Genomic DNA, 57545 nt, shown 5'->3' on the forward strand with positions numbered 1-57545 from the left:
CTATCTCAACCTTTACAGAAAGTGCCTGCCCATGTTCTCCGTCCTCGGTGTTCTTCTCGTCGGTCTCGTGGTGGGTTTTCTCGCCCGCGCTCTCAAACCAGGGGATGACAAGCTCGGCTGGATCATGACGGCATTGCTCGGCGTGGCCGGCTCGTTTCTTGCCACCTACATCGGGTTGGCGATGGGTTGGTATCAGGAGGGCGAACCGGCCGGCTGGATCGCCTCCATCCTGGGCGCTATCTTGCTGCTGGTGATCTACGGCTTCATCAGAAGCAAGAAATAACAGGCGGCAGCTCTGTGGCGAAACGTGTACCCAGCGCCTCGGCACTGGCCGGCAATGATCCGGATCTGCTGGCCGCCGTGCAGCGCAGCCGGCGCATCCTGCACCGTCGCGCGCTGATGGCCGCTGCCGCGGGCACCGTGCCCATTCCCGGCCTCGACTGGGCGGTGGATGCGGCGCTGCTGTCGCGCCTGGTGCCGCAGATCAACGCCGAGTTCGGCCTGACGCCCGAGCAGATCGACCGACTCACGCCGCACAAGCGCGAACAGGTGCAAAAGGCGGTCGCGCTGGTCGGGTCGGCCCTGATCGGAAAGTTCGTCACACGCGAACTGGTCATCCGCGCCACCCGGGCCGTGGGCATGCGCCTCACGGCCAAACAGGCCGCCAAGTACGTGCCGCTGGCAGGCCAAGCCGTGGCGGCCGTGCTGGGCTACACGACGCTTCGCCTGCTGGGCGAGCAGCACCTTCGCGATTGCGTGGAGGTTGCCAAGGCGGCGCAGTTGACATTGCCTGGGCCAACAGACCCGTCCAAACGCTGACTGGCCGTATTCGATCAGTCGGCGCGGAGCCGGACGGCAGCCGCCAGCCCGGCAAAATGGTCGGCCATGCCCCAGAGCCCACCGCCGTTCAGTTCGTCTCCTTCTCCGCGCCCCGCCATGGCGGCCAAAGCGCGTGAGTACGCCATCGGCGCCTGGGTGGCCGCGCTGCAGCGCCAGGCCGATGCGGCCGCACTGGCCCGGTTGCCCGCCCTGTCCGATGCCGATGCCGCCCAGGTGATGGCGCAGCTGCGTGGCGAATCCGTTCTTGAACCGTCCACGCAGCACTCCCCGGCATCTTCGCCACCGAAAAGGCGTGAGAGCGCCGCAACGGCACGTCAAACCCTTCAGGACGACCCACCGGCCACCCTCGGCCAACTCCAACCCCGCCTCACGCTACAAACACTGAGCCGTGGAGATGGCCTGCTGGGCTTGCGCCCGCACGGGCCGATCGGTCCGCGCGGCGATCAGGTGACGCTGGCGCGCATCGACTGGACCTACCGAACCCCTGCTGGTGCCATCTGGGATACGCCTGCCCCCACCTCCGTGCTCAACAGCCGCCCGCCGTCCGTGCAGGAGTTGTACGACACCGGAGGCCCCGTGGTGCGGCTGCAGCGCGACGTGGGCGCAGAGGCCGACGCCATCGACCTGGTACGCGATATGGGCCTGCTGCCCGTGCCCGATGCCAGCCTGCAGTGGCGCGACCGCGCACGCGCCCCGGTGCTGGGCCCCGTCTGGACGCTGCCGCAGGAGGCCGCCTTCGGCGACTTCTGGGCGGAGCAGGTGCCCCGCCTGCAGGCCCACGGCTGGGCGGTGGCGGTGCTGCCCGGCTTCGCGCATGAGAGCGTTCCCGTGCAGCGCTGGACGCTGCGCATCGACCCCGACACCGGCGAACTGCTGGGAAAGGAACTGGCCGGCCCGCTGGGCGAGCGCCAACGCCCGGTGCAAAAGCTCCACTTGCCCGAACGCGAAGGCGCTTGGCTGCTCAGCCTGGGGATCGAGGTGGACGGCGAGACGCTGGACCTCGCCCCCTTGCTGGCCGATCTGCTCAAGCGCGAGCCGCGATGGCTGAATGCCGCGCAGATGGCCGCCATCGACGACCACGCCAGCATTTCGCTGCGCGCCCCTGGCGGGCGCCGCATCGATGCGCCCGCTGCGCCGCTCAAGGCCATCATCGGCGCGATGGTGGATCTGCTGACCGATCCACTGCGCAATCACCCAGGCCGGCAGCGCCAGGATGGCGATCCGCTGCGCCTGGGCCCCTGGGAGATCCGCCGCATCGAAGCCTTGCGCGCAGGGCTGGTGCAGGCGCACCGCGTGGGCACCGTCAGCGGGTGGAACAACGCCTGGCAACTGCAGGGCGATGCCGGCCTGGCCCAATTGGCGCAACGGCTGAAGGCCACCGGCACGCCGCCCCCCGTGGCAGCGCCCGCCGGGCTGCAGGTGCTACTGCGGCCGTATCAGCTGGACGGCCTGGCCTGGCTGCAATACCTGCGCGCCCAGGGCCTGGGCGGCATCCTGGCCGACGACATGGGGCTGGGCAAAACGGCGCAGGCGCTCGCCCATGTGCTGACCGAGAAAGAGGCCGGCCGCCTTGCGCACCCCGCGCTGGTCGTGCTGCCCACCTCGCTGCTCTTCAACTGGCAGGCCGAGGCGCAGCGCATGGCGCCTGGATTGCGCGTGCTCAGCCTGCACGGCACCGGCCGGCGAGAGCGCTTCGCCCGGATCGCCCAATACGACCTGGTGCTGACGACCTACCCGCTGGTGTGGCGAGACATCGACGCACTGGCGGCGCAGCCGTTTCACCTGCTGATCCTGGACGAGGCGCAGATCGCCAAGAACGCCGGCAGCCGCAGCGCCCGCGCCCTGCGACGGTTGAAAGCGCCGCACCTTCTGTGCCTGACCGGCACGCCGCTGGAAAACCACCTGGGCGAGCTGTGGGCGCAGTTCGACTTCCTCATGCCCGGCTTTCTGGGCGACGCGCGCAGTTTTTCCCAGCGCTGGCGCAAGCCCATCGAAGACAACGGCGAAACCGTGCGCGCGCAGGTGCTGGCCCGGCGCGTGCGCCCTTTCATCCTGCGCCGCCGCAAGCAGGACGTGGCCACCGAGCTGCCGCCGCGCACCGATGTCGTGCTGCGCGTGCCGCTGCAGGGACGCCAGCGCGAGCTGTACGAAGCCGTGCGCGCTGCCGCCGACAAGCAGGTGCGCCGCGTGCTGCAGCGCCAGAGCTTCGACGGCGCGCAGATCACCCTGCTCGACGCCCTTCTGAAGCTGCGGCAGGTGTGCTGCGACCCTCGCCTGGTCAAAGGCAGCGAGGCCGCCCGGGCGCATCCCGCCACCATGGAGCGCGCCAAGCTCGAGTGGCTGGCCGACACCCTGCCCGCCCTGGTGGCGCAAGGCCGCCGCGTGCTGGTGTTTTCGCAGTTCACCGAGATGCTCACCCTGGTGGCCCAGGCGCTGGATGCGCTCGCCCTGCCCTGCCTCGCGCTCACTGGCGAGACCCCGCCCCGCGCGCGCGGGGCCGTGGTGCGGCGTTTTCAGGCCAGTGACGACCCCGACACGCCACCCATCCTGCTGGTCAGCCTGAAGGCTGGCGGAGTGGGCCTGAACCTGACCGCCGCCGATACCGTGATCCACCTCGATCCCTGGTGGAACCCTGCCGTGGAAGAACAAGCCACCGCCCGTGCCCACCGCATCGGCCAGGACCAGCCGGTGTTCGTCTACAAAATCGTGGTGGAGGGCAGCATCGAAGAACGCATGCTGGAGTTGCAGGCGCGCAAGCAGGCACTCGCGCAGGGTGTGCTGGGGCACGACGCGGCAGGCGCCGCCAAGTTCAGCGAGGCGGACCTGAACGCCCTGCTCGCACCCTTGGCTGAGCCGCAAGACAACCCGCTGGCGATTCCCGCGCATGACGCGGTCCGATGGGGTGGCACGGGTGTGCGGCGCTGAAGGCACTGTCCAATCCTTTTAATTCATGGAATCAGAGTGTTTTAGCCTTCACGCCCTAGATAATCATGCGGTGGCAGCTATTAAATTAATAGCAAAACACCGTCTGGACGCGCGGGCGACCCCATCCATGTGCGGCACCCGGCCAAAATGGCGCCATGACGACGACCCCGCCCCGCGAACCCCGGTACTGGCTCATGAAGTCCGAGCCACAGGAATGCTCCATCGACGACGCCCTGGCCGCCCCGGGCGCCACCGTGCCCTGGACCGGCGTGCGCAACTACCAGGCGCGCAATTTCATGCGCGACGGCATGCAGGTGGGCGACGGCGTGCTTTTCTACCATTCCAGTTGCCCCGCGCCAGGCGTCGCCGGGCTGGCGCGCGTGGCCTCCGCCACCCGGCCGGACCCGACGCAGTTCGATCCCGAATCGCCGTACCACGACCCCAAATCCAGCCCGGACCAACCGCGATGGCTGCTGCTGGATGTGCAGGCGCTGCGCAAGACCCGGCTGCTGTCCCTGGCCGAGCTGCGCGCCCGCCCCGAGTTGGCCGGCCTGCAGGTGCTGCAAAAAGGCAGCCGCCTGTCCATCACGCCCGTGGAGGCCGCAGATTGGGAGCGGGTGGTGGGCTTGCTTTAGGCCGCCTCCTGCCGGTGGCCTCAATCGTCGTCGCGCAGGTGCCTGGCCAAAAAAGCCGCAATGCGCGTTTCATAGGCGGCTGAATCGAACGCGTGCAGATCGACATGCGCCGCGCCGTCCACCACCCACAACTCTTTCGGGTCGTCTGCCGCCGCGTAGATGCGCCGGGTTTCCGCCAACGGCGTGTGGCGGTCTTCCGATCCCGCGGCGATCAGCAGCGGCGTGTTCAGCGAGGGCATTTCGGCGATGGGCCGCAGTTGGTCCGCGGAAATGTCCAGCCACACCGGAAGCTGCCACAGCAGCAGCGGCGTGAACCACCGGCCGACCGGCCCCAGATGAAGGGCCAGGCGGTCGGACACAGCGTCTTCGAGCGTTGGAAACATCGACTCCAGCACCACGGCGCTCAAGGAGACATCGGCCCGCGAAAGCACCAGCGAGGCGGCTCCCAGCGAGACGCCGATCACGCCGATCTTTTCGTCGGGCAGCGCATCGGACAGGTAGTCCAGCGCCGCTGCAACGCCCTGCGCTTCGTTCCAGCCGAAGGTCACGCGGTCCCCGGCGCTCTCGCCATGGGCGGGCAGATCGATCAGCAGCACGGAATAGCCCAGGCGATGCAGGAACCGGGCCCGGCCCAGCATCTGCCGGCGGTCCGCGCTGATGCCATGCAGCAGCAGGACGGCCCCGGCGCCGGCATCGCCACGCACCATCCAGCCCGAGATCGACTGGCCCATGAGGGTGTCGAACTGGACGCGGCTGGCTGGCAGATCCACGGGAGCCGGGCCGATCGATCGATGGTGGGGGCGGCTCAGCATTTCACCTGCACCGTACAAGACAGCCAGGCATGCAAAGGCAGCAGCCAATGCCGCAAGGATTCGACGTTTCATGGCAGGGATGCTATCGAATCGGAGGCACGCGATCGCGCAAAGCACGCCTGCCACCGAGGCGACCCATGGTCAGCGCCACCACCCCAGCAGCGCCAGGCAAGGCACGGCCACCGCGCCCAACCCCAGCCAGGCCCGCAAGGCACTCCGCGCACAGAACACCCACAGCGCGATGACCGCATACACCGCAAAGCTGAGCAATGTCGCCAGCAACACGCCATCGGCGCGGCTCCATCCCCACAGGCGCGGCGCAGCCAGCGCGAGGACGGCGGCGAGCAAAGAGGCCAGCACGTAGCCGCCCGCGCAGGCTGCCAACACCCTGCTGGCGACGCCCAGCCGGGCGGGCCAACGCATCGATGGGTGCGGTTGCCGGCTCATCCCTGCACTCCATTGCCCGGCACCTGGCGCTTCGCGGCGCCAGGCCGTGCTTTGTGCCAGCCGCGCCCCGTGCGGTAGGCCGCCCAGGCCAGGGCCGCGCCGAAAGCGAGCGCGGTGAATTCCACCCCAGCGCGCTGCCAGTCCGCCGCCATGGCATAGCGGCCCAGGTGCTGGCCCGTGGTCCAGGCATTCAGTGCGGGGAGTGCCACGCACAGCAATGCAGCCACGCTCAGCTGTTCCACCCACGCCCGCCGCGGCGGGCGCAGCGCGGCGTGCAGCAGCGTGGCCAGCCAGATCCACAGGAAGGCCCGGATCTCCCACAGCGCGCGGCCAGGCAGGTCCGTGGGCAAAAGGCGGTTGGCATAAAGGTAGCCGATGCAGGCGATGCCGATGCCTGCCACGGCCGCGACGTTCAGTGCCTCGATGGCGCGGTAGATGCCGGCCGTGGCACGGCCGAATTCGTTGCCGGACGCGCGGCGGCGCTTCACGCTGAACAGCACGGTGCCGGTGGCCACCATCACGGTGCCGAGCAACCCGCTGGCGAAGTACAGCCATTTCATCGGCCAGCCGCCGAAGCGGGCGAAGTGCAGCGATTCCATCACCGCGTGCACCTGCTCGGAGGCGAAGGCGGCATCGGCCCCGTGGCGGCGCACCTGCAGCACGGTGCCGGTCACGCCGTCGAACGCCACGCTGGCCACGGGATTCAGCAAGGCGCGGCGCTGGCCTTCGCCGGGCTCGCCTTCGCGCGGGCCGAGCACGCGCACCGTGGCATTCGCATCGCCCGGGGCCTCGACCACCACCATGCGCGGCGGTTGGCCGATCAGTGTGCGGGCCTGCAGCAGCAGCGGGGCCAGGTCGTGCAATTCAGCGGGCCGGCCGGTGCGGGGGCGGCGCAGTTCTTCGCCACCGCCCGCATGCAATTCGGCCTGGAACCGGGCATAGGCTTGGTCGCCGAAGCCGTAGGCCGCTTGCAGGGGCCATGGCATGTACGAGGTGTAGAAGATCGCCAGCCCGGTATAGACGATCATGAATAGAAAGGGCAGCGTCAGCACGCCCGTGGCGTTGTGCGCGTCCATCCACGACCGCTGGCCCTTGCCGGTTCGGAAGGTGAAGAAGTCCTGAAAGATGCGCCGGTGCACGACCACGCCGGACACCAGCGCCACCAGCATGCACATCGACACCCAGCCGACCACCCAGAACCCGAGCGCGTTCCACTGCAGCATGTAGTGGAACGACATGAAGTGCCGCCCACCCTCTGTCGCGCGGCCCCAGGGCGCGGGCAGCACGGCACCGGTCACCGGATGCAGCGCGGCCATCTGGTTGGTGCGGCCGTTTCGCCATGCCAGCAGCAGGGCATCGCCCGGGCGCTGGGGCAGCTCGATGCGCCAAAAGCGCGCATCGCCCGCCTGCGCCGCCAGATGGCGCACGGCTTGCGCCATGGCCGGCGCACCGACACCTTCCGTGCCGGCATCGGCGCCGGCAAGCACGGGCCGGGCCTCCATCCAGCGGGTGATGGGCTCGCGGAACACACTCAGCGTGCCCGTGAGAAAGATGGCGCAAAGCAACCAGCCGCACACCAGGCCGCACCAGGTGTGCAGCCAGGACATGGACTGGCGGAAGTTGCCGTTGCCCTTCATGCGGCCCCCATCACGGGCCATTCGCTGTGCAATCGACTGCGCACGTTCAGAAGGCGCCCCGCAGAGTCAGCATCACGTTGCGCGGGTCGCCGTAGTAGCTGCCGTTGACCAGCGCGGTGACCGAGCTGTAGTAGCGCTTGTCGAACACGTTGTTCACGTTCAGCGCCGCGGTCCAGTGGCGGTTGATCTGGTATTTGACCAGCGCATTCCACACCGCCCGCCCGCCGTTAGTGGCGCGCACGGCGCCGATCTGGCGATAGCTGCCGCTTTGCGCGTTGACGCCGCCCCCGAGGGTGATGGCGTTCAGCTCGCCCGGCAACTGGTAGGTGCTCCAAACGCGGAACAGGTGCTTGGGCGTGTAGCTGTTGAAGGACAGGCCCTGGCTGCTCACGTACTTGAGGTACTTGGTCTGGTTGAAGGTATAGCCGGCAAACAGGTTCCAGTGGCGCGCCACTTCGCCGCTCACCTCCGCATCCAGGCCCTGGCTGCGCACCTCGCCCGTGTCGGTGTAGCAGTAGTAGTCGCTGCGGCAGGTGGGGCTGGTGCTGAAGTCTTCCTGCGCGCGGTTCTTCTGGTCCACGCGGAACAGGGCGAACGAGGCATTCACCTTGCCGTCCATCAGCTCGCCTTTGAGGCCCGCTTCGTAATTGGCGCCCACCATGGGCTTGAGCAGTTGGCCCGCCTCGTTCAGTTCGGACTGCGGCTTGAAGATGTCGGCATAGCTCACGTAGGCTGACCATTGCGGGTTGAGCGCGTAGATCAGCCCGGCATAGGGGTTGACCTTGGCGTTCTCGCGGCTGTGGGTGGCCGATGTGGACGGCGTGGCGCCGGTGGTGACGGTGTCCCAGTCGGTGCGGAACCAGCTGACGCGCGCACCGACCACCAGCTTGAGCGGGTCGGTCAGCTGCAGGCGCGCCGCGTTGTAGAAGCCCAGTTGCCGGGCCTTGCCCTGCCGCGCCTCGCGGGTGCCGGTGTAGATCTCGGCGTCCGTGGGCTCGCGAAAATCCGGGTTGTAGCGGTTCAGGCCGAAGATGTTGTAGTTGGTCCGAAAGCCGTAGATGGTGTCGTTCGTGGTGTGCGTGTAGTTCACGCCGCTCACCAGTTCGTGCCGCCGGCCGAAGGCATCGAATTTTCCGGTCAGGTTCGCGTCGATGCCCGAGGTCTCGATGTCTGCGATGGACCGGGCCACGATGTTGGCGCTCTGCATCAGCGCCGGGTTGACCGCCCGGTTGACGCCGGCGTATTTCAGGTCGTGCTCTTCCTTGAGGTGCATCGCCGTGAGCTGGAGCTTCCAGTCGTCGTTGAACTGGTGCGCCGCATCGAAATACAGCCCGCGGTTGGACGACTCCTGCCGATTCCAGGTGGCGCCCAGGTAGGTCGAGCGGGGCAGGTTCAGGTCGCCGCCGGTGGCGTAGCGCGGCAGGCCGTTCATCGAGGGGCGGCCCCGCGTCTCTTCGGAACTGGCCCCGAAGTTGATGCGTGTGGCGGCCGAGACGTCGTATTCCAGCGTGCCGTACACGGTCGGGCTGCGGCGGTTCACGTAGTCCATGAACGAGTGGTGGTCTTCGTAGTCGATCAGCGCGCGGCCGCGCAGCGTGCCCTCTTCATTCAAGACGCGGCTGGCATCGAGCTGCGCGCCGTAGCGGTCCCACGAGCCCGCGCGGGCCTCCACCGTGGTGGCGTTGGTGTTGAGAGGACGCTTGCGCACCAGGTTGACCGCCCCGCCGGGGCTGCCTTCGCCCTGAAGCAGGCCGGCGGCGCCGCGCAGGACCTCGGCCCGGTCGATGATCGCCATGCCGGACGCATAGTTGCTCGCCCGCCCGTACATGCCGCGGTTGAGCGGAACCCCGTCGTACTGCACCGTGGTCAGGTCGTAGCCGCGCGAGTAGATGTATTTGCCGCCCTGCGGGCTTTGGGCCAGCGTGATGCCCGTGGTGCTGGCGAGCGCGTCATAGACCGAGGTGATGTTCTGCTCGTCCATCAGCTGGCGCGTGACGACGCTGATCGACTGGGGAATGTCCTTGAGCGCCTGGGCGCCCTTGCCCACCGTGACCGCACGCGTGGTGTAGGAGCCCGTGTGCTCGGTCGCCACCGGCCGTTCGGCCTGTGCCGATACCGTCACGGGCGCAAGCGTCGCCGTGCCTGCGCCTTGCGGCACCCGGCGCACGACCACCGACGTGCCTTCGATTTCCGCGAACAGCCCGCTGCCCGCCAGCAGGCGGTTGAGCGCCTCGCGGGCGGTCAGCCGCCCTTGCACAGCCGGTGCGACCTTCCCCTCCACCAGCGCAGGCTGCACCATCAGCTCCAGGCGCGCCTGCCGCGCCAGCGCATCCAGGGCCTGGGCCAGGGGCTGGGCGGCAATGCGGATGTCCACCGGCACGGATGCCGCAGCCTGTGCGCCGGCCCCCGACTGGGCATGGGCGGACAAGGCGCCCAAAGCCAGGGCGGCGGCCACGGCCAGCGGGGCGGGATGGAAGCGAAAACGGGACATGCGAGCGATCTCCGGAAGGTTGAGAATAAGAAGCCTTCTCAGGTAGACGCATGGCTTGGCAAAACCCCAACCTGGGCTTTGCGCTTTTTTTGAAGAAGTGAAACGACCCGTGCCATCGACCCCGCGTGAGGCCTGAAAGATCACGGACTCAGTGGGCCGCCAGGATTTCGGTGTGCGGCGCCTCGCCCTGCAGCCGCACCGGCAGCACCTTGGGAAGCGCCTGCCGGAAGTTGTCCAGGCGGCGCGGGTCGAAGGTGCCGGTCATGCGCAGTGCGCCCACGGCCGCATCGCGCACCACCAGGCCGGTCGGCCCGTAGCGCTCGAACTCCGCCAAGGCCTGCGCCAGCGGCACATCGTCCAAGGTGATTCGCCCATCGCGCCAAGGGGCCGCCCCTGCGGCTGCCACCGGGCCGACAGGCGCCATGTGGCCCGCCGCATCGGCGGCGACCTGCTGCCCCGCAGCCAGCGTCACCACCGCCGCTCCGGGGTGGGCACACTGCCCTGCAGCGGGGACCGTCGCCACGCGCACACGGCCTTCTTCCACGGCCACCCGCACGCCGTCGTCGCCGGGCACGTTGGCGGTATGGCGCACCGAAAAGCGCGTGCCCACCACGGTCACTTTCACGGCGCCGGCCAGCACATCGAACGGCCGGGTGGCATCGCCCTGCACCTGGAACAGGGCTTGCCCCTCCGGCAGGCGCACTTCGCGCCGCTGGCGGTACAGCGCCACCTCGACCCGCGTGGCCGTATCGAGCCGCAAGCGGCTGCCGTCGGGCAGCTGCACGTCCAGCTGCTGGCCCCGTTCCGTCGAAAAGTTCTGCACGAAAACCGGCTGCTGCTGCCAGTGGTCCCAGGCCAGATAGCTGCCGCCGCCAGCGGTCAACAGCACCGCGGCCGCCACAGCGGCCTGCGGCACCAGGGCAGACCACCCTTGCAGCCAGGCCCTGCGCGTGGCGGAGGCCGGTGCGGCCCGCGTGCGATCCGCCTTGGCCTGGTCGGCGGCCAACTGTCGGCGCAACTGCTGCACGCCAGCCGCCGGCAAGCCGTCCAGCCGCTGCCAGTCGGCCTGCCAGCGGGCAAACGCCGCCTGCCGGCCCGCATGCCCTGCCAGCCAGGCCTGGAACTCGGCGTTCTGCTCGGCGCCGCGCCCGCGATTTAGGCGCACGAACCACTCCAGCGCCTCAGCATCGAGGTCGCTGGGCGAGGGGGCAGCGCGGTGGAGGTCGGTCATGCGGGTTTGAGGGGTTTGCCTTGCAGTAGACGCACGGCGCGGCGCCATCCCAACCCGCGCCGGCCAGAAAATGCGTGGTGCATCACCACGGGCCTTCTTTCGGATCGGTGCATTCGATGGAATCGGCAGGTTGGCGCAATGGCCGCGGCACGCCCTCCAGACGGTCGTGGCAGTCGCGGCAAGCCTGCATGCCCCGCTGGATGTGGCGCTCCACCATCGTCACGGAGATACCCATGCGGCGCGCAATGTCGGCCTGCGGCAGGCCATCGAATTTGTACAGGATGAACGCCTCGCGGCAACGCAGTGGCAATTCGCCGATGGCGGCCAGCAGCGCATCCACCGTCTGGGACGACATGGCGGCCACCTCGGGCTCGCAGGCGGCCGGAGCGGCCAAGGTCTGCGCGGCCTGCTCGAAGGCACTGTCATCGTCCAGCGGGGCATGCTGGCCGCGCACCGCGTCGCGGCGATGCTGGTCGATGACCAGGTTGCGTGCCGTGCGGTACAGCAGTGCACGCGGTTCCGCGATGGCCTCGCCCGATCGCTGCACGGCCAGCACCCGTGCATAGCTTTCCTGCGCCAGATCGGCCGCCATCTCGCGATCCTTGACGGACCCTTGAAGGAACCTCAGCAACTCTCGGTAATAGCGCACGAACACGGAAATCTGAACCAGGGAATAAGGCCATGCCCATCGACAGGGCCAGACCCGGCGAAAGCGGAGCCGGTGGCGCCAAAGGCAAGTGAAGGCGCGAGTATAGAAGATGCGGTAAATGAGATTCACTTCGAACTGCATGCGCCCGATCCTGAAAAAGCGATCCGATGCCACGGCCACGGCGCCCCCGGTCAACGCCGATCCGCCCCTTCTCCTGCCGGATAGGGCGTGAACCGGCTTTCGTTCTCGCTCACATCCAGCGGCCGGCCCAGGAATGGAAACGCCCGCTGCGGGCAGCCCGTGCGCTCGCACACCTTGCATCCCATGCCGATGGGCGTGGCGATCTCGGGATCGTCCAGATCCATGCCCCGCGAATAGACCAGCCGGGGCGCATGGCGGATGTCGCAGCCCAGGGCCACGGCAAACGTCTTGCTTGGCGCGCCGAAGCCGCCCTGTCCGGCCGAAACCGTGCGCGCGATCCAGAGGTAGCTGCGCCCATCCGGCATGCGGGCCAGTTGCGGCAGGATCTTGCCGGGCTGCGAAAACGCTTCGTACACGTTCCACAGTGGGCAGGTGCCACCCGTCTTCGAGAAATGGAAATGGGTGGCGGACTGGCGCTTGGAGATGTTGCCTGCCCGGTCCACGCGGATGAAGAAGAACGGCACCCCGGGCGCGCCTGGCCGCTGCAGTGTGCTCAGCCGGTGGCAGATGGTCTCGAAGCCCACGCCGAAACGACGCGCCAGCCGGTCGATGTCGTAGCGCGTGGCCTCGGCCGCCTGCAAAAACACCGCGTAGGGCAACAGCAAGGCGCCGGCGAAGTAGTTCGCCAAGCCCATGCGGGCCAGGGTGCGGGCCTGCGGGTCTTGCCCGAATTCCGGCAGGTCCACCAATGCATCAAGCAGCGGTGAATGCTCCAGCAACGCCAGTTGGGTACCCAGCTGGAACGCGAGCTGGCCAGGGTCCAAAGACGGGGACAGCCGCAGCACCTTGCTGCCCGGGTCATAGCTGCGCAGGTAGGTGCCCCTGTCGTCCTGCGAGGGCACTGCGCGCACGCCATGGCGATGTTGCAGACGCTGGACGAGCCAGTCGGACAGCAGGCCGCCCTGGGCGCGCGCCTGGGTGGCGAGCTGTTCGGCGGCACGGTCGATGGAGTCCAGGTAGTTCTGGTGCGACAGGAAAAAGTCGCGCACCCGCTCGAAGGCCAGGGGTTGCAAGGGGACAAGGTGCGAATCGCCGGTGTCCGAACCCTCCACATGCCCATCTCCCCGGCCGTCGCCCAGGCGAATCGCGAGGGCTTCCAGCCGCTGCGTGGCCTCTAGATGGCGGTGGTGGAGCGCCAGCAACGCGCGGCCCACAGCCGGCATCTGCGAGGCGATCTCCCGCAGCTCCGGCAGCGCGACCGGCTCGCCGCCCGGGTTGTCGGCCAGCGCCTCCTGCAGTCCCGCGACCATCCGCGCCTCTTCGTCCTCGGAGAACTGCTGCACGTCCACCCCGAGCGTGCGGCTGACCTTGAGCAGCACGGCCACGGTGAGCGGCCGCTGGTTCTGCTCCAGCTGGTTCAAGTAGCTGGGCGACAAGCCCAGCGTTTGTGCCATGGCGATCTGCGACAGGCCGCGCTCGGCGCGCAGCTTGCGCAGGCGCACGCCCATGAAGGTCTTCTTCATGGAAGCGTTCCCATCATTGCATTCGCAGAATTTGCAAACTGGCGATTGGTCATTCGCAAAGATTCGCCTTTTCAGTGCTTTATCAAAGCATCCATTGTGCGTAGATTGCGAAGCATGACAACCCCGAGCCGCCCCCTCTTCCGCTTTTCAAAGGACCTCGCATGACTCTCGCGAACGCAACCGCGCCCACGGGCGCCCGAGCCAAGAAATCCGTGGCCCTGTCCGGCGTCACGGCGGGCAATACGGCGCTGTGTTCCGTGGGACGCACCGGCAACGACTTGCACTACCGCGGCTACGACATCCTCGATATCGCCGAAGTCTGCGAGTTCGAAGAGATTGCCCACCTGCTGGTGCATGGCAAGCTGCCCACTGCCGCCGAGTTGCGCGCCTACAAGGCCAGGCTGCGGGCGATGCGCGGGGTGCCGGCCAGCGTCAAGTCGGCGCTGGAGCAGATTCCGGCGCATGCCCACCCCATGGACGTGATGCGTACCGGCGTGTCGGCGCTCGGCTGCACCCTGCCCGAGAAGGACGAACACCCCGCGCCCGGCGCACGCGACATTGCCGACCGGCTGATGGCATCGCTCGGATCGATGCTGCTGTACTGGTATCACTGGTCCACGCAGGGTCGGCGCATCGATGTGGAAACCGATGACGACTCCATCGGCGCGCACTTTTTGCACCTGCTGCATGGCCGCAAGCCGCCAGCGAGCTGGGAGCGCGCCATGCACACCTCGCTCAACCTGTATGCCGAGCACGAGTTCAATGCCTCCACCTTCACCGCGCGCGTTATCGCCGGCACGGGCAGCGACCTGTATTCGTCGATCTCGGGCGCCATCGGCGCGCTGCGCGGCCCCAAGCACGGCGGCGCCAACGAGGTCGCGTTCGAAATCCAGAAGCGCTACGACAACCCGGACGAAGCCGAGGCCGACATCCGCCGCCGCGTCGAGGCCAAGGAGGTGGTGATCGGCTTCGGCCACCCGGTCTATACCGTGAGCGATCCACGCAACGCGGTCATCAAGGGCGTCGCGAAAACGCTGTCGCAGGAGGCGGGATCGACCCGCATGTTCGATATCGCAGACCGGCTGGAGGCCGTGATGCGCGAGGTCAAGAACATGTTCCCCAACCTGGACTGGTTCAGCGCCGTGAGCTACCACATGATGGGCGTGCCCACGGCCATGTTCACGCCCCTGTTCGTCATCGCCCGCACCAGCGGCTGGGCCGCGCATGTGATCGAGCAGCGCATCGACAACAAGATCATCCGGCCCAGCGCGAACTACACCGGCCCCGAAGACCAGGCCTTCGTCGCCCTGGCGGACCGCACCTGAAGCCGCATCGGTGCATTCCGCCCTTCCTTTTTCACCACTACTCGATACCCCAGCCTCCAATGTCCGCGCCCATCAGCAACATCCGCCCCGAATACGACCAGGCCATCGCCGATATCGTCGATTACGCGCTCACCTACGAGGTGACCTCCGAACAGGCGCTCAGCACCGCCCGCCACATCCTCATCGACACCCTGGGCTGCGGGCTCGAAGCGCTGGAATACCCCGCCGCTCGCAAGCTCATCGGCCCCATCGTCAAGGGTACGGTGGTGCCCCATGGCGCGAAAGTGCCCGGCACCCAGTTCCAGCTCGACCCGGTACAGGCCGCGTTCAACATCGGTGCGCTGATCCGCTGGCTCGACTTCAACGACACCTGGCTGGCCGCCGAATGGGGCCACCCATCGGACAACCTGGGCGGCATCCTGGCCGTGGCCGACTGGCTCAGCCGCAACGCCGTGGCGGCGGGCAAGAAACCCTTGATGGTGCGCGACGTGCTCGTCGCCATCGTCAAGGCGCACGAGATCCAGGGCGTGATCGCGCTGGAGAACTCCTTCAACCAGGTCGGGCTCGACCATGTGGTGCTGGTCAAGGTGGCATCGACCGCCGTGGTGTCGCAACTGCTGGGCCTGTCGCGCGACGAAACGCTGGCCGCCGTGTCGCTGGCCTGGGTCGATGGACAAGCCCTGCGCACCTACCGCCACGCGCCCAACGCCGGCAGCCGCAAAAGCTGGGCTGCGGGCGACGCCACCAGCCGCGCCGTGCGCCTGGCGCTGATCGCGCAGACCGGGGAAATGGGCTATCCCTCGGCGTTGACGGCCAAAACCTGGGGCTTCTACGACGTGTCGTTCAAGGGGCAGCCGTTCCGCTTCCAGCGCCCCTACGGCAGCTACGTGGCGGAGAACGTGCTGTTCAAAATCAGCTTCCCGGCCGAGTTCCACAGCCAGACCGCGGTCGAGGCCGCCATGGCTTTGCACCAGCAACTGCAGGACGCGGGCAAGACCGTGGATGACGTGCAGCGCATCACCATCCGCACGCACGCGGCCTGCATCCGCATCATCGACAAACAGGGCCCGCTGAACAACGAGGCGGACCGCGACCACTGCATTCAGTACATGGTGGCGGTGCCGCTGATTTTCGGCCGGCTCACCGCGGCCGACTACGAAGCTGGCGTGGCCGCCGATCCGCGCATTGACGCGCTGCGAGCGAAGATCCATTGCGTGGAAGACCCTGGATACACCGCCGACTACCACGACCCCGAAAAGCGCAGCATCGCCAACGCCCTGACCGTGGTGTTCAACGACGGCAGCGCCCTGTCCGAGGTGGCGGTCGAATACCCCATCGGCCACCAGCGCCGCCGTGCCGAAGGCATTCCGCTGCTGGAGGCCAAGTTCCGCCACAACCTCGCGCGCAGCTTTCCGCGCAAGCAGCAGGACGCGATCCTCGCGGCCTCGCTCGACCCGCAAGGGCTCCAGGCGATGCCGGTGCACGAATACATCGACCTCTACGTGATCTGACGCCATGGCCCGCAACCCACGCAAACATCTGCGCGCACTGGTGGAGGCCCGCCGCGGCGTGCTGGTGCCGGGGGCGTTCAACGCGCTGTCGGCCCGGGTCGTCGAAGACCTGGGTTTCGAAGCGCTCTACGTCACGGGAGCCGGTGTGACCAACATGTGGTTCGGCCTGCCAGACCAGGGCTTCATGGGCCTTCACGAGATCGCCGACCACACGGCACGCATCCGCGACGCGGTCGCCCTGCCCCTGATCGTCGATGCCGACACGGGCTTCGGCAACGCACTCAACGTGCGGCACACCGTGCGCGTGCTGGAACGTGCCGGCGCCGATTGCATCCAGCTCGAAGACCAGGTCGCGCCCAAGCGTTGCGGGCACTTTGCGGGAAAGGAGGTGATTGCCTGCGAGGAGGCGGTCGGCAAGATCAAGGCAGCGGTGGATGCGCGCAATGACCCCGACCTGCTGATCATGGCGCGCACCGATGCGGCCGCCACCCTGGGCCTGGAGGCCGCCATCGAGCGCGCCCAACGGTTCGCAGACGCCGGGGCGGACGTTTTGTTCATCGAGGCCGTCACGACCGCCGAGGGCATTCGTGCACTGCCCGCGCGCCTGGCCAAACCGCAGTTGATGAACATGGTGATCGGCGGGCACACGCCCATCGTCGGGGCCGAAGAACTCGGCCAGTTGGGCTACGGCATCGTGCTGTACGCCAACGCAGCGCTGCAGGGCGCGGTGGCCGGCATGCAGAAGGCGCTCACCGTGTTGCGCGAGACCAAGCGCCTTGCCGAAGACCAGGCTCTGGTGACCCCCTTTGCGGAGCGCCAACGCCTGGTGGGCAAGCCCGCATGGGACGCGCTGGAGCAGCGCTATGTCTGATGCAGGCGGCTCGCCCGTGGCATCCACCTGACCGAATTGCCCGGCCTGCGCCCCATCAACACACGGCACTTCGAATCCGGTCGGACGCTGCAGGCGTCCTGCAGGCCTTTGCCGAGGAGGAAAAGCAGACGATCATCGACCGCGCCATCGACCCGTTGGCGTCTGCCATTTCCCCGATCGGATGAAAACGAGAAGCGCGCGCAGGCCGCTCAAGCCGTCTTCGGCGCTCTGGGAAGCACCATCTTGAAGCGAATGAGGCCATCCGCCGTCGAAGCAGTCACCTCGCCCTGGTGCGCCTTGGCGATCTCCCGCACGATGAACAGGCCCAGGCCCAGATGCCCGGACGAGGCGCCGAGTTCGCTGGAGTTGCGTCGCAAAGGATCGAACAGAGTATCGAGGACCTCTTGCTCAATCGGATCGGCCACGTTTTCGGTGATGATCTCCACGGCCTTCTCGTGACCGGCGACGATCACCGTGACCGGGCTGCCTTCCGGGCTGTGCTGCACTGCATTCGACACCAGGTTGGAGACCGCCTGCCGCACCCGCGATTTGTCGAATGCGTCGCGGGTATCGCCCGTGATCTGCAGGTGGATCTGCCGTTTCGGGAATGCCCGCTGCAGCATCTCGAACTCTTCCCGGCATTCCACACCCAGATCGACCGTCTCGCGATGCAATTGCATGCCAACGCCCAGGGTCGCCTTGTTGTATTCGAGCAGTGAATCGAGCAGCGAATTCAGGCGGCGGCCATTGCGCAGCAGTGCACCGATCAGATACATCGCCTGCCCGTTGCCTTGGCTCTCGACCCGCTCCAGCAATTCTGCGGTCAGCAGCATCGCGTTCAAGGGGCCGCGCAAATCGTGGCCCAGCACGCCCAGAAAAATGTGCCGCCACTTACCGATTTCTGCGGCATGGTATGCCACCGACTCGGCCACCGCCTGGTCGATGGCCTCGTTGAAACGCAGCGTGTCCTGCATGGCGAACCTGTCCGGATCGCCATGATCGGCCCATAACCGAAGCACGCAGGAACGGATCACACGGTATTCCGCCACCAGTTGTTCGATGTCGAGCCCGACGCGGGCACGCAGCGTGCCATGGGATTGCGCAGGCGTCTCCTCGGCAGGGGGCGCCGCATGACCCAATGATTTTTCGATCGACTGCGTGCGGCTTTGAGGCTGCTCCAGATCCAGTGCTATGGTGTTCAATACCAGCGGAAGATGATTACGCAGCACGCTCGCGGCCAGGCCCTGCAGTGCGGGAATCTGGGCCGCGTAGGCGAACGACTCGGCAAGAATCTGTTCCCGGGCGTGGCGAATGAACTGCGCAAGGCGCATGGCAATACTCCGATCGGCCTTAAAAATAAGTAACGTGTGCAGTTACTAGGAAAATATGAAGTCCAAACGCGTCCTGGTTGTCGACGATCATCGCGACTCTGCAGACATGCTTTGCGAACTGCTGATGATCCGAGACCCCGATCTGTCTGTTCAGGCAGCTTACGATGGCTTGTCAGGCCTGGAGCAGGCGCTCAACGGCCATTTCGATGTAGTCATTCTTGACCTCATGCTTCCCCGCATGAACGGCGCCCAGGTGGCGCGTGAAATCCGCTCCAGGCTCACCACCGAAGCACCCATTCTGGTCGCCCTGTCGGGCAGCGTCGCCGAAGTGGCGCAGCATCAGGACGGGCTGGTTTTCAATCATGCATTGACCAAGCCCCTGAATGTCGAGCGGCTCATGGGCATATTTCTTTCTTGAGACCTTGAAAACACGGTGGGTGGCGGCGCGATCCCAGGCGAGTGCGGCGCTGCCGCCGCCCGCCATCAATCAGGCGCTTTGTAGGCCAGCACCTTCAGCGCCCGCTCCGGCTGCACGTCGGCAAACACGGCGGGGTTTGCTACCCCCTCAACGAACGTCAGTTCGGGTGCCAGCTCCTGCATCTGCCCCTGCAGAAAATCCACACCCAGCTCCGGTGCGTTCAGGCACAGCAACGCGTGGCCGCCGGGTGCCAGCAAATCCGTCAGCCTCCGCATCAGGCGCGCGTAATCCTTGGTGGCGACGAAGCTGCCCTTTTGGTAGCTGGGCGGGTCCACGATCACGAGGCCGTAGGGGCCGCCGCGCGTGATCTTGCCCCACGTGCTGAAGATGTCGTGCGCAAGAAAGCTCGCGCCCGTGGTCAATCCATTGAGCTGGTGGTTCTGCTGGCCGATGGCGATGGCGCCATGGCTCATGTCCACGTTCACCACCTGCCGGGCCCCAGCCTGCAGCGCCACCACCGAAAACGCGCACGTGTAGGCGAACAGGTTCAGCACCTTGGCGCCGCGCGGCTCGCGGGCCTTCTGCGCCGTGATGTACTCGTGCACCCAGCGCCGGCCTTGCGCCATGTCCAGAAACAGGCCATGGTTCTGCCCTTTGAGCACATGCACGCGAAAGCGCGCGCCCTGCTCGGTGACCTCATGCGGGTCCGGCACGGTGCCGGCCATCAGGCGTGTCTCCGCGCGGCCCTGCACGCGCAGTTGCTCGTGCCGGCACTGGAATACCCAGTTCAATGGCTCGCCCGGTGCGACCTGCGCCCAGCGGGCCTCCAGCGCGGCCCCGATCGTGGCGAGGTCTTCCTCCTCCACGGGCTGGAAGCTGGTGAGTACGAAGACCGGCGGATAGGCGTCCAGCGACCAATGCTCGCATCCCGCAAACAGTCCGCCACGGCCATGGAAAATGCGTTGGGCATCGGTGGGGCGAGCCATGGCGGCAATGGCATCGAGCAGGGGTTGCATGGAAGGAGTGTCGGTTGGCACACGGGGCAAGGCAGCGCCGCGCAGGGGAGAGAAGGTGGTTTCAGCGCGCATTCTGCCTGCGCAAACCGCCAGGGAATCGATATCGCAGGCGCACGGCGCACCTTCTCGAAGAAAGGCACGGACACCTGCCGAGGTGCAGCCGAAGCGGCCTTCCCATGCAAAGCACCGGGTACATTTGCGCTGCGCCGGGCAGGAGAGGTCTTTGCTGCAGCCCCAGGTTGGCAGAAGGCTTGGCGCAACCTCAAAACCAATTCATAACAGGGTTCGAAATGATCAAGTCGTTGGCTACGGCCATTATTGGCATCAGCATGTCCATGAGCCTTTGGGCACAGGCACCGGAATCGCAGCGCCAGGAAAAATTGGCGGAGCAAGTGAAGGCACTGCACTGGATCGACCAGGGCCAGGGCGAGATCGGCAGCAATGCCACCGTCAAGATTCCGAAGGGTTATGCCTTCCTGGGCGACAAGGACACCGCCAAGCTGCTGGAGCTGTACGGCAACCCGCCCACGCCCAACCACTACCTGATCGCCCCGCGGTCGCTGGACTGGTTCGCGGTGTTCTCGTTCGACGACACGGGCTACATCAAGGACGACGAGAAGATCAACGCACCCGAGTTGCTGTCGTCCATCAAGGCGGCGGATGAAGAAGGCAACAAGCAGCGCAAGAAGCTGGGCATGGAGGCCCTGTACACCGAGGGCTGGCAGGTCGAGCCGCATTACGACGCGCAAAGCAAGCGCCTGGAATGGGGCCTGCGCCTGCGGGACGAAAGCGGCCACCAGGCCATCAACTACACCTCGCGCATCCTGGGCCGCACGGGCGTGATGAGCGCCATCCTGGTGTCCGATCCAGAAAGCCTCGCAAAAGACACCGAGCAGTTCAAGCAGGTGCTGACCGGCTTCAACTACAACAGCGGCCAAACCTACGCCGAGTTCAAAAATGGTGACAAGCTTGCCAAGATCGGCTTGGCCGCACTCGTGCTGGGTGGAGCGGCAGCCGTGGCTTCTAAAAAGGGCCTGTGGACGGTCATCGGAGGTTTCATCGCCGCGTTCTGGAAATTTCTGCTCGTCGGCGCGGCCGCCTTTTTCGGCGCCATCGGCAAGCTGTTCGGCCGCGGCAAGAAAGAAGCCTGAGTACCGCGGCCCGGCACCCCGCCTGCCTGACTGCTGACACTCCGTGCTCACTTGGATCGGCCCTGAAGCGCAGGTGATGCTCGCCATCTGCGCCTTCTATGTGTACGACGCCTGCGTGCCGCTGGCCGCGGATGCGGGCCAATTGCGCCGTGGCCGGTCGGGCTGGCGGGGGCTGCTGGCAATGCAGGGGTTCGAGGTGCGTTGGGCTTACCTGGCGTGGCCTGCGCTGCTGTTGCCGCACCAGCCTGTCTACACGCTGCGCTGGGACCCGGCACATGTCCATCTGTCCGGCAATGCGCAGGCGGTCCGGCACCTGCAGGCACATGCCGCCAGCTTTACCGGCTTCGCGCTGCCGCTGTACGGGCTTGGCGCCGCTTTGTTCGCGCTGCTGCCTACCGTGTTGTTCATCCGGCCCAGCGAAACCGCGCAACTGGGCGCCCTGGCGTTGATCTATGGGTTCGCCCTCTGGATCGCACTGCTGGCGCGGCGGCACGGACAGCGCGGCCACACACCCCGGCGCACGGCCCGTTCGGTGGCAGTGCAAGCCATTCTGTGTCCGCCGTTTGCGCTCAATGCCGTGCGCAAGCTGTCGGCGGCCCATTCGCCCCCTTGCGACTGGCTGCAGGCGGCCCATACCCTGCTGGAGCCGGGTGAATGGCGCGACCTCGCACAGCGCGCCCAATCCGTCATCGAGGCGGGCATGGACGAAGCGCAGGCGGAAGGCCGAGTCGAAATGCTGCAGCGGCTCGGCGCAGCCCATGGACGGCTGCAAGCCAGCACCGAGACTGGCACGCAGGGCCAAACACCGTAAGCAGGCCAAACACCGTAACTGCGCTGCAGGCTCGAAGGCGCGAGGTATGCGTTGCTTTCGAGTGCTTCGTACCCCAGGCAATGAGCGGTGAAATGGCGGTGCAGCGCAAGCCTTCCGATTCGACTCAGCGGGTCTATCCCGCATCAGAACGCCATTGGCTACCGCAGGCTCGCCGCGGCGGCCAGTGTTTGGCGGATTCCTTCCGCATACGGTGTCTTGTGGATGGGGCCCATCAGTTGCCGCAGGGCCGAGTCGTCCATGATCAGTGGGTCGGTCATCAGGTAATTCATCTCCACCAACTCGCGCATGAACGGATTGAACAGGCCGAGCAGCCGCAGCATCGTCTTGCCAGCCACCCGAAGTTGTATCTTGCTGCCGGTCTGGCGCTCCATTTCAGCCACCATGTGGCGCTGCGTGGTCACGCCTGCACCAGCCAGGTTCCATATCTTGCCGAACGCAGCGGGGGTATCGGCCAACTGCGCGACCACCGGGCCCACGTCCGGTACGTAAACGAATTCATGCGGAGAATCGATGGGGCCCACCAGGTTGGCGGTGCCGCCACGCACGGCAGCCTGCGCGGCGCCGTCGAGCAGGCTGGCCTGCACGCCAGGGCCATAGAAATCCGGCAGGCGCAACACCGTCGCGTGGATGCGGCCATCGGCATGGGCCTGCATCACCAAATCTTCCTGCTCCTTGCGCATGCGCCCCTTGAAGGTGTGCGGTGCGCGCGGATGGTCTTCGCGCACCGGGCGGGCCTGGGGGCGGCCATAGGGATACACCGTGCCGATGAGCACGATGTTCTTGACCCCCGCCGCAATGGCCCCTGCCAGCGTCTTGCGCATCAGATCGGGGTGCAGTTCGAACTGCCAGTAGTTCACGCCCACCATGTAGATCAGCGTTTCCACGCCGTTGGCTGCGGCCTGCACCGAATCCGGGGAGTCAGGGTTCCAGGTCACGATGTCCGCCAGCGAATCGGCACCGAAGGCCTTGTCCAGGCTGGACCGGGTCCGGCCGACCACGCGGTAATGCTGGCCCTTGGCCCGCAGTGCGGCGGCGATGCTCTGGCCTATGGCGCCTGCTGAGCCGAAGAGTGCGAATTTGACTGGGGACATGGTGATTTTCCTGAGGCGGGGCGTGAAGCGAAAGGGCTGAGAAGGAGCCCTGCATTGATTCGACGGCATTGTTTTTGCGGTGCGAGACAGCAGTTTGCGATGAATGCACTCAAAAGAAAATTGCCTAAAATTGCATTCCACCTATAAACAAATGCATACCATGACCGACGCCGAGCCCAACTGGGAGTGGTATCGCACCTTCCTTCAGGTTCTGGAAACAGGCTCGCTCTCAGCCGCTGCGCGCGCCATGGGCCTGACGCAGCCCACCGTGGGCCGCCACATCGACAGCCTGGAAACCGCACTGGCACTGAAGCTCTTCACGCGATCGTTCGACGGCTTCACGCCCACCGACGCAGCGTGGGAGCTGAAGCCTTATGCCGCCGGCCTGGCGGACACTGCGGCGGCGCTGCGCCGCGTTGCCAGCAGCCACGGGGCAGGCGTTCGCGGCACCGTGCGCATCACGGCCAGCGAGATCATCGGGGTCGAGGTGCTGCCTCCGATCCTGTCAGCACTGCGCGGCAAGCATCCGCAACTGACCATCGAGCTGGTGCTATCGAATGCAGCGGACGATCTGCTGCACCGCGAGGCCGATATTGCAGTGCGCATGTTCAAGCCCACGCAAGATGCCTTGGTCGCCAAGCGTGTGGGCGCTATCGAATTGGGCCTCCATGCGCACAAGGACTACCTGGCGACCCATGGCGTGCCCAAGTCGATGAAGGGACTGGCCAACCATTCGATGATCGGCTTCGACCACGGGACCGCGTTCATCCGCAAGATGCAGATCCAGTTCCCGGTGTTTTCGCGTCCGGGCCTGGCGTTTCGTGCGGACAGCGATTTGGCGCAACTGGCCGCCATCCGGGCAGGCTTTGGCATCGGCGCTTGCCAGGTCGCGCTGGCGGCCCGGGACCCATCGTTGGTTCGCGTGCTGACATCCCGGTTTTCGCCCGCATTGGACACCTGGATCGTCATGCACGAAGACCTGCGCGAGAGCCCGCGTTGCGCCGTGACCTTCACGGCACTCGCCACAGGCTTGGGCCGCTACATCCTCCAAGGCGCTTAAGGCATCGATCAGTCCACCGACGCGCCGGACTGCTTCACGGCCTTGCCCCATTCCACGATCTCGCTGGCGACGAACTGGTCCATCGCCTCGGGCGTGCTGGGCGATGGCTCGGAGCCGCGGTCGCGCATGAACTTCTGCATCTCGGCGCTGGAGAGAATGTCCACCACCTCGTGGTTCAGCCGGTCCACGATGGCACGCGGCGTGCCCTTGGGCGCCATCAGGCCCAGCCAGCCCACGGCCTCGAAACCCTTGAATTCCGGCAGGCCGGTTTCGGCAATCGCCGGCACGTTCGGCAACTGGCTGGAGCGCGTGGCAGACGTGACGCCCAGCGCAACGGCCTTGCCCGCCTGGATGTTCGTCAGGCCCGCCGTCACCGAATCCACCATCAAGGGCACCTGCCCGCCGATGAAGTCGGCCTGCGCTGGCCCGCTGCCCTTGTAGGGAATGTGTTCGATCTCGATCCTGGCACGCGCCTTGACCATCTCCCCGCTCAGGTGCTGCGTGCCGCCGATGCCCGCGCTGGCATAGCTCAGCTTGCCCGGCTCGGCCCGGGCTTTGACCACCAGGTCTTTCATGGTCTTGATGCCGGACTGGGGGTGCGCCAGGAACACCAGCGGCACCTTGGCGACGAGGCTGATGCCCTGCAGGTCCTTGCGCGGATCGAAGTTGACCTTGCGGTACAGCGTCTGGTTCACCGCCATCGCGCTGCCGGCCATCACCAGCGTGTAGCCGTCCGCTTTGGCGCGCACCACCTGCTCTGTGCCGATGTTGCTGCCCGCGCCGGCCTTGTTGTCCACCACCAGCGGCTGGCCCAGGCGCGGCCCAAGCTTTTCCGCCAGGGCGCGGGCGAAGATGTCGGTGGCCTGGCCGGGCGGGAACGGCACGACCAGGGTGATGGGCTTTTCGGGCCAGGCGGCCAGGGCAGCGCCGGACAGGACTAGCATCGCAGCCGGCACGCAGAACTTCAATCGCATGGGAAATGTCTCCGTTGTGGTGGTCTTGCACGTCCGCGCGCGCAGCTCACAGGCGCAGATGGATGGGTGATCATAGGGGGCCAGCGCATCCCAAAAGTAAAAAAGCCGCGCAGCCCTTACGGTATCTGCGCGGCCAGCTACTGATTCGGTAGCAACCTAGATAGAGGGTTTGCTCGCTTCTTCAGCGGCGGCCCGGCCGTGAAGCTGCCATGCGCCATCTCCACCGCCATGCCGATGAGCCGCACCGCCTCTGACATCAATCTCTAACATCAATAGTTTTTGGCCTGCCCCTGCACCAGCAGATCAAACACAATCCGCGCAAAGTTTGCCGCTTTGCCTGGGTCGGCCAGCAACTGCATCATCTGGTTCTGGTGGGCTTCGCTGCTGTCCATGATGGCGTCGTCTATCGCCTTGGAGAAGTCGCCCAGCAGGGCCTGTTCGGGCGAGTTGTTCTCGATCTGCTTCATCACCTTGGCGTTCTCGCCCACCTTGTCGCGGATGGTGTAGGCGTAGTTCACCATGTCTTTGTCGGTGAGCTGGTCGGTCACAAACACATCGTTCAGGCGGTGGATGATCTGCGACAGAAACTCTTCCTTCTGCTCCTGCGGCTTGGCCGTGCCCAGGCCTTCGCCGGGCTCCAGCTTGTACTCCGCGCTGTTTTCTTTCAGCACCAGATCCTGCTGGCGTATCTTGGCCACGCGGTAGTGGCTCAGCACCACGTTGCCCAGGTCAATGTCGTCTTCGTCCAGCAAAGTTTCGCGCAGCATGGGCCGCAGGTTGCGGGCGTACAGGCTCAGCTTTTCCAGGTCGGTGTCGTCGTAATCCACGATCTGCGACATGAACTCGTAAAACCGTACAAAGGTGCCCAGGTCTTTCTTGAAGATTTCCAGCGCGTCCTTTGCCTTCTGGCATTCCTTCAGGCTTTTCTCGGCGTTCGCAATCAGCACGGCATCGCCCGTCTTCTGGGTGCGCTCAAACATCTCCTTGGCGATCTTGAAGGCCTCTACCGCCGACTTGTAGCGCAGCTGCCAGCGCTGCACCGCAGGCTTGCAGATATTCGCAATCGCCGCGTTACTCTTGTTCTTCACATAAAACGCCGCGCAGAACTGCTCCACCTCCTGCCAGGTAAAAATGCCCCCTGCCCGCAGCTTGTCCTGCAGCACAAAAATCAGGTTCGGGTCTGACACATCCAGCAGCTCCGCCGTCTGGTAGTAGGGCTGAAACGCCGCCAAAATCTCGTCCGGCTCGTTGAAGAAGTCCAGCACAAAGGTGCCCGTCTCGGCCTTGTTCGGGTAGGTGCGGTTCAGGCGCGACAGGGTTTGCACGCACTCCACCCCGGCCAGTTTCTTGTCCACATACATGGCGCACAGCTTGGGCTGGTCAAACCCGGTCTGGAATTTGTTGGCAACGATCATCACCTGGTAGTCGTCCGAATCAAAAGCCTTGCGCATGTCGCGGCCCTTGAGGTTCGGGTTCATGTTCGTCTCGGTGAATTTATCGCCCGCCGTGGTCTGGCCCGCCGCAGCCGGGTCTTTGTCGGTGAACTCCACCTCGCCCGAAAACGCCACCATGGCGTGAATCTTCTGGTAGCCAGGTTTTTCGCCTTGGTCCGCGATGTACTTGTCAAAGCACTGCTTGTAGCGCACCGCCTCCTTGCGCGAGCTGGTCACCACCATGGCCTTGGCCTGCCCGCCCAGCAAGCCCATCACGTTGCTTTTGAAGTGCTCCACAATCACCATCACCTTCTGGGCAATGTTGTGGTCGTGCAGGCGCACCCATTGGTTCAGCTTCACCTTGGCGCGCTTGCTTTCCACCTCTGCGTCAGCGTCCTGCACCTTCAGGGCCAGCTTGTAGGCCACTTTGTAGTTGGTGTAGTTCTTCAGCACGTCGAGGATGAAGCCCTCCTCAATCGCCTGGCGCATGCTGTACACGTGGAAGGCCGCTGGCTTGTTGGTGCTTGACGCTACCTCGTCCGGGCGCGGCACGCGGCCAAACAGCTCCAGCGTCTTGGCCTTGGGCGTGGCGGTAAAGGCAAAGTAGCTCAGGTTGCCCGATGCGCGCCGCGCCGCCACCGTGGCGGCAATGATGTCGTCGCCATCGAGTTCTTCACCCTCCTCCCCGGCCTCCTTCATCAGCACCTCTTTGAGCTGCCGCGCCGTCGAGCCGCTTTGCGACGAGTGCGCCTCATCGGCAATGATGGCGTAACAGCGGTCTTTCAGACTCACGCTGTTTTCAATCGCCTTCAGCACAAACGGAAAGGTCTGGATGGTGACGATGATGATGGGCTGGGCAGCCTCCAGGGCGGCGGCCAGCTTTTCAGACTTGGAGCCATCGCCCTCTTTGTTGTTGATGCGCCCCACCACGCCATCGGTGTGCTCAAACTGGTAGATCGTGTCTTGCAACTGCGCGTCCAGCACCGTGCGGTCGGTCACCACAATCACCGAGTCAAACTGCTTTTTGCCATCGGCCTTGTACAGCGACGAGAGCTGGTGCGCCACCCAGGCAATCGAGTTCGACTTGCCAGACCCCGCGCTGTGCTGAACCAGGTACTTCTGCCCCGGCCCCTCGCTGCGCGCCGCCGCCAGCAGCTTGCCCACCACGTCCCACTGGTGGTAGCGCGGGAAGATCAGGCTTTCCTTCTTGTACTTGCGGCCTTCCCAGTCTTCTTTGTCCTCAATCTGCAGGTGCACAAAGCGGGCCAGGATGTTGAGCAGATTGTCCGGCAGCAGCACCTCGTTCCACAGGTAATCGGTGGCGTAGCGGTTCATGTCCTGCGGCACATCGTTGCCCGCGCCGCCGTCTGCCGTGCCTTTGTTAAAGGGCAAGAAGTACGTGCCCTCCCCCTCCAGCTTGGTTGCCATGTGCACCTCGTACTGGCTCACCGCAAAGTGCACCAGCGCACCGCGCTTGAAGGTCAGCAGCGGCTCCGGTTTTTTGGCCACCGGGTCCACGGGCAGGCGCGTGGTTTTGTACTGCCGAACAGCGCGGTCCACGGCTTGCTTGAACTCACTCTTCAGCTCCAGCGTGGCCACCGGCAGCCCATTGAAGAACAGCACCAGGTCAATGCGCCACGCCTTGGCCTTGGCACCTGTCTCCGCAAAGCAGGCATCGGTACACCACGGGCTGTACACCAGCTCCGGCACCACGCGCAGTCGGTTTTTGGCATAGCGGGCCAGCGTGTTCGGGTTCAGGTCGTGCTCGGGCTTGAACTGGCACAGCGACAAGCGCGCATTGCGGTCGCGCAACTCGTGGCGCAACACGCCCAGCGTGCCAAAGGTGCGGCTGTCTTTGTGCGTGGCATTCGGGTCGGCCTTGCCTAGTTGCGCGGCAATCAGTTGCAAAAACTTCTGCTCCGCATCCTTGGGGTGGTTGGCGCAAAACTTTTGCCACTGCGCGTCTTGCGTCTCTTGCACAAAGCCCAGCGCATCCTCGGGGTAAAGGGCCAGCTCACGGTTGTACTTGTCCGGCGAGCCAAGCAACCAGCCATTTGCCAGCAACTGGCGAATGATGTCGTCTTGAAAGATGCGTTCGGTGGCTGCGTCGCTCATGGTCGGAGAGGTGGGGCTGTGTGGGTGAAGGCAGTCAGGCAGCGGCTTGCCAGTCGCGCACGTCGATCTTGCCGGTGACGGCGGCGGAGATCAGGGCAGTGCGGCGTTCTTGCATCAATGCAATCGCCTCTTCTGCTTTTGAAATCAACTCAAGTAACTTGCGTGACTCGCTGCTCACAAAGAAAACTATTTGCTTTTGCTCGTCAACTTTAGGAATTGGAATGACAAAATTCCCAATTTGGCTCGGACTTATGTGTGGAACGCTGACACCGGTGGTATCTGGCGTGAAATGGGCGGGGAACATGTTTGAGGACAAAAGCATCAATAGATAGTCCGCATCCAAATGCTCGCTTGTCTTTATTAATGCAACCCGCTGTAGCAATAGACATGGAAGATCAGACTCCTTAACTTTGGCAACTCGAATTCCTTCGCTAATCAAAGGTCTATCCATACCAATGACAATATCGCCTTTCCGCACCACATAAGCATCGAGACCGTCCGATGGCTTACGTTTCCAATACACCACTTCATCCCATTTCAGACTGTTTACGCTGACGTTTATTCCGCGAAGAAGTTTTGTATCTTCATCGTTGACTGAAAACCCGGACGACTGAAAAGCGTATCCAGGAAGAATTGATATGTGGAACCCGCACTTGCCCACCACCCAATGCGCAGGTACGTCGCCTAGCCGCTCCACGCCGGAGTCTTTCAACGGGGCGTTGGGATTGAGGCCTTTGGTGACTGCGTGGCTGATGACGGCTTGGCGCTTTTCCTTGAGCAACTCGATCAGCCGCTGCTGCTTCTCGATCAAGGCATCAATCTTCGCCGTTTCGTGGTCGAGGAAGGCCGCAATGCCCAATTGCTCGCCGAAAGTTGGCATCGCATATTTGAAGTTAACAAAAGTGTCCTGATACAAATGGACAATCGTGCTGCCGGTCTTGCTGAATTGAACAAAACCATCGAACACATTGGATTGCAGGAGCCAGAAGTAGTACTTTGTCGTGTATTTATTTTCTAACGGCCGTACAACGAACACGCCACTATTCAGCGTTGCTTTGCCATTCAAACCACGCACTAAGGCAACTTTGCCAATGGTTCCATCTTTGGTAATCAACAAATCTTCTTCGTTGAGCTGAATGTATGGATCTTGCTCATACCGTGCCAGATCGCAGTGGTAACAGTTTTCCCAACGAATTTCCGGGCCACTGAAGTCGGAGCCGGTCACCAAATATGGTCCTTCATCAGTGAAGTCATCTGATTTGAGTCCGTGCCAACCAACCCGCGCTTTAACATATGACTCGAACTTAACGCGAGTGAGAGCCCAGCCGCCGGGGTAACTACCAACCCATTCCACCCCCGACTCTTTGTACTGGGGATAAGGTTTATAGCGGCTCACGAATGCACCTCACGCAGCAGCGCCATGATCTCGGCGCTCACGGCGTCCAAATCGGCATCTATCTCTTCCAGTGGCCGTGGCGGCTGGTACTGGTAGAAGTGGCGGTTGAAGGGAATTTCGTAGCCGACAATGCCAATCTCGCCATCTTTGGCGTCGCGCTTGCTGGCGTCTATCCACGCATCGGGCACATGGGGCTGCACTTCGGCAACGAAGTAGGCTTCGTTGACTTCATTCACGGTGCGGCTGGGGTCCAGGGCCACGTTTTCAAAATCGCGCAGCTCGCCATCGGCTTGGTATTCGATGACTTCTTTCTTCACCTCGAACAAACCGTAGAGGGGATTGGCTTTGCCTTTGTGAACCTTTTTGACCACTTTTTCGGCGGCGGGGTTCTTCCAGCTCACGGCATCGGCGATCTGCTTTTTCTCTTTCGCGTCCAGCGTAATGCCTGCCTTTTTGCTGGCGGCCTTGATGGCTTCGTCATAGGCATTGAAGTCGTCGTGCTGGGCGCTGCCGATTGCGCTTTGCAGGGCGCGGGCCTTGAGCAACACGGCCTTTTGTGCCAGCCAGGTGCGGGCGTCGAGCAGGTCTTTGATCTGCTTTTCCTTGAGGCTGGCAAAGTCGTGCTTGAGGTGGGCGCGTATTTCTTCGGCGTAGTCGTCAAGCTGGCCGTAGAGGTCACAGTCGGCAGCGTCTTGCCAGTAGGGCTGGCCGTACTCGGCGTAGGCCCACTGCATGGCTGCATTCAGCGCGCCAAACTCAAAGCGCAGGCTGGCAATGCGTTCATCGCTGAACTGCCACGACAAGCGCAGTGCCCGCTCAATGGTGATGCGGCGGTAGCCAAACTCGTGCGTGGCAAAAATTTTGCTGGCAAAGGTTTTGGCGGTTTCGGGCTTGGGGTTAGCGGCTGGGCGACCCCGGTTGCTTTTCGCTTCCGCCTGTTTGTTGAGCGCCTGCGCTTCGACCACCTCAAATTGGCCAAAGCAACGGGTGATGGTGGCAATGTCGGCCTCATCCATCACATTGCGCTTGCTGCCCAGCGATTTGCGCATCTTGCCGCAGAGGTTGGCGCCGTTGATGAGCTGCACCTTGCCTTTGCGCTCGGCTGGCTTTTTGTTCGACAGCACCCACACATAGGTGGCAATGCCGGTGTTGTAGAACATGTCGGTGGGCAGCGCGACGATGGCTTCAAGCAGGTCGCTTTCCAAAATATGGCGCCGGATTTCCGATTCCCCCGAGCCTGCGCCGCCAGTGAACAGCGGCGAGCCGTTGAGGATGATGCCGATGCGCGAGCCACCATTCTTCACATCGCGCAGCTTGCTGATGAGATGCAGCAAAAATAGCAGCGACCCATCGGACACCCGCGGCAGGCCGGCGCCAAAGCGGCCATCGAAGCCTTTGAGGGTGTGTTCGTTGGTAATGTCGCCCTCGATCTTTTTCCAGTCCACGCCAAATGGCGGGTTGGAGAGCATGTAGTCGAACTTGCTGGCGTAGAGGTGGTCGTTGGAAAGGGTGTTACCGAGCTTGATGTTGCCGACCTCTTGCCCCTTGATGAGCATGTCGGCCTTGCAGATGGCGTAGCTCTCTGGGTTGAGCTCCTGGCCAAAGGCGCGCATCACGGCCTGGGGGTTCTGCTCGTGCACGTATTCCATGCCCGCCGAGAGAAAACCGCCCGTGCCCGCTGTGGGGTCGTAAATGGTGCGGATGATGCCGGGCTTGGTGAGGGCTTCGTCGTCTTCCATAAACACCAGCGAGGTGGTGAGGTGAACGATGTCGCGGGGGGTGAAGTGCTCGCCCGCCGTCTCGTTGGAGCTTTCGGCAAATTTGCGGATCAGCTCTTCAAACACCAGGCCCATTTCGTAGTTGGACACGGCGTTGGGGTGCAGGTCCATGGTGCGGACCTTTTGCACCACCTTGTAGAGCAGGTTGGCGTCGTTCAGCAGGCCAATGAATTCAGAAAACTTGAAGTGGTCAAAAATCTCGCGGGCGTCTTTGGAAAAGCACTGGATGTAGCGCTCCAGATTGGCCTTGATGCCCGACTCGCCCAGGGTACCGAGGTCCATGGGTGAGGTGTTGAAGAAAGCCAGCCCGCCGGAGGCACGCAGGATCAGTTTCTCCTTGGCCTCTTCCGCAATGGCCATCTTCTCGACCTTGGCTGCTGCGGCCAACACGGCGCGCTTGCTGCCCTCCAGCACACATTCCAAACGGCGCAGCAGCGCAAAGGGCAGGATGACGCGGCCATATTGGCTCTGCTTGAAATCGCCGCGCAGTAAATCAGCCAGCGCCCACAGGTCGGCGGCGAGGTTATTGGTTTCTTGGGTCATTGATTACGAACGAGGCGAACGGGGCATTAGGGTTTCAACCAAATGTGAAAAAGTATTGCGCGGGGTTGGGGCGCAATGGGCCAACCCAGGCGCAGGCCTCAAACCACAAAGCCCGAACCGTTGCCAGTTCGGGCTTTTATCTTTCAGCAGTGAGCCTGGCTTACTTCTTCTGCGGCGGCACATCCGTGCAGGAGCCGTGCGCGATCTCCGCCGCCATGCCGATGCTTTCGCCCAGCGTGGGGTGCGGGTGGATCGTCTTGCCGATGTCCACCGCGTCGGCGCCCATCTCGATGGCCAGGGCGATCTCGCCGATCATGTCGCCCGCATGCGTGCCGACCATGCCGCCGCCCAGGATGCGGCCATGGCCATGGGCCTCGGGCGAATCGTCGAACAGCAGCTTGGTCACGCCTTCGTCGCGGCCGTTGGCGATGGCGCGGCCGGAGGCGTTCCAGGGGAACAGGCCCTTCTTGACCTTGATGCCTTGCGCCTTGGCCTGGTCTTCCGTGAGGCCCACCCAGGCCACTTCGGGGTCGGTGTAGGCCACGCTCGGGATCACGCGGGCGTTGAAGGCGGCGGCGGCCAGCTCCTTGTTGCCCTGCAGTTCGCCGGCGATGACTTCCGCCGCCACATGCGCCTCATGCACCGCCTTGTGCGCCAGCATGGGCTGGCCCACGATGTCGCCGATGGCGAAGATGTGCGGCACGTTGGTGCGCATCTGGATGTCCACGTCGATGAAGCCGCGGTCGGTGACGGCCACGCCGGCCTTGTCGGCACCGATCTTCTTGCCGTTGGGCGTGCGGCCCACGGCCTGCAGCACCAGGTCGTACACCTGGGGTTCGGGGGCCGTGCCGCCCTCTTCCGCTGCGGCGAACGTGACCTTGATGCCTTCGGACGTGGCTTCGGCGCCCACCGTCTTGGTCTTGAGCATGATGTTGTCGAAGCGCTTGGCGTTCATCTTCTGCCAGATCTTGACGAGGTCGCGGTCGGCGCCCTGCATCAGTCCGTCCATCATCTCGACCACATCCAGGCGCGCGCCGAGCGTGCTGTACACGGTGCCCATTTCCAGGCCGATGATGCCGCCGCCCAGGATGAGCATGCGCTTCGGAACCGCCTTGAGTTCCAGCGCGCCGGTGGAGTCCACCACGCGCGGGTCCTTGGGCATGAACGGCAGGTGCACGGCCTGCGAGCCGGCGGCGATGACGGCGTTCTTGAAGGCGATGACCTTCTTGGTGCCCGTCTTCTCCTGGCCCGTGCCGCTGGTCTCCTCGACTTCGAGGTGGTGGGCGCCGACGAACTGGCCCAGGCCACGCACGGTGGTCACCTTGCGCATCTTGGCCATGGCGGCCAGGCCGCCGGTCAGCTTGCCGATGACCTTTTCCTTGTGGACGCGCAGCTTGTCGATGTCCAGGCTGGGGTCGCCATAGCTCACGCCCAGGTCGGCCATGTGGCTGACTTCGTCCATGACGGCGGCCACGTGCAGCAGTGCCTTCGACGGGATGCAGCCCACGTTCAGGCACACGCCGCCCAGGGTGGCGTAGCGCTCGACGACGATCACCTTGAGGCCCAGGTCGGCCGCACGGAACGCGGCGCTGTAGCCGCCAGGGCCACCGCCCAGCACGAGCACATCGCAATCCAGGTCGACCGTGCCGCTGTAGCTGGCCGCTGGAGTGTTTGCTACGCTTTTTGTAGCATCATGCCCTAGTACTGATTGCGCTGGAGCCTGTTTTGTGTCGGAGGCTGCCGCAGGCGCGGCAGCGGGTGCGGGCGCCGGGGCCGGCGCGCTGGCGGCGTCGGACGCCTCCAGCGTGAGCAGCACGGAGCCTTCCGCGACCTTGTCGCCGATCTGGACCTTGAGTTCCTTCACCACGCCGGCATGGCTCGACGGGATTTCCATCGAGGCCTTGTCGGATTCCACGGTGATGAGGCTCTGCTCGGCCTTGATGGTGTCGCCGGGCTTCACCAGCAACTCGATCACGCCGACTTCGGCGAAGTCGCCGATGTCGGGTACCTTGATGTCGATCACTGCCATAGGGGATGCTCCTTTACAGCAGGATGCGGCGGTAGTCCGCCAGCACTTGGCCGAGGTAGGCGTTGAAGCGCGCGGCGCTGGCGCCGTCGATCACGCGGTGGTCGTACGACAGCGACAGCGGCAGCACCAGGCGCGGCACGAAGGCCTTGCCGTCCCACACCGGCTTCATCTGGCCCTTGGAGAGGCCGAGGATGGCCACTTCGGGCGCGTTGATGATGGGCGTGAAGTGCGTGCCGCCGATGCCGCCGAGCGAGCTGATCGACATGCAGCCGCCCTGCATGTCGGCGCTGCCCAGCTTGCCGTCGCGGGCCTTCTTGGCCAGTTCGCCCATTTCCTGGCTGATCTGGATGATGCCCTTCTTGTCGGCATCTTTCAGCACCGGCACCACGAGGCCGTTGGGCGTGTCCGCCGCGAAGCCGACGTTGTAGTACTGCTTGTAGACAAGGGTGTCGCCGTCCAGGCTGGTGTTGAACTCAGGGAATTTCTTGAGCGCGGCCACCACGGCCTTGATGACGAAGGCGAGCATGGTCACCTTGACGCCGGACTTTTCGTTCTCCTTGTTGGTGGAGACGCGGAAGGCTTCCAGTTCGGTGATGTCGGCCTCGTCGTTGTTGGTGACGTGGGGAATCATCACCCAGTTGCGGTGCAGGTTGGCGCCGCTGATCTTCTTGATGCGCGAGAGGTCCTTGCGCTCCACGGCGCCGAACTTGGCGAAGTCCACCTTCGGCCACGGCAGCAGATCCAGCCCGGCACTCGAGCCGCCGCCGGCCGAGGGCTTGGCCGCCTGCGCCTTGGTCTGGGCCGCGCCGCTCATCACCTGCTTGGTGAAGGCCTGCACGTCGTCCTGCGTGATGCGGCCCTTGGGGCCGGAGCCCTTGACCTCGTCCAGCGGCACGCCGAGTTCGCGGGCGAACTTGCGCACCGAAGGGCTGGCGTGCGGCAGGCCGACGGGCGCAGCGCCCGGGGCATGCGGCGCGGGGGCAGCGGCGGGCTTGGCACCGGCCTGGGGCGCGGCTTCTTCAGCCGGCACTGGCTTGGCCTCGGCCGGGGCAGGCGCAGCAGCCGCCGCCGGGGCGGCGCCCGCGGCGCCTTCCATGATCGCCACGAGATCGCCCACGTTGAGCTTGTCGCCGATCTTGACCTTCAGTTCCTTGATCACGCCCGCCGCAGGCGACGGGATTTCCATCGAGGCCTTGTCGGACTCGACGGTGAACAGCGACTGCTCGGCCTTGACCGTGTCGCCCACCTTGACCAGCAGTTCGATGACCGCCACGTCCTTGAAGTCGCCGATGTCGGGCACGTGCACTTCCACGGGGCCCGACGCAGCGGGCGCCGCTGCCGGTGCGGCGGCGGGCGCCTCGGCAGGCGCGGGCGCGGATGCTACTGATTTAGTAGCGCCATGCCCTAGTGCTGATTGCGCCGGAGCCGGTTTTGACTCAGAGGCTGCCTCGCCAGCGGCCTCGACCACCACGATGACCGAGCCCTGCTTGACCTTGTCGCCCACGGCGACCTTCAGTTCTTTCACCACGCCGGCGTGGCTCGACGGGATTTCCATCGAGGCCTTGTCCGATTCCACGGTGATGAGCGATTGCTCGGCCTTGACCGTGTCGCCGGGCTTGACCAGCAACTCGATCACGCCCACTTCGTCGAAATCCCCGATGTCCGGGACCTGGATATCTACCAATGCCATGTGCGTCTCCGGTCGGTGTTTAAGCGTAGAGCGGGTTGATCTTGTCGGTGTTGATGCCGTACTTCTGGATCGCCTCGGCCACCTTGGCCAACGGCAGCACGCCGTCGTCCGCCAGGCCCTTGAGCGCCGCCACGACGATGTAGTGGCGGTTGATCTCGAAGTGCTCGCGCAGCTTGCGGCGGAAATCGCTGCGCCCGAACCCGTCGGTGCCCAGCACCTTGTAGGCGCGGCCCTTGGGGATGAAGGGGCGGATCTGCTCGGCGTAGGCCTTCATGTAGTCGGTGGAGGCAATGACCGGGCCGGTCGTCTTGGACAGCTGCTGCTCCACGAACGACACGCGCGGCGTGTCGGTGGGGTGCAGCAGGTTCCAGCGGTCGGCGTCCTGGCCGTCGCGGGTCAACTCGTTGAAGCTCGGGCAGCTCCACACGGAAGCGGCCACGCCCCAGTCCTTTTCCAGCAGTTCCTGCGCGAAGAACGATTCCCGCAGGATGGTGCCGCTGCCCAGCAGTTGCACGGTGGGGGCGTCCTTCTTGAGGGCCGGCGCCTGCTTGCACAGGTACATGCCCTTGATGATCTGCTCTTCGGTGCCGGGCTGCAGGCCGGGCATCGAGTAGTTTTCGTTCAGCAGCGTGAGGTAGTAGAAGACGTTTTCCTGGCGCTCGACCATGCGCTTCATGCCGTCGTGCATGATCACCCCGACTTCGTGGGCGAACGTCGGGTCGTAGCTCACGCAGTTGGGAATGGTGCCGGCCAGGATGTGGCTGTGGCCGTCTTCATGCTGCAGGCCTTCGCCGTTCAGCGTGGTGCGGCCCGAGGTGCCGCCCAGCAGGAAACCGCGCGCCTGCATGTCGCCCGCCGCCCAGGCGAGGTCGCCGATGCGCTGGAAGCCGAACATCGAGTAGTACACGTAGAACGGCACCATGATGCGGTTGTTCGTGCTGTACGAGGTGGCGGCCGCGATCCAGCTGCTCATGCCGCCGGCTTCGTTGATGCCTTCCTGCAGGATCTGGCCGGCCTTGTCTTCCTTGTAGTACATGACCTGGTCCTTGTCGACCGGGGTGTACTGCTGACCGTGCGGGTTGTAGATGCCGATCTGGCGGAACAGGCCTTCCATGCCGAACGTGCGGGCCTCGTCCACCAGGATGGGCACCACGCGCGGGCCCAGCGCCTGGTCACGCAGCAGTTGCGTGAGAAAGCGCACGTAGGCCTGGGTGGTGGAGATTTCGCGGCCTTCGGGCGTGGGCTCGAGGATGGCCTTGAACGTGTCCAGCGACGGCACCGTGAAGCTCTCGTCGGCCTTCACGCGGCGCTTGGGCAAGTAGCCGCCGAGGGCCTTGCGGCGCTCGTGCAGGTACTTCATTTCGGGGGTGTCGTCGGCCGGCTTGTAAAACGGCAGGTCGGCGATCTGGCTGTCCGGGATCGGGATGTTGAAGCGGTCGCGGAAGGCCTTGATGTCTTCGTCACCGAGCTTCTTGGTCTGGTGGACGGTGTTCTTGCCCTCGCCGATCTTGCCCATGCCGAAGCCCTTGACGGTCTTGACCAGCAGCACGGTGGGCTGGCCCTTGTGCTCGTTGGCGGCGTGGAAGGCGGCATAGACCTTCTGCGAATCATGGCCGCCGCGGCGCAGGTTCCAGATCTCGTCGTCGCTCATGTGCTCGACCATCTTGAGCGTGCGCGGATCGCGGCCGAAGAAGTGCTTGCGCACGTAGGCGCCGTCGTTGGCCTTGAACGACTGGTAGTCCCCGTCGTTGCACTCCATCATGATCTTGCGCAGCGCGCCGTCCTTGTCACGCGCCAGCAGGTCGTCCCAGCCCTTGCCCCACAGCAGCTTGATGACGTTCCAGCCGGAGCCGCGGAATTCGCTCTCCAGCTCCTGGATGATCTTGCCGTTGCCGCGCACCGGACCGTCCAGGCGCTGCAGGTTGCAGTTGATGACGAAGATCAGGTTGTCCAGGTTCTCGCGCGCCGCCAGGCCGATGGCGCCCAGAGATTCGACTTCATCCATCTCGCCGTCGCCGCAGAACACCCAGACCTTGCGGTTTTCGGTATTGGCGATGCCGCGGGCGTGCAGGTATTTCAGAAAGCGCGCCTGGTAGATCGCCATCAGCGGGCCCAGGCCCATCGACACCGTGGGGAACTGCCAGAACTCGGGCATCAGCTTGGGGTGCGGGTAGCTGGAGAGGCCCTTGCCATCCACTTCCTGGCGGAAGTTGAGCAGTTGCTCTTCGGACAGGCGGCCTTCCAGGTAGGCGCGGGCGTAGATGCCGGGCGACACGTGGCCCTGGATGTACAGCAGGTCGCCGCCGTGGTTTTCGCTCTCGGCATGCCAGAAGTGGTTGAAGCCGGCGCCGAACATGTTGGCCAGCGAGGCGAACGAGCCGATGTGGCCACCCAGGTCGCCGCCTTCGGGCGGGTGGTGGCGGTTGGCCTTGACGACCATGGCCATGGCGTTCCAGCGCATGTAGGCGCGCAGGCGGCCTTCGATTTCGAGGTTGCCGGGGCAACGGACTTCCTGGTTCGATTCCAGGGTGTTCACGTACCCGGTGTTGGCGGAGAAAGGCAGGTCGATGCTGCTTTGCCGGGCATGTTCAAGCAGCTGCTCGATCAGGAAGTGGGCGCGTTCGGCACCTTCCTTGTCGATGACGGCGCTCAGCGCATCCATCCATTCACGGGTTTCCTGCTGGTCGGTGTCGGGGGTGGACGACGCCGGGTTTCCGGCCTGGGGGGCGGTCTGAGCTGACATGCCTGTCTCCTTTATGGGTGCTGGCGTTGGAAATTTCGGGCGAGTTTCTCATATTTTTTTATTATTTCAAATTGTGCTTTTGATTTTCATAATGCAAAATATTGCTGCAAGTGCACATTGTTTGCCTCTGTCATAGAGGCGCCAGCGCTCCCCTACACTGCGCCCATGGAACGCCCGCCCTCTCCGCCTCCCGCCATCGGGCCCGCCGTGGCCGCACCCGTGCGCTGGTGGCGCACCTGGTGGCGCAGCCTCTCCCCCACCCGCCAGGACCGCTTCGCGGCCCTCGCGCCGCTGGCCGCCGTGTTGATGTTTCTTGCGGCCATCGTGGCGGCGTTCTGGTATTTGCGCATGGAAGAAGGCGAGCGCGAGCAGGAAGCCCTCAAGCGCGACGTGGAATACGCGCAGCAGCGCGTGCGGCTGCGGCTCCTGGAGCGGCAGGAGCAGATCATGCGCATCGCGCGCGACCTTTCCAACCAGGACCTGGAGCGCGCCGACTTCGTGGCTCGCGCCGAGGGCCTCATCAGCCAATACCCCGAACTGCAAGCCATCAGCTGGATCGACGACCGCCGCCGCATCCGCGCCAGCCACGCGGCCCCCACCATCACCAGCGGGCAATTGCGCGTGGCGGGCGAGGTGCTGAAAAACGGCGACACGGCCGACACCTTCAGCCTGGCGCGGGACCTGCAGCAACCCGTTTACGCCCAGCCCAACGGCACCGAGGGCGAGACCGCCCCGCTGCTGCAGCTGCAGGTGCCGCTGGCCGCGCAGGGCAAGTTCACCGGCGTGGTGCTGGCCGAATACTCCATCGACAGCCTGCTGCGCTACGGCACGCCCACCGAGGTGCTGGCGCGCTACGCCGTCACCATGCTGGACGGCCGCGACCAGGTGCTGGCGGGCAGCGCGCTCACGCCACGCAGCCCATCGGCACTGCCGCCATGGACCGCGCGCGCCAATGAATACGAGGTGCCCGTCTCGCCCGTGGGCAACGGGCTGGTGCTGCGGGCGCAGGCCTACCGCACTTCGCTGGGCGTGGTCGGCAGCGGGCTCTTCTGGCTGGTGGGCACGCTGAGCGCCATGACGGCCTGGCTGCTGATCGCCACTTGGCGCCACACCCGCCGGCGCATGCAGGCCCAGCAGGCGCTGGTGGCCGAAACCAACTTCCGCCGGGCGATGGAAAACTCCATCCTCACCGGCATGCGCGCCCTGGACATGCAAGGGCGCATCACCTATGTGAACGCCGCCTTCTGCCAGATGACGGGCTGGAACGAAGCCGATCTGGTCGGCCAGTCGCCGCCCTACACCTACTGGCCCGAGAGCGACCACGAGGCGCTGCACGCCAAGCTGCGCGACGAGTTGAGCGGCAAGGTCACGCTGGGCGGGTTCCAGGTGCGGGTCAAGCGCAAGAGCGGCACGCTGTTCGACGCACGCCTGTACGTCTCTCCCCTGATCGATGCCCACGGCCACCAGACCGGCTGGATGACGTCGATGACCGACATCACCGAGCCCAACCGCGTACGCGAGCAGCTCTCGGCATCGCACGAGCGCTTCACCATCGTGCTGGAGTCGCTGGATGCCTCGGTGTCGGTCGCACCGCTGGGCAGCGAGGAACTGCTGTTCGCCAACAAGCTGTACCGCCAGTGGTTCGGCTCCCAGACCGGCGGACACCTGCAACTGGTGGCGCAGGCGGGCGTGCTGCCCACCACCACCTCCAGTGCGCGCGGCATGGACGACGAGGACGGCCTGATGGGCCTTCCCACCGACCCGCTCACCAGCGCGCGATCGGAAAACGCCGAAATCTACCTGCCCGACCTGGGCAAATGGCTCGAAGTGCGCTCGCGCTACCTGAACTGGGTGGACGGGCGACTGGCCCAGATGGTGATCGCCACCGACATCACGCCGCGCCGCCAGGCCGAGGAGCAGGCCGCAAGGCAGGCCGAGCGCGCCCAGTCGGTCAGCCGGCTCATCACCATGGGCGAGATGGCCTCCAGCGTGGCGCACGAGCTGAACCAACCGCTCACGGCCATCAGCAACTACTGCAGCGGCATGGTCTCGCGCATCGAAAGCGGGCAGATCACCGAAGAGGCGCTGCTGTCCGCCCTGCAAAAGACCGCCCACCAGGCGCAGCGCGCGGGGCAGATCATCCAGCGCATCCGTGCCTTCGTGAAGCGCAGCGAACCCAATCGCGCCCTGGCCGACATCGAAACGATGGTCACCGAAGCGGTGGAACTCGCCGATATCGAACTGCGCCGGCACAACGTGCGCCTGACCCACTATGTGGCAGCGCGCCTGCCCCAGGTGATGGCCGACACCATCCTGATCGAGCAGGTGCTGGTCAATCTGATGAAGAACGGCGCCGAATCCATCGAGCACGCCCAGCGCCCGCCGCCCCGGCGCAGCGTGGAGCTGCGCGTCGTGCCCCGCCAGGTCGAAGGCCGCGACGTGATCGAGTTCACGGTGCAGGACACCGGCAAGGGTTTGGCCCCCGAAGTGCTGGAGCATTTGTTCGAGGCGTTCTTCTCCACCAAGCAGGAAGGCATGGGCATGGGCCTGAACCTGTGCCGCAGCATCGTCGAGTCCCACCAGGGGAGGATGCAGGCGGAGAACCTCTACAATGGCCCGGAGGTCACCGGCTGCCGGTTCTCCTTCTGGCTTCCGCTGGCCCAGCCTGCGGATGCCACTACGAATTCTGTAGCAAACGCATCACATCCAAGGACCCCTGCATGAGCTTGATTCCGAAAAAAGGCACCGTCTACGTCGTGGATGACGACGAAGCCGTCCGCGACTCCCTGCAGTGGTTGCTGGAAGGCAAGGACTACCGGGTGCGCTGCTTTGATTCGGCGGAATCTTTCCTCTCGCGCTACGACCCCCGCGAAGTCGCCTGCCTGATCGTGGACATCCGCATGGGCGGCATGACCGGCCTGGAGCTGCAGGACCGGCTCCTCGAACGCAAATCCCCCCTGCCCGTCGTCTTCATCACCGGCCATGGCGATGTGCCCATGGCCGTGAACACCATGAAGAAAGGCGCGCTCGATTTCATCCAGAAGCCATTCAACGAGGAAGAACTCGTCGGCCTGGTGGACCGCATGCTCGACCGGGCACGCGAATCGTTCGCCGGACACCAGCAGGCCGCCAGCCGCGACGCCCTGCTGTCCAAGCTCACCGGCCGCGAAGCCCAGGTGCTGGAGCGCATCGTCGCCGGCCGCCTGAACAAGCAGATCGCCGACGACCTGGGCATCAGCATCAAGACCGTGGAGGCGCACCGCGCCAACATCATGGAAAAGCTGAACGCCAACACCGTGGCCGACCTGCTCAAGATCGCCCTCGGCCAGAATGCGCCCAAAGGCTGATTGCTCCTGATTTGATAGCTGCCTGCACAATCAAACCGCCGGCAGGCAGCCGTTTTTATTGCCAACCCGAGTTTCTTGACGAATGACAGCCCAACTGATCGACGGCAACGCCCTCTCCCGCCAACTGCGCACCGAAGTGGCCCAGCGCGCCGCAGCCCTCAAAGCGCGCGGCACCGTCCCCGGCCTGGCCGTGGTGCTGGTGGGCGACAACCCCGCCAGCCAGGTCTATGTGCGCAACAAGGTCAAGGCCTGCGAGGACAGCGGCCTGCATTCGGTGCTGGAAAAGTACGACGCCACGATGAGCGAGGCCGAGTTGCTCGCCCGCGTCGAGGCCCTGAACAACGACCCGGCCATCCACGGCATCCTGGTGCAGTTGCCGCTGCCCGGGCACATCGACGCGCAGAAGGTCATCGAGGCGATCTCGCCCGCCAAGGACGTGGACGGGTTCCACATCGCCAGCGCCGGCGCGCTCATGACCGGCATGCCGGGCTTCTGGCCCTGCACGCCCTACGGCTGCATGAAGATGCTCGAATCCATTGGCTACTCGCTGCAGGGCAAGCATGCGGTGGTCATCGGCCGCAGCAACATCGTGGGCAAGCCCATGGCGCTCATGCTGCTGCAAAAGAACGCCACCGTGACCGTGTGCCACAGCGCCACGCAAAACCTGAAGGCGCAGACCCTGCAGGCCGACGTGATCGTGGCCGCTGTGGGCAAGCGCAACGTGCTCACCGCCGACATGGTCAAGCCCGGCGCGGTGGTGATCGACGTGGGCATGAACCGCAACGATGAAGGCAAGCTCTGCGGCGACGTGGACTTTGCCGGCGTGAGCGAGGTGGCCGGCTGGATCACGCCCGTGCCCGGCGGCGTCGGCCCCATGACCATCACCATGCTGCTCGTGAACACTTTGGCGGCCGCAGAGCGCGCGGCAGCCGCTTGACGAAGATTTTGCTGCCCCGGCCGGCTTGAACCTGACCCATCCAACGCCATCTATCCGCGCATGAGCAATCCCCTCCTCGACCCATCCGACCTCCCTCTGTTCGACCGCATCCGGCCCAGCGACGTGGCTCCAGCGGTCGATGTGCTGCTGCAACGCGCGGGTGCCGCGCTGGAAACCGTCACGGCGCCCGACTTTCCGGCACGATGGGAATCGATCGCCGAGGTGCTGGATGTCGCGACCGAGGCGCTGGGCCGCTCCTGGGGCGCGGTCAGCCACCTCAACAGCGTGGCCGACACCCCCGAACTCCGCGCGGCCTACAACGAGGCCCTTCCCCGTGTGACCGAGTTCTGGACCCGCCTGGGCGCCGATGAGCGCCTGTATGCCAAGTACAAGGCCATCGACCCGCAAATGCTGAACACCGAGCAACGCCAGGCCTTGCGCAACGCGGTGCGCAACTTCGTGCTGTCGGGCGCGGAACTGCAAGGTGCTGCGCGCGAACGCTTCGCGCAGATCCAGGAACGCCAGGCGGAGCTGAGCCAGAAGTTCAGCGAAAACGCGCTCGACGCCACCGATGCCTTCGCCTACTACGCCCGCGAAGACGAACTCGACGGCCTGCCCGACGACGTGAAGCAGGCCGCGTCGGCCGCCGCGCAATCCGAAGGCAAGGCCGGCTACAAGCTCACGCTCAAGATGCCTTGCTATCTGCCGGTGATGCAGTTCGCCCGCAACAGCGCCTTGCGCGAAACGCTGTACCGCGCCTATGTCACCCGCGCATCGGATCAGGCCGAAGGCGATGCCAAGCGCTTCGACAACAGCGCGCTCATCCGCGAAATCCTGGCCCTGCGCAAGGAAGAGGCCCAATTGCTGGGCTATGCCAATTTCGGCGAAGTGTCGGTCGTCGCCAAGATGGCCGACTCGCCCCAGGAAGTGATCGACTTCCTGCGCGACCTGGCCCGCCGCGCCCGGCCCTACGCCGAAAAAGATATCGCCGACATGCGCGAGTTCGCCGCCAAGGATCTGGGCATTGCCGATCCTCAAGCCTGGGACTGGCCCTATATCTCCGAGAAGCTCAAGGAAGCGCGCTACGCCTTCAGCGAGCAGGAGGTCAAGCAGTACTTCACCGCGCCCAAGGCCCTGGCCGGCCTGTTCAAGATCGTCGAGACCCTGTTCGAAGTGGCCATCCGCCGCGACAGCGCGCCCGTGTGGAATCCCGCCGTCGAGTTCTACCGCATCGAACGCGGCACCGAGCTCGTGGGCCAGTTCTATCTGGACCAGCCGGCGCGCAACGGCAAGCGGGGCGGCGCCTGGATGGACGACGTCCGCACCCGCTGGTTGCGTCCCGACACGGGCAAGCTGCAAACGCCCGTGGCGCACCTGGTGTGCAACTTTGCCGAAGGCGTGAACGGCGCGCCGCCGCTGCTCACCCACGACGACGTCATCACGCTGTTCCATGAGTTCGGCCACGGACTGCACCACATGCTCACCCAGATCAACGAGCGCGATGTCTCGGGCATCAGCGGCGTGGAGTGGGATGCCGTGGAATTGCCCAGCCAGTTCATGGAAAACTTCTGCTGGGAATGGGATGTGCTCAAGCACATGACGGCCCATGTGGACACCGGCGAGCCGCTGCCGCGCGCTCTGTTCGACAAGATGATCGCGGCGAAGAACTTCCAAAGCGGCATGGGCACGCTGCGCCAGATCGAATTCGCGCTGTTCGACATGCTGCTGCACACCTCGCATGACCCGTCGCAAGATTTCATGCCGCTGCTGAACCAGGTCCGCAGCGAGGTATCGGTGCTGACGCCGCCGGCCTTCAGCCGCACCGCCCACACCTTCAGCCACATCTTCGCGGGCGGGTATGCCGCGGGCTACTACAGCTACAAATGGGCCGAAGTCCTCAGCGCGGACGCTTACGCCGCGTTCGAAGAGACGGCCGGCGCGGACGGCCTGCCCAGTGCCGAGACGGGCCGCCGCTACCGCCAGGCCATTCTGGAAGCGGGTGGCAGCCGCCCTGCCATGGAATCGTTCAAGGCGTTCCGTGGTCGCGCCCCGAGCCTGGACGCGCTGCTGCGCCACCAGGGCATGGCCGGCAACGCCTGACCCCAGAGACACCGATCGACCCCTTACTTGTTCCCTGTGGAGTCCTACGACATGAAGCAACCGCTCTTCGCCATCGCGCTGGCTTCGACCCTCGTGGCCGTGAGCGCCCTGCCCGCCCAGGCGCAGCAGGTGTATCGCATCGTCGGCCCCGATGGAAAAGTGACCTTCTCGGACCGCGCGCCCGATGCCAAGACCCCGCCCGCCCAGGTCGGCGGTGGCCGAGCCAGCGGCCCGGCCTTGCCTTATGAACTGCAGCAGGTCGCTACCCGGTTTCCGGTCACGCTGTACACCGGCAGTGACTGCGTGCCCTGCGTGAGCGCGCGCAATCTGTTGGTCAACCGGGGCGTGCCGTTTGCCGAGCGCACCGTGAACACTGAAGAAGATGCCGAAGCGCTCAAGCGCCTCAGCGGCTCGACCAGCCTGCCCTTCGGAACCATCGGCTCCCAACAGCTCGTCGGCTTTGCGGACAGCGAATGGATGCAATACCTGGATGCGGCGGGATACCCCAAGCAATCGCAGTTGCCTCCCAGCTACCGCCGAGCACCGGCTGCACCGCTGGTTGCCGCCAAGCCGGCAGCACCAGCCGCCGCGACAGCACCGGTAGTGCCGGCGGAAGCACCGCAGCCGGCCGCCCCGAGTGGCAACGGTGGTAGAACGCCGAGCAACCCTGCAGGGATCAGCTTCTGAGTTGATGCCTGACGAGAGTGTGCGGAGTGCGGCCTGAACCTGGCCCTCTCCTGCACCGACCTATCGAGGTCAGCGTGCAAAGCATGCACGCTCCTATCGAAGGTTGTACCTGTCCATGTGGAGGCTTGGCGCGAACGCCGTATCAACCGCCTTCCGAGCCGACAGCTTCAGTATTGAACCGTGCGCACGCCCTGCGCCGTGCCAAGCAGGCACACATGGGCTTTCTGGTGCGCGAACACGCCCACCGTCACGACGCCGGGCCACTGATTCACTTGCGACTCGAAGGCCACCGGATCGGTGATGTGCAGGCCGCGCACATCCAGAATGTGCTGCTGGTTGTCCGTCACCAAAGGTGCGCCGTCTTTCTGTCGCAGCGTGGCTTGGCCACCCAGGGCCGCAAACCGGCGCGCAATCTGTCGTGCGGCCATGGGAATCACTTCCACTGGCAAAGGGAACTGGCCCAGCGCATCCACCCGCTTCGACTCATCGGCGATGCAAACGAACTGCCGGGCCAACGCTGCGACGATCTTTTCGCGCGTGAGTGCAGCCCCGCCCCCCTTCACCATGTGGCCCTGGCCATCGATCTCGTCCGCGCCGTCGATATAGACAGCCAGAGACTCGACATCGTTCGCATCGAACACAGGAATGCCCAAGGCTTTCAGCCGCTGTGTGCTGGCCTCGGAACTGGACACGGCGCCCCGAATCTGGTCCTTCATGCTGGCAAGCGCGGTGATGAAGTGATTGACCGTGGAGCCGGTGCCCACGCCGACGATCTCGCCGGGAACGACATATTGCAAGGCCGCTTGACCAACCAGGGCCTTGAGTTCTTCTTGGGTGATGGAGGAAGGAGTCGTCATAGAGGAAAATCGTGAGTAGTTCACCGAATTATCCTCATGTCCTTGATCCCTTACGCCCTCGCCCGCCCTCTTCTTTTCGGCATGGATGCCGAAGCCGCCCACGACATGACCATGGACATGCTGGCCCGCGGTCAGCGTACGCCCCTGCAATGGGCATGGTGCAACGACACGGTGGACGACCCCGTGACGCTGGCGGGCCTGACCTTTCCCAACCGCGTGGGCTTGGCCGCGGGGTTGGACAAGAACGCCCGCTGCATCGATGCCCTGGGCGCCATGGGTTTCGGTTTTGTCGAAGTCGGCACCGTCACGCCGAAGGGCCAGCCAGGCAATCCCAAGCCGCGCATGTTCCGGCTCCCCCAAGCCAACGCGCTCATCAACCGGCTGGGTTTCAACAACGAAGGGTTGGACGCGTTCTTGCACAATGTGCAGCAAGCGCGCTTTCGAACCCAGGCCCGCAAGCACCCCATGCTGCTAGGGCTGAACATCGGGAAGAACGCCACGACGCCCATCGAGAACGCCACTTCGGATTACCTGGCTTGCCTCGATGGGGTGTATCCCCATGCCGACTACGTGACCGTCAACATCAGCTCGCCGAACACCCAGAACCTTCGGGCGCTGCAGAGCGATGAAGCCCTGGATGCGCTATTGGGCGCCATCGCCGAGAGGCGTGAGGTCTTGGCACGGCGCCATGCCAACGCCCAGGGGAATGCGCGCCGCGTGCCGGTATTCGTCAAGATCGCTCCCGATCTGGATGCAGCGCAGGTCCAGCTCATTGCTGCGACGTTGCAGCGCCACGGCATGGATGGTGTTGTGGCCACCAACACCACGATCGCCCGTGATGCGGTGAAGGGGATGGCGCACGCCGAGCAAGCAGGCGGCCTCAGCGGGGCACCGGTGCTGGAAGCCAGCAATCGCGTGATCCGCCAGCTACGCCAAGCGTTGGGGCCGCAATTTCCGATCATCGGAGTGGGCGGCATTCTGAGTGCGGAAGACGCGGTAAGCAAAATCCACGCAGGGGCCGATGTGGTGCAGATCTACACGGGGTTGATCTACCAAGGCCCATCACTGGTCCCGCAGGCGGCCCGGGCCATAAAGGCGATGCGCTGAATGCGCTGAACCAAATGCAAAAAAGGACCCTGGGTGGGTCCTTGCTCCGATGCTGCGATGTGCGCAATGGTTTTTCGCAATACAGCCTCAACGCCGCATCTGCATGACGAGCGGCATCACCAGCCCAGCCCATCGGATCAACCGCGATGGCCCCGCCACCAAAGCCAGGCCGGCGACCACGGCAACGGCCGCAGGGTGCGATCGCGCAAAAGCCAGCAGCTTGATGGACATCGAGGTATCGGGGTCTGCCGCTTGGCGTTGCTGCTGCGCCGCCTGGATATGCACTGCCTGGGTGCGTGCGGCACGCCGCGCCCGCAAACGCTGGCGCTGCAAGGCAATTCGCTCGAGGATCTTCTGTTCGCGTTCACTCAGAGAACCGGAGCCATCTTGCAACTTTGAGGTCATGCTTACAGCCTTTCCTTGATGTCACGCCAGTCCTGCGCCAGTTCTTGGCGGGTCAAGGCAAACGCATTGCCCGCCTGCTTGGCCACGGAGATCAATCCGATCAGGGCCCCTGCCCAAAGAACCAGCCAAGTGCCTGCCACCAGCCAACCCACCATCGTGCGTTGGGGCGAATCCCAGAACTGCACGAGCACGGCCAGGGAAGCGAGTACCAAGGTGACCACCGTGAGGCCTCCCACGGCAACCACCAGCATGACCATCAGGCCCAAGCGCCGCTTCTGCTCGGCCCATTCGAGCCTCGCCAGATCCAGCCGGTCTTCCGCAGCAATGGCCCCTTCAATGACAGCAGCGCGCCACCGCGCGACCCAGCCATCCAATCCCAGAAGTGCCAACCAATTCATGCGAGCCTCTCTTGAGCCATCAGGTCATTGTTTAAAAAGGATTACCGGCGTGCCAGCAAAAAGCCGACCAGTGCACCTGCTGCCAGGGCAGCGGTCGCCACGCGCCAAGGTTCGTCATGGGCGTATTGGTCAGCAGCACGGGCCGCTTCCTTGGCTTGGTAAGCCGCATCCTGGGCAGCGCGCACTGCCGAATCGCGCACGGAGTGAATGCCGTCATCCAGGCGCTGGCGCAGTTGCTTGATCTCTGGAACGCTATCCAAGTCTTTGCTGGACAGCAGGCCACGCAAGTCGGAAACCAGCTTTTCCAGTTCGTTTTGCGCGGAAGAAAGCGTGTTGGATGCAGAAGTCATGAAGAAGCCTTTCATAGCATGGAATAAAGGTAATCCGCCCCTTATGGCGAGCCTGTAGGCGGATGCCCCATCTTAGTCACACGCTTTACATACGGCCGTAGGCCATGGCCGCTTGGATGAGAAAGTCAGCGGGAGGCTTGCTCCGCGACCCATTCACCCAGGGCCAGCGCGCTCGTGAGTCCAGGCGATTCGATTCCAAAAAGTTGGATAAGACCTCGGATACCGTGTGTTTCAGGGCCTTGAATGCAAAAATCTGCCGAGGGTTCGTTAGGTCCGTGGATCTTGGGCCGGATGCCTGCATAGCCAGGCGCCAGAGCGCCGTCCTGCAAGCCGGGCCAATATCGACGCACCTCCGCATAGAAAGCCTCGCCTCTGGCCGGATCGACCGACAGGTCGTCCGCCGATCCCACCCACTCCACGTCAGGACCGAACTTGGCTTGGCGGCCCATGTCCAGCGTCAGGTGCACCCCCAATCCGGCGGCTTCGGGAACGGGATAGATCAGGCGGGAAAAAGGCGATGCCCCTGTCAATGTGAAGTAGCTGCCTTTGGCGTAGCTCGCTTTGGGAATGTGGCGCGGATCAAGTCCAAAAAAACGCGAGGCCAGATTGGGCGCGTGCAGCCCGGCCGCATTCACCAGCGTCCGAGCGTTCAAACGCGTGCCGTCAACTGCTTCCAAAACGATAGCATCACCCCCTAGTTCTGCATGCGCTGCGGGCGAATTCAGTGCCACCATTCCGCCGCTGTATTCCAGATCGCCCTGGAGCGAGAGCATGAAGGCGTGGCTGTCCACAATGCCGGTGCTTGGCGACAGCAAAGCGGCCACACATTCCAAAGCGGGCTCGAGTGCCTGGGCTTGCTCCCGCGTCAACCATTGCAGGTCGGTAACGCCATTGGCATGCGCCCGTTGCTGGATGCTTTCCAGCGACGCCCGCTGTTCGTCGGACGTGGCAACGATGAGCTTGCCGCAGCGCTGGTACGGAATGCCCCTTGCCTCGCAATATGCGTAAAGCATGTCGCGGCCCTGCACGCACAGCCGCGCCTTGAGCGACCCCTTGGGATAGTAGATGCCGGCATGCACCACTTCGCTATTTCGGGAACTGGTTCCAGTACCAATCCCATGGGCCGCTTCGAGGACCAGAACCTCCCGGCCACGCAAGGCCAGTGCGCGCGCAACGGCCAAGCCCACCACGCCCGCGCCGATGACGACACAGTCCACCGACTCGGTCATGGCTGGTGGCCTTGTGCCTCGAACCCTTCGATCACGTTCACCGCATTGAGGCCCAGTTCTGCGGCGGCATAGCCGCCTTCCAGCACGAACACGGTAGGCAGGTTCAACTGGGCCAAACGCTGGCCGATCTGCGAAAAGTCCTTGGATGCCAATGAGAAGCGAGAAATGGGATCTCCTTCGAACGTGTCCAACCCCAACGAAACCACCAAAGCCTGCGGCCCATAAGCCAGGATGGCCGCGCAGGCCTTTTCCAACGCAGCAAACCAGGCTTCAAATGCAGTGCCTGCGGGCAGCGGCAAATTCAGGTTGAAGCCGGCTCCACTGCCGTGTCCGGATTCGTCTGCATGGCCAAGATAAAAAGGGTATTCGGTCAGCGGATCGCCGTGAATGCTGATGAACAGCACATCCGGACGCTCGTAGAAAATGCTTTGGGTTCCATTGCCATGGTGGTAATCCACATCCAATACCGCCACACGCGACATGCCTGCGTTGAGCAGCGTCTGGGCTGCAACAGCGGCGTTGTTGAGAAAACAATACCCGCCCATGAAATCCGGTCCCGCATGGTGGCCCGGTGGCCGCGTCACACAGAAAGACGCACTTGCCTTGCCACCGGCTACGGCCGAGGCCGCACTGGCAGCCGCGTCTGCGCCAGCTTTGGCTGCGGCCCAGGTGCCGTCGGCCAGCGGTGTCCCATTGTCCATCGAATAAAGGCCGTAACGTGCCGTGAAATTTGCAGGCTCGATATCAGAACGCAAGGTGCGTACCGGCCAGACAGAAGGAAACGGCTGAACCGTGGCATTCGCTGGATCTTGCGCCACCCATTGCTGCCAGGCGGTTTGAAGGAAGGACAGATACCGTTCTGAGTGGATCTGCTTCAGTATTGCAGCACTATCCACATCGGGCGGAAGTAACGCGTGGCCACGCTCTGTCAGGCGCTGCTCCACATAATCCTGGCGCGCCGGCTTCTCGAAGCACGGAACACGTTCGCCGCGAAAAAACTCGTGCGCCGGGGCATGGGCGGTGTGCAGGGGATTGTGGAAAGTGAGCATGGTCTGCAGTCTCGAGAATCGAAACCGCCGATTGTGGCCCAACAGAATGCAGCCAATATCGTTATCGATGAATGGCTTGTAGAGCAACAAAAAACCCCTGCAGGCAAGACCTGCAGGGGTTTCATATGGTGGGTGATACATGGATCGAACATGTGACCCCTGCCGTGTGAAGGCAGTGCTCTACCGCTGAGCTAATCACCCGTTGATCCAAAGGCGCGACGCACTTTCAGATCAAAAACACTGGTGGGTGATACATGGATCGAACATGTGACCCCTGCCGTGTGAAGGCAGTGCTCTACCGCTGAGCTAATCACCCGTGTTGTCTTGCGACAAGCCTTCGATTATTGCACAGCTTTTTCGACTGCAGACTCAACCCGCCAAATTGTTTTTCCGCCGCTGGCCTTGTCGATGTGGACAAGCGTCTCTTCATGCAAAGCCAGTTCCTGCTCGCTGGCGGTGAGCACCTGCAAGACCAGGGCGCTCAAGTCGACAGGTACCACGCGAATGCCGGACTTGCTCTCGCTCTCTTCGTCAGAGATCAACAGAGGATCTTGCCCGCGAGTCAGGTTGATGTAGACGTCGGCCAGCAACTCTGCATCCAGCAAGGCGCCGTGCAGCGTCCGGCCCGAGTTGTCAACGCCCAGTCGATCGCAAAGTGCATCCAGCGAATTGCGCTTGCCAGGGAACATCTCCTTGGCCATCACCAGCGTGTCGGTCACGCTCTCGACATAAGTCTTGAAGCCAGGCCGACCTGTAAGCTCCAGTTCCTTGTTCAAGAAACCCACGTCGAAAGCCGCGTTGTGGATGATGATTTCGGCGCCCTGCAGGTATTGCAGGATGTCATCCGCCATGTCTGCGAACTTCGGCTTGTCCCGAAGGAATTCATTGCTGATGCCGTGCACCTTGAGTGCGTCTTCGTGGCTGTCTCGCCCTGGATTGAAGTAAAGGTGCAGGTTGTTGCCTGTCAGCTTGCGGTTCAGCAGTTCCACACAGCCCAACTCGATGATGCGGTCACCCCCTTCGGCCGAAAGGCCGGTGGTTTCCGTGTCCAGAACGATCTGCCGAGACATCAGTGGTTCTCCTTGGCATGGTTGATGGTGTATTTGGGAATTTCCACCGTCACATCGCTCTGGGCAAGAATCGCCTGGCAACTCAGTCTCGACTGAGGCTCAAGACCCCAGGCACGATCGAGAAGGTCCTCCTCCTCTTCCTCTGCTTCGTTGAGGGACTCGCCCCCTGCACGCACGATCACATGGCAGGTGGTGCAGGCACAACTCATGTCACAAGCGTGTTCGATATTGATGCCGTTGTCGAGGAGGGCCTCGCAGATCGATGTACCGGAAGGCGCAGTGATATCGGTCCCCGAAGGACAGTACTCGGGATGGGGCAATATTTTGATGACGGGCATGGGGCTGGATCGTCTTTCAGAGGGTTTGCACGTTCTTGCCGCCAAGGGCCTGCTGGATGCCGCGATTCATGCGGTGCGCGGCGAATGCCTCGGTGCCTTGGGCGAGCGCCTGGGTTGCGGCTTCGATCGCAGCCGCATCGTCCAGCTCGCGCGCTTGCTGCAACGCAACCATCAACGCATCGATTTCTGTTCGTTCGCCCGATTCAAGCAGATCGGCATCCGCGTTCAAGGCACTGCGGGTGGCCATCAGCATCCGATCGGCATCGACACGGGCTTCTACCAGTGCGCGCGCGCGCATGTCCTGCGCAGCCGTGGCAAAGCCTTCCTGAAGCATGCGCGCAATGTGGTCGTCGGACAGGCCATAGGAAGGCTTGACGTCAACGCGCGCTTCGATGCCACTGCCTTGCTCTTTCGCACTCACGTTGAGCAAGCCATCTGCATCGACGGTAAACGTGACCCGGATTCGGGCTGCACCTGCGGCCATGGGCGGAATGCCTCGGAGTTCGAAACGGGCCAAACTCCGGCAATCTGCCACCAGATCGCGCTCGCCTTGCACCACATGAATGGCCAAGGCGGTTTGACCGTCCTTGTACGTGGTGAAGTCCTGCGCCTTGGCCGTAGGAATGGTTTCGTTACGGGACACGATGCGCTCTACCAAACCACCCATGGTCTCGATCCCGAGAGACAAAGGAATCACGTCCAGCAGCAGCATGTCGCCCGAGGGATTGTTGCCCGCCAACTGATTTGCCTGCATGGCCGCACCCAGTGCGACGACCTCATCAGGATTCAGGTTGTTGAGCGGCTCCGAGCCGAAAAACTCATGGACGGCGCGCTGCACTTGCGGCATGCGGGTAGAGCCGCCCACCATCACCACACCTTGAACCTCTTCTGGAGACAACTGCGCATCGCGAAGAGTGCGGCGTGCCGCTGCAATGGAGCGCTGGGTGAGCGCCGCGGTGGCGGCTTCCAAGTCGGTCCGATGCACCAAGGCGTTAATGCTGGCTCCCGACACCTCGGCGGTGAAATTCGCAGTCTCCGCAGCGCTGAGGGCCTCCTTGCAGGCACGGGCGGCCAACCGAACGGTGGCCTTGTCCTGCGGCGTCACGGCCACCACGCCGTTCTGCTGGAGTACCCAGTCCGCTAGCGCTGCATCGTAATCGTCGCCACCCAGCGCTGAGTCGCCCCCCGTGGCAATCACTTCGAAAACACCTTGGGTCAGGCGAAGGATCGACACATCGAACGTGCCGCCTCCCAGGTCGTACACCGCATAGATGCCTTCACTGGCGTTGTCGAGTCCGTAGGCAATGGCAGCCGCTGTGGGTTCGTTGATGAGCCGCAGCAAGTTCAAGCCCGCCAACCTCGCTGCATCCTTGGTGGCTTGGCGTTGGGCGTCGTCGAAATAGGCAGGAACGGTGATGACGGCGCCAAAAATCTCATCGTCGAAACTGTCTTCGGCACGAAAGCGCAGCGTTGCAAGAATTTCAGCACTGATCTCGACGGCTGACTTGGCGCCGTCTACCGTTTTCAGGGAGACCATGCCGCCCTCGCCTTCGCCCTGTGGCGCAGCAAAGTCATACGGAAGTTTTTCGGGATGCGCGATATCTCGCAGGCTGCGCCCCATGAATCGCTTGGCCGATGCAATCGTATTGCGGGCATCCACCGCCTGGGCAGCGACCGCTTCGTACCCGATCTGGCGTCGGCCTTCTTCCAAATAGCGAACGACGGAAGGCAGCAAAACGCGGCCTTGGTCGTCGGGCAGGCATTCGGCTACGCCGTTGCGTACGGCGGCCACCAAAGAATGGGTGGTACCCAAATCGATTCCCACGGCAATGCGCCGTTGGTGTGGATCGGGAGATTGACCAGGTTCTGAAATCTGCAAAAGCGCCATGGGGTCTTTTTCTAGGTAGGAGACGGCATGAACTGGCTGCCGTCTCCATTCAGTCGGTAGAGAGAAACGCTATTGTCCCAGCGCATCTCTGCGGCGATCGACATCGTCGGCAAATCGCGCAATGAACATGAGGGCTCTGACTTCATTAGCGGCAGCAGCGTAGTCACGCTGAGCGTCCAACAACTGCTCGCAGCGTTGCAAAGCCGCAGTTCGCTCTTTCCGCACTGCTTGGTCCAGCACGTCGAGCGATGGAGCATCTGTTGCATCGTCGAGCGCTTCACGCCATTCCATTTGCTGCATCAGGAATGCAGTGGGCATGGCCGTGTTGTCCTCGGCCCGAATCGACGCTCCGCCCAATTCACATAGATAGGCTGCGCGTTTCAGCGGGTCTTTGATTCGCTGGTAGGCCTCATTGATGCGTACCGACCATTGCATGGCCTTGCGCTGCGCCGATGCACCATGCATGGCAAACCGATCCGGATGGGCTTCCCGCTGCAGTTCTTTCCACCGGGCATCCAGGGCTGATCGATCCTGGGCAAATTGGCGCGGCACGCCGAAGAGTTCGAAGTCGTCGGATTGAAGGTTCATGTCAAGAAAAAAACCGCCAGCACGGAACGCGTTGGCGGTTCATTGCAACCAGCGTGAATAGAAAAAATCAAACCCGGAAGCTCTCTCCGCAGCCGCACCGGTCGCGCTCATTGGGATTATTGAATTTGAAGCCTTCGTTCAAACCCTCGCGCACGAAATCCAGCTGGGTGCCATCGATATAGGCCAGACTCTTAGGGTCGATGAGCACCTTCACGCCATGGTCTTCAAACACCATGTCTTCCGGACCCTGCTCGTCTACATACTCCAGCTTGTAAGCCAAGCCGGAGCAGCCTGTCGTTTTCACGCCCAGTCGAACCCCGACGCCCTTGCCGCGGCGGGAGAGATAGCGGCTCACATGTCGGGCCGCAGCTTCGGTCAATGTGATCGCCATGTCACCTCACCCAGTTCAAGCAGCGGCCATAGCGGTATGCTTGGCCTTGTAATCTTGCACGGCTGCCTTGATCGCGTCCTCCGCGAGGATGGAACAGTGAATCTTGACCGGCGGCAACGCCAATTCCTGTGCAATTTCTGCATTCTTGAGCGCTGCCGCTTCGTCCAGCGTCTTGCCCTTCACCCATTCGGTCACCAGGGACGACGATGCAATCGCCGAGCCGCAGCCGTACGTCTTGAAGCGGGCATCTTCGATCACACCGGTTTCGGGGTTGACCTTGATCTGCAGCTTCATCACGTCGCCACAGGCCGGTGCGCCCACCATGCCGGTGCCCACCGAATCGTCGCCCTTGTCGAACGAACCCACGTTGCGGGGGTTCTCGTAATGGTCGATCACTTTGTCTGAATAAGCCATGATATTTACCTCTTGAATCTGCTGAGCGGCGCCATCAATGCGCGGCCCACTGGATGGAGCTGATGTCAACGCCGTCCTTGTACATTTCCCACAAAGGGCTCAGTTCACGCAGCTTGGCCACGTTGTGGCGAATGGTGGAAACCGCGTAGTCGATCTCTTCTTCAGTGGTGAAGCGGCCGATCGTCATGCGCAGGCTGCTGTGCGCCAGTTCATCGCTGCGGCCCAGGGCGCGCAGCACGTAGCTGGGCTCCAGGCTGGCTGAGGTGCAGGCAGAGCCCGACGACACGGCCAAGCCCTTGATGCCCATGATCAGCGACTCGCCTTCGACGTAGTTGAAGCTGATGTTCAGGTTGTGCGGCACACGGCGCTCCATGTCGCCGTTCACGAACACCTGCTCGATATCGTGCAACCCATCGAGCAGACGCTTTTGCAGCGCCTTGGCTTTTGCCTGATCCTGCGCCATCTCTTCGCGGGCAATCCGGAAGGCCTCGCCCATGCCTACGATCTGATGGGTCGGCAATGTGCCGGAACGCATTCCGCGCTCATGCCCACCGCCATGCATCTGGGCTTCGAGCCGCACGCGGGGCTTGCGCCTCACATACAGAGCGCCAATGCCCTTGGGACCATACGTTTTATGAGAGGCAAGGCTCATCAGATCCACAGGCAATGTCGAAAGATCGATGTCCACCTTGCCCGTGGCTTGCGCTGCATCCACATGGAAGATGATGCCCTTCTCACGGCACAAAGCACCGATCGCAGGCAGATCCTGGATCACGCCGATTTCGTTGTTCACGAACATGACGCTTAACAAGATGGTGTCCGGGCGAATGGCTGCCTTGAGCACATCGAAATCGAGCAGGCCGTTTTCCTGCACGTCCAGGTACGTGACTTCGAAGCCTTGTCGCTCCATCTCGCGCATGGTGTCCAGCACGGCCTTGTGCTCGGTCTTCACCGTGATCAGGTGTTTGCCCTTGCCTTTGTAGAACTGCCCTGCCCCTTTGATGGCCAGGTTGTTGGACTCGGTGGCTCCGCTCGTCCAGACAATCTCACGCGGGTCCGCATTAATAAGGCGCGCGACTTCCACGCGGGCTTTTTCGACGGCTTCTTCCGCTTCCCAGCCCCAGGCGTGGCTGCGGGATGCCGGGTTGCCGAAATGCTCGCGCAACCACGGGATCATGGCATCCACGACCCTCGGGTCCACTGGCGTGGTAGCACCGTAGTCGAGATAGATGGGGAAATGCGGGGTCATGTCCATGGCTGGCTCAGTAAGGGGTCTGGCTGGCGAAAGTCAGAAATCAAAAATCCGGCATGTGCGAAGTACCCGGCAAAAGCCGGGCCTTCACTCACGACTTGGCGAACACATTGCCCAACGCGAAGACCGAGTTGGGTGCATTGACGCGAATGGGCTTGACGACAGGGGTGGTCGAGATGGCACGGCGCACAACCGGCTTGTCCTCAATCTGCACGCCCTTTGCCAGTTGGTCATCCACCAACTTCTGCAGTGTGACCGAATCAAGGAACTCGACCATGCGCTGGTTGAGCGACGCCCACAGCTCGTGCGTCATGCAGCGGCCGGCTTCACCGAGGCAATTCTCCTTGCCTCCGCATTGCGTGGCATCGATCGGCTCGTCCACAGAGACGATGATGTCCGCCACTGTGATGTCTGCCGCCTTGCGCGCAAGCGTGTAGCCGCCGCCTGGGCCACGGGTGGATTCGACCAACTCGTGGCGGCGCAATTTACCGAAAAGCTGC

Annotated in this window: 48 protein-coding genes and 2 tRNA genes (1 of these 50 running past the window's edge); 17 read left to right on the plus strand and 33 right to left on the minus strand. The window is 64.0% G+C overall.

What is annotated here, in order from left to right:
- Positions 1–31: 31 nt before the first annotated feature.
- From M5C98_RS12050 to M5C98_RS12065, 4 genes are all read left to right on the plus strand, one after another.
- Entirely contained in the window at positions 32–283 is a 252-nt protein-coding gene (locus M5C98_RS12050; RefSeq protein WP_272553021.1) for a GlsB/YeaQ/YmgE family stress response membrane protein, read from the plus strand.
- A 14-nt stretch (positions 284–297) separates the two neighbouring features.
- On the plus strand, positions 298–819 hold the full coding sequence (locus M5C98_RS12055; protein ID WP_272553023.1) for a hypothetical protein: 522 nt from the start codon (positions 298–300) through the stop codon (positions 817–819).
- 117 nt (positions 820–936) lie between these two features.
- Positions 937–3765 carry a DEAD/DEAH box helicase gene (locus M5C98_RS12060; RefSeq protein ID WP_272553024.1) on the plus strand — a complete coding sequence of 943 codons (2829 nt, stop codon included), beginning with the start codon at positions 937–939 and terminating at the stop codon, positions 3763–3765.
- Between the two features lie 155 nt (positions 3766–3920).
- Positions 3921–4400: an EVE domain-containing protein gene (locus M5C98_RS12065; RefSeq protein ID WP_272553025.1), complete on the plus strand. Its 480-nt coding sequence runs from the start codon at positions 3921–3923 to the stop codon at positions 4398–4400.
- Between the two features lie 20 nt (positions 4401–4420).
- On the opposite strand, the gene M5C98_RS12070 is transcribed toward M5C98_RS12065, so the two are convergent.
- The 7 genes from M5C98_RS12070 to M5C98_RS12100 all read right to left on the minus strand — a co-directional run bounded on the left by M5C98_RS12070 (position 4421) and on the right by M5C98_RS12100 (position 13331).
- Positions 4421–5284: an alpha/beta hydrolase gene (locus M5C98_RS12070; protein WP_272553026.1), complete on the minus strand. Its 864-nt coding sequence runs from the start codon at positions 5282–5284 to the stop codon at positions 4421–4423.
- Between the two features lie 69 nt (positions 5285–5353).
- The gene (locus tag M5C98_RS12075) at positions 5354–5659 is read right to left on the minus strand and encodes a DUF3649 domain-containing protein (protein WP_272553027.1); all 306 of its coding nucleotides are present in this window, start codon (positions 5657–5659) and stop codon (positions 5354–5356) included.
- Positions 5656–7317, minus strand: a complete 1662-nt coding sequence (locus M5C98_RS12080) for a PepSY-associated TM helix domain-containing protein (protein ID WP_272553029.1) — start codon at positions 7315–7317, stop codon at positions 5656–5658. Before M5C98_RS12080 ends, M5C98_RS12075 begins: the two co-directional genes overlap by 4 nt.
- A gap of 25 nt (positions 7318–7342) precedes the next feature.
- Complete coding sequence (locus M5C98_RS12085) at positions 7343–9787, minus strand: TonB-dependent siderophore receptor (protein WP_272553031.1); 2445 nt, start codon at positions 9785–9787, stop codon at positions 7343–7345.
- A gap of 148 nt (positions 9788–9935) precedes the next feature.
- Positions 9936–11018, minus strand: coding sequence for a FecR family protein (locus M5C98_RS12090; RefSeq protein WP_272553032.1), 1083 nt, complete (start codon positions 11016–11018; stop codon positions 9936–9938).
- Positions 11019–11100: 82 nt separating this feature from the next.
- Entirely contained in the window at positions 11101–11610 is a 510-nt protein-coding gene (locus tag M5C98_RS12095) for a sigma-70 family RNA polymerase sigma factor (RefSeq protein WP_336298501.1), read from the minus strand.
- A 248-nt stretch (positions 11611–11858) separates the two neighbouring features.
- On the minus strand, positions 11859–13331 hold the full coding sequence (locus M5C98_RS12100) for a short-chain fatty acyl-CoA regulator family protein (protein WP_272553034.1): 1473 nt from the start codon (positions 13329–13331) through the stop codon (positions 11859–11861).
- A 161-nt stretch (positions 13332–13492) separates the two neighbouring features.
- Here M5C98_RS12100 and prpC point away from each other — a divergent pair, with 161 nt between their 5' ends.
- Genes prpC through M5C98_RS12115 form a run of 3 tightly spaced genes read left to right on the plus strand, consistent with a single transcriptional unit; the run spans position 13493 to position 17038 of the window.
- Positions 13493–14656 (plus strand): bifunctional 2-methylcitrate synthase/citrate synthase, encoded by a 1164-nt coding sequence (gene prpC, locus M5C98_RS12105; RefSeq protein WP_272553035.1) that lies wholly within the window; start codon positions 13493–13495, stop codon positions 14654–14656.
- Positions 14657–14715: 59 nt separating this feature from the next.
- Positions 14716–16167, plus strand: a complete 1452-nt coding sequence (locus tag M5C98_RS12110; protein ID WP_272553036.1) for a bifunctional 2-methylcitrate dehydratase/aconitate hydratase — start codon at positions 14716–14718, stop codon at positions 16165–16167.
- 4 nt (positions 16168–16171) lie between these two features.
- Positions 16172–17038, plus strand: coding sequence for an isocitrate lyase/PEP mutase family protein (locus M5C98_RS12115; RefSeq protein ID WP_272553038.1), 867 nt, complete (start codon positions 16172–16174; stop codon positions 17036–17038).
- Positions 17039–17247: 209 nt separating this feature from the next.
- On the opposite strand, the gene M5C98_RS12120 is transcribed toward M5C98_RS12115, so the two are convergent.
- Entirely contained in the window at positions 17248–18369 is a 1122-nt protein-coding gene (locus M5C98_RS12120) for a sensor histidine kinase (protein ID WP_272553039.1), read from the minus strand.
- Positions 18370–18424: 55 nt separating this feature from the next.
- On the opposite strand from M5C98_RS12120, the gene M5C98_RS12125 reads away from it, so the two are divergent.
- Positions 18425–18787, plus strand: a complete 363-nt coding sequence (locus M5C98_RS12125) for a response regulator (RefSeq protein WP_272553040.1) — start codon at positions 18425–18427, stop codon at positions 18785–18787.
- Between the two features lie 65 nt (positions 18788–18852).
- Here the strand turns inward: M5C98_RS12125 and M5C98_RS12130 are convergent, their stop codons facing one another.
- Positions 18853–19803, minus strand: a complete 951-nt coding sequence (locus M5C98_RS12130) for a class I SAM-dependent methyltransferase (RefSeq protein ID WP_272553041.1) — start codon at positions 19801–19803, stop codon at positions 18853–18855.
- A gap of 335 nt (positions 19804–20138) precedes the next feature.
- On the opposite strand from M5C98_RS12130, the gene M5C98_RS12135 reads away from it, so the two are divergent.
- Positions 20139–20954: a DUF2167 domain-containing protein gene (locus tag M5C98_RS12135; protein WP_272553042.1), complete on the plus strand. Its 816-nt coding sequence runs from the start codon at positions 20139–20141 to the stop codon at positions 20952–20954.
- 43 nt (positions 20955–20997) lie between these two features.
- Positions 20998–21765, plus strand: coding sequence for a hypothetical protein (locus tag M5C98_RS12140; RefSeq protein ID WP_272553043.1), 768 nt, complete (start codon positions 20998–21000; stop codon positions 21763–21765).
- Between the two features lie 158 nt (positions 21766–21923).
- Here M5C98_RS12140 and M5C98_RS12145 read toward each other — a convergent pair whose 3' ends face one another.
- A complete protein-coding gene (locus tag M5C98_RS12145; protein ID WP_272553044.1) occupies positions 21924–22877 on the minus strand; it encodes an NAD-dependent epimerase/dehydratase family protein in 954 nt (317 codons plus the stop codon).
- Between the two features lie 160 nt (positions 22878–23037).
- On the opposite strand from M5C98_RS12145, the gene M5C98_RS12150 reads away from it, so the two are divergent.
- Entirely contained in the window at positions 23038–23937 is a 900-nt protein-coding gene (locus M5C98_RS12150) for a LysR family transcriptional regulator (RefSeq protein WP_272553262.1), read from the plus strand.
- A gap of 8 nt (positions 23938–23945) precedes the next feature.
- Here the strand turns inward: M5C98_RS12150 and M5C98_RS12155 are convergent, their stop codons facing one another.
- From M5C98_RS12155 to aceE, 7 genes are all read right to left on the minus strand, one after another.
- Complete coding sequence (locus tag M5C98_RS12155; protein WP_272553046.1) at positions 23946–24911, minus strand: tripartite tricarboxylate transporter substrate binding protein; 966 nt, start codon at positions 24909–24911, stop codon at positions 23946–23948.
- Between the two features lie 269 nt (positions 24912–25180).
- On the minus strand, positions 25181–28459 hold the full coding sequence (locus M5C98_RS12160) for a type I restriction endonuclease subunit R (protein WP_272553047.1): 3279 nt from the start codon (positions 28457–28459) through the stop codon (positions 25181–25183).
- Between the two features lie 34 nt (positions 28460–28493).
- Entirely contained in the window at positions 28494–29855 is a 1362-nt protein-coding gene (locus tag M5C98_RS12165; RefSeq protein ID WP_272553048.1) for a restriction endonuclease subunit S, read from the minus strand.
- Positions 29852–32176 (minus strand): type I restriction-modification system subunit M, encoded by a 2325-nt coding sequence (locus M5C98_RS12170; protein WP_272553049.1) that lies wholly within the window; start codon positions 32174–32176, stop codon positions 29852–29854. The genes M5C98_RS12165 and M5C98_RS12170 overlap by 4 nt, the downstream gene beginning before the upstream one ends.
- A 160-nt stretch (positions 32177–32336) precedes the next feature.
- A complete protein-coding gene (lpdA, locus tag M5C98_RS12175) occupies positions 32337–34205 on the minus strand; it encodes a dihydrolipoyl dehydrogenase (RefSeq protein ID WP_272553050.1) in 1869 nt (622 codons plus the stop codon).
- Between the two features lie 13 nt (positions 34206–34218).
- Positions 34219–35895 carry a dihydrolipoyllysine-residue acetyltransferase gene (gene aceF, locus M5C98_RS12180; RefSeq protein WP_272553052.1) on the minus strand — a complete coding sequence of 559 codons (1677 nt, stop codon included), beginning with the start codon at positions 35893–35895 and terminating at the stop codon, positions 34219–34221.
- A gap of 19 nt (positions 35896–35914) precedes the next feature.
- Positions 35915–38638 (minus strand): pyruvate dehydrogenase (acetyl-transferring), homodimeric type, encoded by a 2724-nt coding sequence (gene aceE / locus M5C98_RS12185; RefSeq protein WP_272553053.1) that lies wholly within the window; start codon positions 38636–38638, stop codon positions 35915–35917.
- Positions 38639–38803: 165 nt separating this feature from the next.
- Between aceE and M5C98_RS12190 the strand changes: the two genes are divergently transcribed.
- The 5 genes from M5C98_RS12190 to M5C98_RS12210 all read left to right on the plus strand — a co-directional run bounded on the left by M5C98_RS12190 (position 38804) and on the right by M5C98_RS12210 (position 45709).
- Positions 38804–41362, plus strand: coding sequence for a PAS domain S-box protein (locus M5C98_RS12190; RefSeq protein ID WP_272553054.1), 2559 nt, complete (start codon positions 38804–38806; stop codon positions 41360–41362).
- Positions 41359–41985, plus strand: a complete 627-nt coding sequence (locus M5C98_RS12195) for a response regulator transcription factor (RefSeq protein ID WP_092739228.1) — start codon at positions 41359–41361, stop codon at positions 41983–41985. The genes M5C98_RS12190 and M5C98_RS12195 overlap by 4 nt, the downstream gene beginning before the upstream one ends.
- An 82-nt stretch (positions 41986–42067) precedes the next feature.
- Complete coding sequence (folD, locus tag M5C98_RS12200) at positions 42068–42922, plus strand: bifunctional methylenetetrahydrofolate dehydrogenase/methenyltetrahydrofolate cyclohydrolase FolD (protein WP_272553056.1); 855 nt, start codon at positions 42068–42070, stop codon at positions 42920–42922.
- 60 nt (positions 42923–42982) lie between these two features.
- The gene (locus tag M5C98_RS12205) at positions 42983–45022 is read left to right on the plus strand and encodes a M3 family metallopeptidase (RefSeq protein ID WP_272553057.1); all 2040 of its coding nucleotides are present in this window, start codon (positions 42983–42985) and stop codon (positions 45020–45022) included.
- Between the two features lie 51 nt (positions 45023–45073).
- Positions 45074–45709 (plus strand): glutaredoxin domain-containing protein, encoded by a 636-nt coding sequence (locus M5C98_RS12210; protein ID WP_272553058.1) that lies wholly within the window; start codon positions 45074–45076, stop codon positions 45707–45709.
- 167 nt (positions 45710–45876) lie between these two features.
- Here M5C98_RS12210 and rpiA read toward each other — a convergent pair whose 3' ends face one another.
- Positions 45877–46566 carry a ribose-5-phosphate isomerase RpiA gene (rpiA, locus tag M5C98_RS12215; RefSeq protein ID WP_272553060.1) on the minus strand — a complete coding sequence of 230 codons (690 nt, stop codon included), beginning with the start codon at positions 46564–46566 and terminating at the stop codon, positions 45877–45879.
- Positions 46567–46602: 36 nt separating this feature from the next.
- On the opposite strand from rpiA, the gene M5C98_RS12220 reads away from it, so the two are divergent.
- Positions 46603–47673 carry a quinone-dependent dihydroorotate dehydrogenase gene (locus tag M5C98_RS12220; RefSeq protein ID WP_272553061.1) on the plus strand — a complete coding sequence of 357 codons (1071 nt, stop codon included), beginning with the start codon at positions 46603–46605 and terminating at the stop codon, positions 47671–47673.
- 87 nt (positions 47674–47760) lie between these two features.
- On the opposite strand, the gene M5C98_RS12225 is transcribed toward M5C98_RS12220, so the two are convergent.
- The 15 genes from M5C98_RS12225 to iscR all read right to left on the minus strand — a co-directional run.
- Complete coding sequence (locus M5C98_RS12225; RefSeq protein WP_272553062.1) at positions 47761–48078, minus strand: hypothetical protein; 318 nt, start codon at positions 48076–48078, stop codon at positions 47761–47763.
- A gap of 2 nt (positions 48079–48080) precedes the next feature.
- Positions 48081–48476 (minus strand): phage holin family protein, encoded by a 396-nt coding sequence (locus M5C98_RS12230; protein WP_272553064.1) that lies wholly within the window; start codon positions 48474–48476, stop codon positions 48081–48083.
- Between the two features lie 41 nt (positions 48477–48517).
- Positions 48518–48826: a DUF883 family protein gene (locus tag M5C98_RS12235; protein ID WP_272553263.1), complete on the minus strand. Its 309-nt coding sequence runs from the start codon at positions 48824–48826 to the stop codon at positions 48518–48520.
- Between the two features lie 125 nt (positions 48827–48951).
- Complete coding sequence (locus tag M5C98_RS12240; protein WP_272553065.1) at positions 48952–50055, minus strand: NAD(P)/FAD-dependent oxidoreductase; 1104 nt, start codon at positions 50053–50055, stop codon at positions 48952–48954.
- Positions 50052–51104, minus strand: coding sequence for a histone deacetylase family protein (locus tag M5C98_RS12245; RefSeq protein WP_272553067.1), 1053 nt, complete (start codon positions 51102–51104; stop codon positions 50052–50054). Before M5C98_RS12245 ends, M5C98_RS12240 begins: the two co-directional genes overlap by 4 nt.
- A 126-nt stretch (positions 51105–51230) precedes the next feature.
- Positions 51231–51305: transfer RNA gene (locus tag M5C98_RS12250), tRNA-Val, on the minus strand.
- 40 nt (positions 51306–51345) lie between these two features.
- Positions 51346–51420, minus strand: a tRNA-Val gene (locus M5C98_RS12255).
- Between the two features lie 25 nt (positions 51421–51445).
- The gene (gene dnaQ, locus M5C98_RS12260; RefSeq protein WP_272553069.1) at positions 51446–52174 is read right to left on the minus strand and encodes a DNA polymerase III subunit epsilon; all 729 of its coding nucleotides are present in this window, start codon (positions 52172–52174) and stop codon (positions 51446–51448) included.
- The gene (gene fdx / locus M5C98_RS12265) at positions 52174–52512 is read right to left on the minus strand and encodes an ISC system 2Fe-2S type ferredoxin (RefSeq protein ID WP_272553070.1); all 339 of its coding nucleotides are present in this window, start codon (positions 52510–52512) and stop codon (positions 52174–52176) included. Before fdx ends, dnaQ begins: the two co-directional genes overlap by 1 nt.
- Positions 52513–52528: 16 nt before the next feature.
- Positions 52529–54400, minus strand: coding sequence for a Fe-S protein assembly chaperone HscA (gene hscA, locus M5C98_RS12270; RefSeq protein ID WP_272553072.1), 1872 nt, complete (start codon positions 54398–54400; stop codon positions 52529–52531).
- 69 nt (positions 54401–54469) lie between these two features.
- Positions 54470–54988, minus strand: a complete 519-nt coding sequence (gene hscB / locus M5C98_RS12275) for a Fe-S protein assembly co-chaperone HscB (protein ID WP_272553073.1) — start codon at positions 54986–54988, stop codon at positions 54470–54472.
- A gap of 67 nt (positions 54989–55055) precedes the next feature.
- The gene (gene iscA / locus M5C98_RS12280) at positions 55056–55379 is read right to left on the minus strand and encodes an iron-sulfur cluster assembly protein IscA (RefSeq protein ID WP_092739252.1); all 324 of its coding nucleotides are present in this window, start codon (positions 55377–55379) and stop codon (positions 55056–55058) included.
- A gap of 15 nt (positions 55380–55394) precedes the next feature.
- Positions 55395–55793: a Fe-S cluster assembly scaffold IscU gene (gene iscU / locus M5C98_RS12285; protein ID WP_272553075.1), complete on the minus strand. Its 399-nt coding sequence runs from the start codon at positions 55791–55793 to the stop codon at positions 55395–55397.
- A 34-nt stretch (positions 55794–55827) separates the two neighbouring features.
- Positions 55828–57048 (minus strand): IscS subfamily cysteine desulfurase, encoded by a 1221-nt coding sequence (locus M5C98_RS12290; protein WP_272553076.1) that lies wholly within the window; start codon positions 57046–57048, stop codon positions 55828–55830.
- Positions 57049–57136: 88 nt separating this feature from the next.
- Positions 57137–57545, minus strand: partial view of a Fe-S cluster assembly transcriptional regulator IscR gene (gene iscR / locus M5C98_RS12295; RefSeq protein ID WP_092739258.1) — the 3' portion only. 128 nt of this gene lie beyond the right edge of the window; 409 of the gene's 537 nt are visible here — the last part of the coding sequence; its start codon lies off the right edge, out of view; its stop codon occupies positions 57137–57139.

This window comes from Acidovorax sp. NCPPB 3576 (genome assembly GCF_028473605.1).
Classification (GTDB): Bacteria; Pseudomonadota; Gammaproteobacteria; order Burkholderiales; family Burkholderiaceae_C; genus Paracidovorax.

Coding starts and splice junctions, on each gene's coding strand:
- M5C98_RS12050 (WP_272553021.1), top strand. CDS start 32: ATGTTCTCCGTCCTCGGTGTTCTTCTCGTCGGTCTCGTGGTGGGTTTT.
- M5C98_RS12060 (WP_272553024.1), top strand. CDS start 937: ATGGCGGCCAAAGCGCGTGAGTACGCCATCGGCGCCTGGGTGGCCGCG.
- M5C98_RS12065 (WP_272553025.1), top strand. CDS start 3,921: ATGACGACGACCCCGCCCCGCGAACCCCGGTACTGGCTCATGAAGTCC.
- M5C98_RS12070 (WP_272553026.1), bottom strand. CDS start 5,284: ATGAAACGTCGAATCCTTGCGGCATTGGCTGCTGCCTTTGCATGCCTG.
- M5C98_RS12075 (WP_272553027.1), bottom strand. CDS start 5,659: ATGAGCCGGCAACCGCACCCATCGATGCGTTGGCCCGCCCGGCTGGGC.
- M5C98_RS12080 (WP_272553029.1), bottom strand. CDS start 7,317: ATGGCCCGTGATGGGGGCCGCATGAAGGGCAACGGCAACTTCCGCCAG.
- M5C98_RS12085 (WP_272553031.1), bottom strand. CDS start 9,787: ATGTCCCGTTTTCGCTTCCATCCCGCCCCGCTGGCCGTGGCCGCCGCC.
- M5C98_RS12090 (WP_272553032.1), bottom strand. CDS start 11,018: ATGACCGACCTCCACCGCGCTGCCCCCTCGCCCAGCGACCTCGATGCT.
- M5C98_RS12095 (WP_336298501.1), bottom strand. CDS start 11,610: ATGGCGGCCGATCTGGCGCAGGAAAGCTATGCACGGGTGCTGGCCGTG.
- M5C98_RS12100 (WP_272553034.1), bottom strand. CDS start 13,331: ATGAAGAAGACCTTCATGGGCGTGCGCCTGCGCAAGCTGCGCGCCGAG.
- prpC (WP_272553035.1), top strand. CDS start 13,493: ATGACTCTCGCGAACGCAACCGCGCCCACGGGCGCCCGAGCCAAGAAA.
- M5C98_RS12110 (WP_272553036.1), top strand. CDS start 14,716: ATGTCCGCGCCCATCAGCAACATCCGCCCCGAATACGACCAGGCCATC.
- M5C98_RS12115 (WP_272553038.1), top strand. CDS start 16,172: ATGGCCCGCAACCCACGCAAACATCTGCGCGCACTGGTGGAGGCCCGC.
- M5C98_RS12120 (WP_272553039.1), bottom strand. CDS start 18,369: ATGCGCCTTGCGCAGTTCATTCGCCACGCCCGGGAACAGATTCTTGCC.
- M5C98_RS12125 (WP_272553040.1), top strand. CDS start 18,425: ATGAAGTCCAAACGCGTCCTGGTTGTCGACGATCATCGCGACTCTGCA.
- M5C98_RS12130 (WP_272553041.1), bottom strand. CDS start 19,803: ATGCAACCCCTGCTCGATGCCATTGCCGCCATGGCTCGCCCCACCGAT.
- M5C98_RS12135 (WP_272553042.1), top strand. CDS start 20,139: ATGAGCCTTTGGGCACAGGCACCGGAATCGCAGCGCCAGGAAAAATTG.
- M5C98_RS12145 (WP_272553044.1), bottom strand. CDS start 22,877: ATGTCCCCAGTCAAATTCGCACTCTTCGGCTCAGCAGGCGCCATAGGC.
- M5C98_RS12150 (WP_272553262.1), top strand. CDS start 23,038: ATGACCGACGCCGAGCCCAACTGGGAGTGGTATCGCACCTTCCTTCAG.
- M5C98_RS12155 (WP_272553046.1), bottom strand. CDS start 24,911: ATGCGATTGAAGTTCTGCGTGCCGGCTGCGATGCTAGTCCTGTCCGGC.
- M5C98_RS12160 (WP_272553047.1), bottom strand. CDS start 28,459: ATGAGCGACGCAGCCACCGAACGCATCTTTCAAGACGACATCATTCGC.
- M5C98_RS12170 (WP_272553049.1), bottom strand. CDS start 32,176: ATGACCCAAGAAACCAATAACCTCGCCGCCGACCTGTGGGCGCTGGCT.
- lpdA (WP_272553050.1), bottom strand. CDS start 34,205: ATGGCAGTGATCGACATCAAGGTACCCGACATCGGCGACTTCGCCGAA.
- aceF (WP_272553052.1), bottom strand. CDS start 35,895: ATGGCATTGGTAGATATCCAGGTCCCGGACATCGGGGATTTCGACGAA.
- aceE (WP_272553053.1), bottom strand. CDS start 38,638: ATGTCAGCTCAGACCGCCCCCCAGGCCGGAAACCCGGCGTCGTCCACC.
- M5C98_RS12190 (WP_272553054.1), top strand. CDS start 38,804: ATGGAACGCCCGCCCTCTCCGCCTCCCGCCATCGGGCCCGCCGTGGCC.
- M5C98_RS12195 (WP_092739228.1), top strand. CDS start 41,359: ATGAGCTTGATTCCGAAAAAAGGCACCGTCTACGTCGTGGATGACGAC.
- folD (WP_272553056.1), top strand. CDS start 42,068: ATGACAGCCCAACTGATCGACGGCAACGCCCTCTCCCGCCAACTGCGC.
- M5C98_RS12205 (WP_272553057.1), top strand. CDS start 42,983: ATGAGCAATCCCCTCCTCGACCCATCCGACCTCCCTCTGTTCGACCGC.
- M5C98_RS12210 (WP_272553058.1), top strand. CDS start 45,074: ATGAAGCAACCGCTCTTCGCCATCGCGCTGGCTTCGACCCTCGTGGCC.
- rpiA (WP_272553060.1), bottom strand. CDS start 46,566: ATGACGACTCCTTCCTCCATCACCCAAGAAGAACTCAAGGCCCTGGTT.
- M5C98_RS12220 (WP_272553061.1), top strand. CDS start 46,603: ATGTCCTTGATCCCTTACGCCCTCGCCCGCCCTCTTCTTTTCGGCATG.
- M5C98_RS12225 (WP_272553062.1), bottom strand. CDS start 48,078: ATGACCTCAAAGTTGCAAGATGGCTCCGGTTCTCTGAGTGAACGCGAA.
- M5C98_RS12230 (WP_272553064.1), bottom strand. CDS start 48,476: ATGAATTGGTTGGCACTTCTGGGATTGGATGGCTGGGTCGCGCGGTGG.
- M5C98_RS12235 (WP_272553263.1), bottom strand. CDS start 48,826: ATGACTTCTGCATCCAACACGCTTTCTTCCGCGCAAAACGAACTGGAA.
- M5C98_RS12240 (WP_272553065.1), bottom strand. CDS start 50,055: ATGACCGAGTCGGTGGACTGTGTCGTCATCGGCGCGGGCGTGGTGGGC.
- M5C98_RS12245 (WP_272553067.1), bottom strand. CDS start 51,104: ATGCTCACTTTCCACAATCCCCTGCACACCGCCCATGCCCCGGCGCAC.
- dnaQ (WP_272553069.1), bottom strand. CDS start 52,174: ATGTCTCGGCAGATCGTTCTGGACACGGAAACCACCGGCCTTTCGGCC.
- fdx (WP_272553070.1), bottom strand. CDS start 52,512: ATGCCCGTCATCAAAATATTGCCCCATCCCGAGTACTGTCCTTCGGGG.
- hscA (WP_272553072.1), bottom strand. CDS start 54,400: ATGGCGCTTTTGCAGATTTCAGAACCTGGTCAATCTCCCGATCCACAC.
- hscB (WP_272553073.1), bottom strand. CDS start 54,988: ATGAACCTTCAATCCGACGACTTCGAACTCTTCGGCGTGCCGCGCCAA.
- iscA (WP_092739252.1), bottom strand. CDS start 55,379: ATGGCGATCACATTGACCGAAGCTGCGGCCCGACATGTGAGCCGCTAT.
- iscU (WP_272553075.1), bottom strand. CDS start 55,793: ATGGCTTATTCAGACAAAGTGATCGACCATTACGAGAACCCCCGCAAC.
- M5C98_RS12290 (WP_272553076.1), bottom strand. CDS start 57,048: ATGGACATGACCCCGCATTTCCCCATCTATCTCGACTACGGTGCTACC.